The sequence below is a fragment of the Paraliobacillus sp. X-1268 genome (assembly GCF_003426095.1).
Lineage (GTDB): Bacteria > Bacillota > Bacilli > Bacillales > Amphibacillaceae > Paraliobacillus_A > Paraliobacillus_A zengyii.
The window spans coordinates 1-57671 of sequence record NZ_QJSK01000002.1; the positions used below are offsets into that span (position 1 = coordinate 1).

Here is a 57671-nt window from a genome sequence, read left to right on the forward strand (position 1 = left end):
TTGATGTGTTATTGATAGATATTAAACATCATACAATGGCAGAGTATTTTATTTTACTGGTATATTTGGGTAATAAGTGTTTCTTCTTATTCAGCAATAACTGTCTACTCTAGTTTAGCAGTCACAATAGATCAGTCTCATTACATCTAAATGTTATCTTTTGTTTGAAACACTTTTATTTAACACTTAATTTTGTCTATGAAAACTTCCAGATTCTTTATTTTGCAATAGACAATGTAGCTTATAACTCAATTTTTCTATATATAGATGACAGTGGGAGGAATAATATGAATAGCAGGGAAGATATTTTAAGTGCTTGGATTACGATAGAGCAACTATCCGAAGGTTCTATTAATAAAAAAGATATACAGCTGAAGCCTTTACATACAAATGAAGAGGACTGGAATAAGTTTTTTTCAGAATTTTTAACAGAACAAAAAGAAAAACAAAATGTATCAGATAAGTTCTTTAAGAAGTCGGGCTTGGTATTATATTTTGATATTTTCAATTTTGAAGAAGTTGTTGATATATTGAGGAAGAAATACAAGATTGATAAAACTTACGAAGAAGTTAGTAACTCTAACAAATTCACCTTCTCTCTATATTTGGATAACCAATTAAATTTTATAGCAGACAAATTTTTCTTTACGATGAGTGGTTATATCCATCAACATGGTGAATTACCAAAAGATTTTTTAAAAGTTGAAAACTCATTTAGAGAAGATTTGAACAGGAAATTTGATGAGGATTTCAATACTACAATTTCTGAACTTTTACAAAAGTATAATTTTTCGGAAGAATACTTTCGTTATAAATTTTTAAAAAATTTGGATAATGGAGATATTAATCTACATTCATTCTTTATTGAAGATTTGAATAAAGCAAAGAAAATCACAAATAAAAATTTAAATCGATATTTTAATGGTTTTGCTGGTGACAGGGCAAATCTAGATAGCAAAAAAGAGTCCATTCATTTTAACTCAGATATTTTCGAGTCACATATTTTACAACCGAAATATTATCCATTGGGGCGCTTCCCAAGTAATCCTGATTTTGCGCTTTCATTCATGCAACAGGTTGCGGTAAATCTAGCTCTAAATGATGAAAATGATATTCGTAGTATCAACGGGCCTCCAGGAACAGGGAAAACAACACTGTTAAAAGATATTTTTGCTGATTTAGTCGTACAACAGGCAGTGGAAATTTCACAGCTCTCTAATAAAAGTATTCAAGGTAGTCTGGTTTATTGGCGAAATGCTAAACTTGGTGTTTTACCGCATTCCATTTCAGATAAGAACATTATTGTTGCTAGTTCAAACAATGGCGCAGTCCAAAACATTGTTAAGGAATTACCAAAAAATGAAGAGATTGCGGACGATTTTAAAAAGCAGCTAGCGGAAGCGAATTATTTTAAAGATGTTTCTAATTCTAAATTAACCAGTGAAGGTTCTGGAAAGAATCGCGAGATAAAAAGTGAGCTTTTAAATGAGGAAAATTGGGGCACATTCTCGTTAGAAGGCGGAGCATCAACAAACATTAACAAGCTACTTTTAAACATTAAAGTAATTGAAAAAGATTTAGAAGAAAATTATCAAGCGAATACTGGTGTAAGTGTATATCGAGAATTCTCACGTCTCTATGATGAATTAAAAATTGAAAGAGAAAAAATGCAAGAGTACAGCGAGAAACTGTATGCTCTTCAAAAATTAAAAACCAAGCATAAAGAGCAGTCCATTACTTTTGAACAAAACGAAAAGAAGAAACAAACAAATATGATTTCACAGGAAAAAGAAGCGAAGCGTGAACTAGAAAGGCTGAGGCATGAAAGTATAGATCTACAAAAATGTTTATCAAATGCTTTTATTGAAATGGAAAACTTAACTAATGTACAAGCTCAAGCTGAAAGGAATTATGATGTAGTTACTTCACAAAAGCCAAGTTTCTTATGGTTTCATAAAATATTTAATAAATCAAAAGTTGAGCAGTATTTTAAAAATCTCAATAATACGAATGCGGATTTAAATAATCTTTCTCAACAAAAAACAAAATTGTTGAATGATCGCATACAATTCGAAAATGGGTTAAAGGAAAATGCTACAAAAATTGAGTATACCCAAAAACAAATTCAAGACATAAAAACTGACTTCAATCGTTGGATGACTGCTCAACAAGATGATTTTAAAAAAATGGAGCAAGAAATTGCGTTATTTGAAAAACTCAAATCTGAAAGTGGCATAAAGGAACTGGATTTTTCACTATCGTATGAGGAACTTCAAAAGTCTAGTCCGTGGTTTACAAAGCAGTTCCATATTTTACAATCAGAGTTATTTATTTCAGCCTTAAAGGTTAGAAAGCAATTCCTGTATGAAAATAAAAAGAGTCTGAAGGCGGCATGGAATATTTGGGATAAACAGTCTGAATACATTGGGAAAGAGAATGGATATCAGTTAATTGCGGAAGCATGGCAATGGTTGAATTTTACTATCCCTGTTGTCAGCACTACTTTTGCTAGTTTTGGTAGAATGTTTAAGAATCTTAATGAGAATTCAATAGGTAATCTATTCATAGATGAGGCTGGTCAAGCACTACCACAAGCTAGTGTTGGTGCAATTTTAAGAAGTAAAAAAGTTATGGTTGTTGGGGATCCATCACAAATAAAACCAGTAGTGACGTTAGATTCGAATGTTCTGACCTTGATTGGAAGATATTACGAAGTTGACGAAAAATTTGTCTCTGCTGATGCTTCTACTCAAACAGTTGTGGATGCAACAAGTCAGTATGGTTTTCAAAAAAATGATGATGAATGGATTGGCATACCACTTTGGGTACACAGACGTTCGGACTATCCGATGTTTACAATTTCAAATGAAATATCGTATGATGGATTGATGGTACAAGGTAAATCAGAAGATGAGTCACAAGGAAAATCATTATGGCACGATATAATTGGAAAAGCAAATGACAAATTTGTTAAGGAACAAGCTGAGTTATTAAAAAGTCTGATTGATAAACGTTTGCAGGAAGAGCCAGTTTTAAAGGACGAAATCTATGTTATATCTCCATTTAGAAATGTGGCTTATAAACTTGCAAAAGTTTTGGACGGAATTGACTTCACAAAACGAGAAAATGGGAAACCAACAAATATAGGAACCGTCCATACTTTTCAAGGAAAAGAAGCGAAAATTGTCTATTTTGTTCTTGGAGCGGACTCTAATAGCAGTGGGGCAGCAAGGTGGGCTGTTTCTGATCCAAATATGATGAATGTTGCAGTTACACGAGCTAAAGAGGAGTTTTATGTTATTGGCGATAAGAAATTATATGCATCACTTGGCAGTGAAGTGGCGAATAAAACGATTTCTATTATTGATGACTACAATGGGTAATCAAATGAATAGATAATGTATTGATTTTGCAAATCAACTATGGAATAGAATTAGATTTTATATTAAACATATCGAGTTAGCTAAGGTAGTTTGTTTCCAAATTAAATAGAAAATTATAATGAAGTAATGCTGTATTAGAGCTAATTAAATAATAAAATCGAGCCCCTTAGTACTCTTAAACAAGTTTGAAGGGGTTTGTTTTATTCAGAAATATAAAATCACAATAATAGGAATGTAGATTGGAAAATGAGACAATTTGGATATCTCAAAAAACAATAGCGGAATTGTTGTACCAAAGAGGAGTAAATACAATTAATGAGTATATAAAAAAATATATGTAGGAATCAGAGACTGTAATAAAAACCATACAAAAGAAGGTGTCTGCTATCAACAAATTTATGTCTCATAAATGTCACGTTCGGGAAATAATATAATATAAATTCGTTACATTTATGTTGATTTGATGCTATAATAAATTTATCTGGAGGGATGTAAGGTGAATAAGATATATGAAGTCATTTTAAAAGAATATGGATTTGATGAGCCTGTATTTACGAAAGATTTAAAAAATCATTTAAATATCTCAGACGAAGCCTTACGTCAAAACGTAAAAAGACTTTCTGATAAAGGTGATTTAATTAAAGTTAGAAATGGTATTTACTATGTACCAAGAGCAGGTAGTGTATTTAAAAACCCACGTGTAAACATAGATAAGGTGATAAGAAGAAGATATATTAAACCAATTAATAAAAATGTAATTGGTTATATTAGTGGCACTAATTTTGCGAATCAGCTTGGTCTAACCTTGCAAACAGCTAGCGTGACAACCATTGTAACGAATGAAACAGGTAGACCTGAACACAAAGTAACATTTGGGAAAAAAGAAGTGAAACTAAAGAAGCCAAGAATAAAAATTAATGATCAGAATTATAAGCTGTTACAAATATTAGATTTATTGAGTGAGTACGATCGAGTAAGTGAAATTCCATTAAAAAATTCAATTGGCTTTATAAAAAAGTACCTCCAAGGATCTACAGTCACGATAAGTGAACTAAATCAGTATATAAAAAAATATCCAAGAAAAGCATTGGAAAATTCAATAGAAATGGAGCTTTACAATGAATTTGCACGAAAATAAAGAAGTGTTTCAAGAAGTTGTTGAAGCTGCATCGGATGAGTTTAACTTACAACCTTTTCAAGTGGAAAAGGATTATTATGTTTCGCTCTTGTTGAAAAATCTACAAGAGGTCGTGCCCAATCTAGTATTTAAAGGGGGGACTTCTCTTTCTAAGTGTTATGATGTCATCCATCGTTTTTCTGAAGATATTGATTTATCGATAAACTTTGATGGAGGTAAGTTAACAAGTGGTCCGTTGAAAAAACAACAGAAATCATTGATTCAATCCATCACAGAAACAATAGATAAACTAGACTTCACTTTACTAAATGACGAGAAGGAGGATCCAATACGTTCAAAAAGACACTTTAATAAGTATAGAGTAGGATACAATCGAACGTATAAGGATGAAACCGACTTTCAAATGCTGGATCATATTCTTATTGAAACCAGCCTAGGATTTAAACCTTTTCCATGCGAAATAAGGGTCGTTAGTAACTACATAACCAGATTATTAGAAACGGAAAATTTAATATATTTGATTGAAGAGTATAATATGGCCCCTTTTTCTATGAATATTCAATCAATAGGACATTTTTGGACAAGTTATTTGCTATATGTGACTATCATCATGACAGGGACTATACGCGGAAATCCAGACATATTTATGACATTCACATGATTTATGAAAGCGGTTTAATAGATGCAGTGAATTTAACCTCTCTTATGATCCAAATAATAGAAACACGACGAATGGGCAAGAAAACATATTCCAGTGTGACCGGGTTTTAGACCATTAGATATGATGCAAGAAATAATTAATGAAGCTGTTTTCAAAAAAGATTATGAGACTAACACAAGAGAATTTTTATCAAGGAATGTTGATTACGAGATAGCTATTAACTCTTTACAAGAGATTATTACTAGCGGTTGGCTACCGGTTGAGATTCCAGAAGATCCAGCTAGTCTTATCAGTTTGAAATAAGTTAATATTTCCATCTTATCCTTGGTATGAAACATTACAAGCTCGAAATAATTATCGCTATCGGTTACAGGGTTCGTTCTCACCGAGGTACACAATTCCGTCAATGGGCTACTAAACGTTTAAATGAATATCTGGTTAAAGGTTTTGCAATGGATGATGATCGTCTGAAAGATATGCGTAATTTTGGGCAAGATTATCTTGATGAACTACTTGAACGAATTCGTGATATTCGCGCTTCAGAGAAAAGATTCTATCAAAAGATTACAGACATTTATGCAACATCAGTTGACTACCATCCCAAAGCATAAATCACACAAGAATTCTTCGCAACTGTTCAAAATAAACTACACTTTGCAATTCATGGTCAAACAGCGGCTGAACTTATAGTAGACAGAGTAAAGGTAGAGAAGGAAAATATGGGCCTTACCTTATTGAAAGGCGATGATGTTCGGAAGAGGGATGTAACAGTTACTAAAAATTACTTAATTGAAAAGGAACTTAAATCACTCAATCGTATTGTAACAATGTACTTAGATTATGCTTTAAGATCAAGCGGAAAGACAACAGCCAATGCATATGAACGATTGGATTGATAAACTTAATGCCTTTCTTCAGTTTAATGATCGTGAAATTCTTGAAAATACAGGGAAAATTTCGAAGTCTGTAGCCGATAAGTTAGCCATTCAAGCGTATAAAAAATTTAACCAACATCGTTTAAATCAAGATACTCATGATGATTTTGAGCAGTTTATCGAGAACAAGAACTTAAAGAAATAAATCCTCAGTTCTACACCACATGTTATCCGGGAAATTTGCTTAGTTAGTGACGAAACGCGAATATGAATAAATTGAAAGGGGAATAAACATTTAATGAAACAAATATATGCCTTTGAAAGCAAGGAGGATTTCGATAAATATAAAGGTGTAATTGATAGGTTTTTAGAAAGATTAGCAGAATACCAACTTGAATTAGAAGAAAAATTTGCTTTAAAAGATTTACCAAAGGGAATTGTATGGACCACAGAGGAATTGGCGACAAATGTTTTCTCTGATATACCAATCCCTGCATTTACGAACAAAGATATTATATATATTTCTCCTGATATTTCGGCCTGGAGGGATTTATTCGTTCAACAATTAGAGGATCGTAAAAAACCTAGAATTAAAAAGTATTATGAAAGTCTATCTGAGAATCATTTATTTACAATATTGGGACACGAGCTAACCCATCATTCAGATTTATTTGTAGATGATTTTGATGAAGAAAGAGAAGATGGTATTTGGTTTGAAGAAGGAATGTGTGAATATTTACCTAGGAAGGTTATTCTAGATCAAGTTGAATTTAACGAAATTACCAATGTAGAATTAGAGTTGGTAAGAATGTTTAAGGAGAAGTATGGAAATCATTCTTTGGATGCATTCGGTATTGCCAGTTATCAGGGTAGTTTAACTAGTATCATGTTTGACTATTGGCGTAGTTTTCTTGCTGTGAAATTCTTAGTAGAAGAAAGGTCTAATAATGACATTCAACAAGTTTTTAAAGAATATCACAATTGGCATAATGAAGGCAGAAAATAGTCACTAATGGAATACTTTAAAATTCAAACATTATTTGATTAGTAGTAGAAATTATGGAGGATTTGTTATTTGAAATATACACGCTTTTCACTAAAAGAAACGGAGCAATAAGTTAATAAATTTTTTTAAGTTGAAATAGCACCATTCTAGAATGGTGCTATTTTTGATTAGAGAGTCAAACTTGTGAACCTAACAGTCCTTTTCTTAAGGTGGAGCCTGTTATCATATTTTTTTGGTGTTTTAGTTTTGTAATAAAAACTACTCAAGTATCTGATTGTGCAGCCAAGGTCATTTTTTTATTTTCTCTTGCGCTGGTATTTCTTGTTAAAGATAAGACGGCGCATGCCAAGGATATGATGACAAGGATGCCACCGAACCAAGCTGTGTGCGTGACAGTTCCGGTTTGATTTAACACGATACCACCGAATGCTGATCCAAGAGAAATCCCTATTTGCAATGCTGAGTTATTAAAGCTTTGCTGAATATCAGATGTGACAGGATCTGTTTGAATCAAATAGCTTTGTTGTGGTGGAGCAAGACTCCAGCTTAATGCAGCCCAGACCATCATAATCGGTAGGAATACAATAAGTGAAAAAGTTGTAAATGGTAATATAAATAGTACAACGGCAAATGAAATAATTACTACAATGATGCTTTTCCCGGCTCCAATCAAATCTGAAAGAATTCCTCCGAATGCGCCGCCACTCACCGCTGCAATTCCAAATAATAGATAACATATGCTTATCCAACTGGAGTTCAGATGAAGTTCCGTTTCTAAAAATGGAGTGAAGTACGCATAAAGCGTATAATGCCCTGCTAGCATAAACATGGTTGCAAGGTGTGCACTACCAATTTTTATACTACTCACTGCCTTTAATTGTTTTGAAAGTGGAATTGAAATTTCCCCAGGAATCCTCTCCAAAAAGATAGAAATAAGCACAAAAGAACCGATAGATAAAATAGCAATCCCTAGAAAAATAATGCGCCAGCCAAATCTGTCAGAAATCAGAATTCCCAGTGGCACTCCCATGACAAGTGACGAACTAATGCCCATATAAATCAGACCCAGAGCCTTTGCACGATGTGCTGGTGCAACAACTTTTGATGCTATGGTTAAGGATAGTACAACGATAAGTGCTGTACTCATTGCGGTTAAGACCCTTGCAATCATCATAAAGGTAAAATTCGGACTGAAATATGTCATGATATTACCAATAAAGAAAATAGATAAGAATATCAGATATAACTTTTTCCGCTCCATTTTGCTAGTGATGACTAGTAACACTGGACCGAAAATAGCATAAATAAGTGCGAAAATTGTTATTAGTTGTCCAGCAGAACTTAGTGAGATGTTTAAATCGTTTGCGATAGTTGGAAGGATGCCGCCAATGACTAATTCAACCATTCCAACTGCTATAGTTGATAATGCTAGGATAAAGACTTTTAAATTCATATTCTGTTTTACGTCCTTTCAAATGAAAAAATAATAAAGATATTTTTAGAAAACAAAAAAATCCTGATTACAAAAAATGAATAATTCATTTTCTGTAATCAGGATTTTAAGGTTCCTGGTAGAGACCCTCATCCATATTCTGAGGTTATACAGGTAGATTAACTTATAAACGAGTACTTTGAATAGTTTACTAGGTATCACCTAACTTTTCAAGTATTAATTTTTAGCTTTGATACTACCATTAGAATAAGGGTTGTAGTTGGTGGAAAGCCCCATGTCATTCTAATTGGATTAGATGGGGTCTTGTTTCGCAATCGGGCCAGATTGTTGTTTGTGAATCTATTTATAGCTAACCATGTCTTCAAATCAATAAAAACAAACAAAGGGAGATACAGCATCTCCCCTTGATCATCAAAAATCAGCTTTTACTGCTTTATTAATAACGAGATAGGCAATCAAAAATCCAACGATGCCTAATGAAATCGGGATAGCAATAAACGAAAAAAGGTTACTATTGTTTGTCGAGGAAAAGATGACCGCAATAATCAGAATTGAGGATGTAATCGTTGCTGGAACAGAGTATTTTCTCATTCCGAAAAATAACGGTATTAAAGACATTCCAGCAGAACTGATTGCAATCAAAATCGTGCGTAAAGCTTTTTCAGTCAACATATCTTGTGTGATGGGTCCACTGATGTAGTGAAAAGTTGAATTTAATAAGGTAAAACTACCAAATACAATAATGTTCGAGAGAATGACAAAGACGAAGGTTACCATACTTATGATAAGAACTTTTGCTATTAATAGTTTTTTGCGATCAATCGGATACATAAACAAGACAGAGATTGTTTTGTCCCTAAATTCTTCTATAATCATATGAGAGAGAAGGACGGAGGCATAAATAACAAAAGCAGCCACGATAAATATTTCTATTAACATAAATACACTTTCATAGCTCGTTAAAAATTCTGCAGTAGCCTCTTCATCTAATCCGAACAATAAAAACAAACCGATAATTCCAGCATTAATATACAGGAATGTTAGTATCATACTTCCACTATTCATCTTACGCATTTCTAACTTTATCAGGCTACGCATTTTTATTGCCTCCTTCAATTAACTGTAAAAAATAATCCTCTAGCGATTTACTTTTTTTAGTAATCGATCCAACTTCAATCTGGTTTATAACCATCGCATGAATAATGTCATTTTGCGAAATGTTACTATCATAGATATGAATCAAACCATCGTGTTCTTTTATTCTAAAATTAGCGATATTTAACTCACTTTCTAGAACAAATGCAGCTTTTGCTTGCTCTTTCACAATTAACTCGACATGCTCTACATGTTTACTTCGTATCAGATCCATTGAGGACTCTTCTAGCAATTTCCCTTCTCGTATTACACCAATCGTATCTGCAATCTGCTCGATCTCACCGAGAATGTGGCTGGATATCAATAAAGTCATGCCGTATTGTCTGCTAAGGTTTAAAAACAAGTCACGTAATTCGCGAATTCCTAAGGGATCTAGTCCGTTTAAAGGCTCATCTAGTATTAGTAGATCTGGTTTCGTGATAACCGCTCTTGCAATGGCTAACCTTTGCTTCATTCCAAGCGAGAATTCCTTGACGGTTTTATTTTCAATGTTAACTAAATTAACTAGCTTTAGTGCTTCAGAAATAGCGCCTTTATTGTAATAGCCCATGTATTCGCAATGGAGCTCAAGGTTCTTTCTGGCGGATAGCTTTTCATAAAAAACAGGATATTCAATGATACTACCGATTCTTTTTAACACCTCAAAGGAAGATGGAGTTAACTTTTCATCTAAGACTTCAATGTCTCCACCAGTTGGTGTTACAAGGTTCGTTATCATCTTCATGAGAGTCGTTTTCCCTGAACCGTTAGGACCCAGAAATCCATAAATCTCCCCTTTTTTCACCTGCATATTTACTTCTGATACTACCTCTTTTCCTTTGTAAGCTTTTGTTAAGTTGTGTGTCCGAATAATATAGGTCATTTTCTTGCCTCCCTTTCGATCTAACTTAACTATAGCAAAGGAAAATGTCTTTTTTCTTACCAATTCCTTAAGTAAATCTTACGTTTTCAATAATTAAGCTTTTTTGAATGACAGGACAAAAGTTGTTCGAGTAGTAGGACTACTAGAAAATGCAAGCTTTCCTTGCATCTGTTCTGTAAGTCGTTTGCTAATCGTTAAGCCTAAGCCACTTCCTTGTGTAAATTCACTCTTCGAATCTTTAACTGTATAGAGGCGCTCAAAAATGCGGTCCTGATCAGAATGTAAGATGCCCTTTCCTTTATCTGTCACTTCAATCGTTACAAGTTCGTTATCATCATATAACTTTAAACTGACGAAATTGCCGTCTTGTCCGTAACGAATCGCATTTGACAATAAGTTATTTAAGATACGAATCAAGGCATCTTCATCACCATAAAGATAGAGGGGTTCTTTGGGAATATCTATTTCCACGTCAAAACCTTTGTGGATTAACGTATCATGATATCCAACTATAACTTTTCGACACACTTCATTGATATGGATGCGTTTGGAGTCTAGTTGCCAGTCACCGGACTCAAGCTTTGCCAAATCAAAGAATTTATTAATAAGACTTGCTACATCGATGACTTTTACAGATACCTTGGCTAACAAAGCATTACGCTCTTCGGATGTATAATCCTTGTCGTATTGCAGGTTTTCTAAATAGCCTAAAACCACTGTTAAAGGTGTTTTTAGGTCATGTGAAACATTGGTTAGCATACGGTTCATAGACATGCGCATACGAGTATTATCAGCTATGTATTCTTGATGATAATCAAGTAATTGATTGACTTCAACTAACAGTTTGCGTAACGCTTTGTGCTCAGTCATTAATAAAATACGGTCTGATGAATCGTTGGAGATGAGATGATTGACCTTTTTGGATATGTAGCGCAGATTGCTGTCTAACCTTCTCTTGGAAAGATAGTTTTGAAAGAGTAATAGAAGCAGAATAAGTATAATAATTGATAAGATAATGATCATTTGCTTAGCTCCATTTTATAGCCAATCCCCCAAATGGTTTTTATATACGTTGGTTTGGAAGGGTCATCTTCAATTTTACTCCTCAGTCTTCTAATATGAACATTTATGACGTTTTCGTCCCCATAATAGACATCTTTCCAAACGCTTTCAAAAAGTTGACCTTTGGTAAATACCTGGTTGGGATGTGTTGCAAGTAAACGTAATATTTGAAATTCTTTTGCTGTTAAGTTGATTTCTTTTCCGTTTTTTAAGACTGTAAAATTATCCAAATCAATGATAAGATTCATTATCTCTACTTTGGTTCCCTGATTAGCGGAGGGGCTATGTGTATACTGGTTTGATCGTCGTAATGCGGCATTTATTCTTGCGGTCATTTCAATTAAGGAAAATGGTTTCCCAATATAGTCATCTGCTCCAAAACCAAGTCCTAGTGCCTTGTCAACATCACTATCTTTTGCGGACATGATTAAAATTGGTAGTAAACTTTCTTCACGGATTTCTTTTACAATATCGATCCCATTCTTAGATGGGAGCATTAAATCAATCAGTATTAAATCAATTTTTTCCTGAGAAAAAAGTGTTATTGCTTCATCTCCATCAAATGCAGAGACAACCCTGTATCCCTCTTTCTTAAGATGATTAGCAACCATTTCATGAATCTGTTGATCATCTTCTACTACTAAAATCAATTCGTTCAATTTGCTTCATCCTTTCCTTGAAAAAGCGATATCATTGTCAAATAACAATTCATTTCCTATATTTGCTACTATTTTCTATTATAGCAGTGAATTTGAGGTGTAGAATGAAACTTTTGAATAATACAAAAAAGAAAGAATGAAATTGGTTTAGGATAGTCGAACAATTAATGAAATGTTAAGATAGCTGTAGCTAACGGTAGCTTTTTGATAGAAAAGAGGGTGTTTTATGGAGATACTAGCATTTATAATAATTATTTTAATCGCTTCCGTACTTCAAACGAGTACAGGATTCGGATTCTCAATTTTGGCTACTCCATTTCTTTTTTTATTATTTGAACCAATTGAGGCAATTCAAATTAACTTAATATTGTCTTTAGTTATTTCTAGTGCATTAATAATAAAAATTAGAAAAGATATTGATTTTGGCATCCTTCGAAGATTTGTGGTAGGAAGTGTTATGGGTCTGCCTGTTGGAATTATGATCTTCTTGTTAGTTGATATAGATAGATTAAAGTTGGGCGTGAGCCTTATTATCTTAGTGTTAACAATAATGCTCATTCTTACGTTTCGAATTAACCAAAATAAGAAGAGAGATTTAATTGTTGGTGGACTATCAGGTTTATTCACAACAAGTATCGGTATGCCAGGACCACCATTATTATTATATTTTTCAGGTACAGATACTAAAAAGGAGAAATTAAGAGGAACTACACTAGCCTTTTATTTATTTGTATATTTTATTAGTTTAGTCATTCAAGTGATTTTTGCTGGAACAAATAAGATAATCTGGGTATCAAGTTTATGGGCCTTACCTTTAGTTTTTGTAGGATTGTATTTGGGACAACTATTATTTAAAAGGATTAACCAAAGTGTTTTCCGTATATTTACATATATAATCTTATTATTTACAGGGATTTACTTACTAATAGAAAGTTTGGGGTTATTATAATCAATTAGGTAGCAATATAAAATAAAAAAGCACATTTCTTAGAAAGAAAGTGCTCTTTTTGAGTATATACTATTTACTGAGAATTTCACTTACTCATCTGAAGTACCCAGGGTCATTCCACCGTCTACTACAATTTCTGTACCCGTACAATACGAGCTTTCATCAGATGCAAGGAAGGCTACAGCTCGAGCAATTTCAATTGGTTGTCCAATACGCCCTAAAGGTACGGAATCGTAATAAGCTGGAACACCTTCTCCTTGTGTAGCCATTGTTGTTTCGATGCCACCTGGATGAACCATATTTACTCTAATTCCTTTTGGTCCTAATTCAATAGCTGCAGCTTTAGACATTGCAACAACAGATGCTTTTGTCGCAGCGTAAACAGAGGATTGGCTAATTGGAGCAAAAGCAGAAATCGATACATTATTTACAATGGATCCTTTTTGCTGCTTTTCCATTTGTGGAATAACTGCTTGCATCCCCATAAAAACACCAAGTTGATTAGTATTAATTAGCTGTTGATAATCATCTAGGGTTGTTTCTGTAAATGGTTTGCGTTTTATTACTCCAGCATTATTCACTAATGCGTCAAGCTTGCCATATTTATTTATGACCTCATCTACCGCTGATTTCCATTCTAATTCTTTTGTTACATCTAATTGAATTGGAATAGCATGATTCTCACCAATCATCTCGGCTACTTCTTTAGCCTCATTATAGTTACGAGCCCCAATCGCTACTATAGCCCCCAATGTGGCAAGATGCTGAGCAATAGCTCTTCCCTGTCCTCGATTAGCGCCAGTGACAAGAATGACCTGGTTGTTTAAACGTGACATATAATCACTCCCTTTTTAATCATTATAAAAGGTTAATTTCACCTTAATAATCAACGTTAAGTAAAGCATAATTACTACCTAAGCATTAAATGTTAGTATAAGTGTAATCGTTCCGGTTGATTCTATCAATCCTTCATCTCAACTGTTGCCTTTGGTAGATCTTGAATACTTATAAATGAACCGGAATTGGACATTTTATATACAACACGTGCAATTTTAACGGTATTCTGTTTAAATAAATGCAGAAATGTATCTAATTTTTTTTGCTGGTCGTGATAAAACGTGTATAATAATGAATAGTAAAAGAAAGAAAAGGGGTAATCAATGTGGTCCAATCAATTAATACAAAAGTTGATTTAGTTATTAAAGCAACCTCACATATAAGAGTTTCCGATTATGGTGAAATCATGATTGGAGATAAAGGGTTTGAATTTTTCAATAAGCGAGATGCGCGTAAGTTTATTCAAATTCCTTGGGAAGAAGTTGATTATGTAGTGGCTTCCGTCATGTTCAAAGGAAAATGGATTCCACGTTACGCTATCAAAACGAAGAGCAGTGGAACGTATACATTTTCTTCTAAAGATCCAAAAAAAGTTTTCCGAGCAATTCGTGAATATGTTGATCCGAATCGTATGGTCCAATCATTAGGTTTCTTTGGTGTAATTAAACGAACTTTTAAGAGAAAATCTAAAAAGTAAGATAGAAACAAATTTGTCTTTATTGTTTGGACAAACTGTTACACAGTTAATATATATTCTTTTTTACACAAAAATTTACAGTATACTATCTATTTCTTTCAAAAGAGTGTTCACTTGTTAAAAAAATAAAAAACTTTCTCTTGATAGGCAAAAAGTGGTGTGTTATAATCATCTTGTAAACTCTTAAAGTAACTCATATGCTATTTATTTGTACTACAAAATAGTAGCTAGATAAAATTATATAGTTATCGCAATTATTTTTTGCGTGTTACTGATTCGATCAGGCATGAGTAAAAAGTATTGATTAAAGCGAAGAATTTAGGGAATTTGTATACCTATGCCTTCATTTAATATACTTTTTACTTTTTTTTATTTCTTTTTAGTTGTGTCGGAAATGTAATCGATTGCAACATTCTAAAAATTACTACTTTAGGAGTTTACTAGTTATAAGTTTGAACAATAAATAAGAGGAGGTAAAAAGATGGTAGGAATTGTAATTGCCAGTCATGGTGAATTTGCTGATGGTATCTTGCAATCTGGAGCGATGATCTTCGGAGAACAAGAAAATGTAAAAGCTGTTACATTGATGCCTAGTGAAGGACCTGATGATATAAAGGCAAAAATGCAAAAAGCAATCGCCTCTTTCGACAACCAAGATGAAGTGTTATTCTTAGTTGATCTTTGGGGTGGAACTCCTTTCAACCAAGCCAACAGCTTAATGGAAGAACACAAAGACAGGTGGGCCATTGTTGCCGGGGTGAACTTAGCAATGGTGATCGAATCTTACGCATCACGCTTATCTATGAACACAGCACATGAAGTTGCGGCACATATTTTAAGTACAGCTAAAGAGGCGGTTAGAGTACAACCTGAAGAATTAGAGCCAGCAGCTTCTACTGAAACTGCTACCGGACCATCAGATACTGGTGCTCCTGGTAAATTTGAATACGTGTTAGCGCGTATTGATTCTCGTTTGCTTCATGGACAGGTGGCGACTGCGTGGACAAGAAATACATTGCCTACACGTATTATCGTTGTATCTGATACAGTGGCTCAGGATGAACTTCGCAAGAAATTAATTCAACAGGCTGCTCCTTCAGGGGTAAAAGCTCACGTTGTTCCTATTGCGAAAATGATCGAGCTTGCAAAAGATGATCAACATTTTGGTGGACAACGAGCATTGCTTCTTTTCGAGAACCCACAAGATGTACTTAGAGCAGTTGAAGGTGGCGTTCCATTAGATACGATTAACGTTGGCTCTATGTCACACTCAATTGGTAAAGTTCAACCGAATAAGGTATTAGCTTTTAGTCAAGAAGATGTCGATACTTTTGCTAAATTAAAAGAATTTGGTGTGAAATTCGATGTGCGTAAAGTACCAAATGATTCGCAAGCAAGGATGGACGACATTCTTAAAAGAGCTCAAGCAGAGTTAAACAAAGAGAAACAATCTTAATTATTAGACAAAAAAGGAGGATAAATAATCATGGATTTGACGATGATTCAAATAATATTAGTTGTTATCATAGCATTTATTGCTGGTATTGAAGGAATATTGGATGAGTTCCACTTCCACCAACCAATCATTGCTTGTACATTAATCGGCTTAGCGACAGGAACCTTAGTCCCATGCCTTATCTTAGGTGGTACGTTACAATTGATTGCTTTAGGTTGGGCAAATATTGGAGCGGCTGTGGCACCTGATGCTGCGTTGGCATCCGTTGCGTCTGCAATTATCCTAGTTTTAAGTGGTCGGGGTGAAGCGGGTGTTGATTCAGCAATTGCGATTGCAATTCCACTTGCAGTTGCAGGTTTACTATTAACAATTTTTGTTCGTACAATTGCAACAGCATTGGTGCATTTCATGGATGCGGCAGCAAAAGAAGGAAATTTCAGAAAAATAGAATTTTGGCATATGGTTGCTATTGCACTACAAGGGTTACGTATTGCAATCCCAGCGGCATTAATCATTGCGATTGGTGCAGAGCCTGTTAGAAATTTGCTTGAAGCGATGCCAGATTGGTTAACAGGCGGTATGGCAGTAGGTGGAGGAATGGTCGTAGCAGTTGGTTTTGCTATGGTTATCAACATGATGGCAACAAAAGAAGTATGGCCGTTCTTTGCAATTGGTTTCGTATTAGCCACAGTTTCTTCTATTACACTAGTGGGACTTGGTGGTATCGGTGTAGCACTTGCACTTATTTATATAACACTTTCGAAACAAGGTGGATCAGGTAATGGTGGAAACGGAAACACTGGTGATCCGCTAGGCAATATTATTGAAGACTATTAAAAAGGAGGAGGACATAAATTGGCACAAGAAATGAAATTAACTAAAAGAGATCGCATCGCTATTTGGTGGCGTTCAACTTTCATTCAAGGTTCTTGGAACTATGAACGTATGCAAAACGGTGGTTGGGCATTTGCAATGATTCCTGCAATCAAACGGTTATATCAAACAAAAGAAGATCGTTCTGCTGCACTAGAACGTCATTTAGAGTTTTTTAATACACATCCATATGTAGCATCACCTATTCTTGGTGTGACTTTAGCACTTGAAGAAGAACGTTCAAATGGTGCGCCAGTTGACGACAAAGCAATCCAAGGGGTTAAAGTTGGTATGATGGGTCCATTGGCTGGTATTGGAGATCCAGTTTTCTGGTTCACAATTAAACCAATTATCGGTGCATTAGCGGCTTCTCTAGCGCTGACTGGTAATATACTTGGCCCAATTCTTTACTTCGTTTTATGGAATCTTCTTCGCATGGGATTCATGTGGTATACACAAGAACTTGGTTACAAAGCCGGTTCCAAAATTACGGAAGATCTATCTGGTGGAATACTTCAGGATATAACCAAAGGCGCCTCGATACTGGGTATGTTCATTCTAGGTTCCTTAGTTAACCGCTGGGTAGCTGTATCATTTGCACCAACTGTATCCGAAGTTCCATTGGATGAAGGTGCCTATATTGATTGGGATAACTTACCTTCTGGTGCAGAAGGAATTAGAACTGCACTGGAACAACAAGCTGCTGGTATGTCGTTAAGTCCAAATAACGTAACGACTTTACAAGATAACTTAGACAGTCTAATTCCAGGTTTATCTGGTTTATTGCTTACCATTCTTTGCATGTGGTTACTTAGAAAGAAAATTTCTCCAATTACAATGATTCTTGGATTGTTCGTTGTTGGTATTATTTTCCACGTAATTGGCTTAATGTAATACGGTAGACACTTACTTAGTTGTATTCAATGAATAAGTGTTAGCTATATAAATTGAGAAGTACCTCCTAACATGATAAATTAGTCATTAGGAGGTGCTTTTTTATATGGCTGAATGGAAGGAAATATTGAAGACCTTTCAGTTAGGGTAAAAGCAGATTTTAAGTTTTAACAGTATTAATTACATATATCAGGAGGTCACCATGCTAACAATCGGTTATATTGGAAATGGGAAAAGCACGAACAGATATCATTTACCGTTCGTACTGCAACGAGACAATATTAATGTGAAAACAATTTATCGAAGAAACCCTGCACATGATGATTGGGACAAAATTGCAGGCGTAAATTATACTTCTGACTTAGATGAGTTATTAAATGACAAGGACATTCAACTCATTGTAGTTTGCACCAGACATGACAGCCATTATGAATATGCAAAACAAGTATTAGAGCATAATAAAAACTGTTTGGTTGAAAAGCCATTTATGGAAACTTCAGAACAGGCAAAAGAAATATTTGCATTGGCAAAAGAGAAAGAATTAATTGTTCAATCCTATCAAAATAGACGTTTTGATAGTGATTTTCTAACTGTTCAAAAAGTCATTGAAGAAGGAAAATTAGGGGAATTGCTCGAAGTAGAAATGCATTATGACTATTATCGCCCACATGTACCAGAGTCTGTTCATTCGTTTATTCCGGCTTTTTCATTTTTATATGAACATGGCTGTCACACACTAGATCAAGTCATTAGCTATTTTGGTAAGCCGGATTCTACACATTATGATGTAAGACAACTATTAGGACCTGGAAGAATGAATGACTATTTTGATCTGGATTTATATTATGGCAGGTTAAAAGTATCAGTTAAATCAAGTTATTTTAGAATGAAACAAAGACCTAGCTTCGTCGTTTACGGCACTAAGGGTTGTTTTGTGAAAGAGACGAAAGATCGCCAAGAAGAACATTTAAAGCTATTTTACATGCCGGATAACAAGGATTTTGGCGTTGATACACTAGAATATTATGGTGTACTAACATATATCGATGAAGAAGGTACGACCCACGAAGAAAAAGTGAAATCGGTAAATGGTGATTATGGGAAAGTATATGATGATTTATATGAAGCCATCATAAATGGTGAAGATAAAGTCATTACAGATGAACAAACACTTCTACAATTGGAATTATTAGAAACGGGAGTTAAAAATTTAAAGTAAAAGCATAGATCTTAAGGCGTATGAAACCAATCGTATCTTTTAAAAGGCTTACTAATATAGTAAGTCTTTTTATCTTCGTAATATCGCTTGACCTTAAAGTAACTTTAAGATGTAAGATAGAATTTAGGGGGGATGAAATGAGTGGTTTTATGAGAATACAAGATATATCTGAAAGAACTGGGATTTCTAAAAGTGCAATAAGGTATTATGAATCGAAAAATCTACTAAGGTCAGTAGAAAGAAACAGCAGTGGGTATCGGATGTATTCTGAAGGTCAAGTTGCAAAAATAAAGTTAATTTCAAGTTTACGATTAGCAGATATACCTATTAAAGACATTGAGGCATATTTAAAGGAAAACGATACAAAATCAAAAAAAAGAATGATGGATGAGTGGATCCAAATTATACGTGGAAGACTTGATAGATTGAATGTAAGTTTACATTATTTAGATAGTAATTGTGAAAGTGAACAAATTTATCTGATAGAAAAGAGCGAGGAGACTATTATTTGGTTTTTGGCTGAATCTAACATTGGACAATTCAAAGAACATGTTAGAAAAAGGATGAAAGAACTTAAGAAATTAAATATTCCAATAAAAAGCTGTTATTTAAACTATCTATCTGGAAAAGATTTAATTAAAGCAAAGATTGGATTTTGTGTACCAGTTGATACACATGCAAATAAGCTTTCTGAAATTCACTCAATTGAGCATACTGCATCTTGTATTTGTATAGCACTGGCTTTTAAAAGTCCAATTTCAAAAATTCAAGATGGTTATCAGAAATTAATGCGTTATGCAATTGAAAATAAATGGGCTCCTACAGGTTCGATACTAGAATGTTACCGTGGCGAGGATTTTTCAGATCTTGACTTATTAATGCCTGTCACTCAGATTGGAAAAAGGGAGGACGAGTAAATGCTTGGGAATGAAGAGTTAGTTCTAAGACTAGTAGAATTAAAAGGGGACTATAACCAATTTGGTATAGAGCAAGGAAAAGAATTAATCGCATTACCGAATTGGGATCACCTGAGGAAATTAACGATTAATGAAAATGAGGAAGATGTAAAGGAATTAATCAAAGGTATTTCACCGAATCTTTATCAAGAACTGAAAGGCTTGGCAGAAGGTTTAGACTTGGATTTAGATGCGACTATTAAACACTTTAGTGGATATGATGTGAGATTTCCTAAGATGGGTTGTACTACTTTAATAAACGATGGATATTATGCTCGGAATTACGATTTCAGTCCAGAACTATACGATGCAAGACTTGTAATTACGAATCCTACAAATGGCTATGCTAGTGTAGGTTTTAGTCACCAAGTAATTGGTAGACTTGATGGAATGAATGAAAAAGGGCTTGTAGTAGGGTTGCATTTTGTAAATAACGAACACAGTGAGAAAGGTTTTGTTGCTACGACTATTGTTAGAATGCTATTAGAACAATGCGCAAACATTGAAGATACAGTAAGTTTTATCAAGACTATTCCGCATGGTTATTGCTACAACTATTCCATTACAGATCAAAGTGGAAAAAGTATAATAATAGAAGCATCCCCAGATCAACAGGTCATAAATTTCTCTAATCCTCGAATATGCACAAATCACTTTGAATCGGATATATTGAGAATGAAAAATAGTGTTGATATACAAGGCTCATTAAAACGTAAGGAATATGTAAGTTGCTTATTGCGAGAGAGTCTGTCGCCTATAGCTGCTTATCATCATTTTAATGATGAAACTTCACCATTATTTTCAAAATACTATAAAGAGTACTTTGGTACATTGCATACAGTTGTCTATTCACCCGATAATTTGAGCATTATTGTTGGTGTTGGTGGAAATTGTAAACCATTGTTATTTTCTTTAAAGGAATTTATGGATGGGATATCAACTCTTCCTAAAAGTATGGAAGGAACAATTAATCAAGTAATGTAAAATAAGAGCCCTATAAAACATCTAAAAGGATTACGTAGAGGAGAATTAGTGTATAGCTCTCTTCTAAAAACAATTTATTTAGTTATATTTCAATGATTGATGTAGGTAAAATAATGAAGCGAAAGTTGATACAACGCCTCCTAATACTATCGTAAAATTTGTTCCAAATTCATTAGCTAATAGACCAGCTATAAACGCTGCTAAAGGCATAAGAATCCATGCCATAAATCGACTCGTAGCTTGGACACGTCCTAATAAATGATCGGGAGTTAGTGTCTGTCTTATTGTAACAATACAAGGGTTCATCAATGAGGCAGCAAAAGTGCCTAAAGCATTGAATACAATTAGCAGAAAATAGCTAGATGCTACGCCAAATAAAATAATCGAAAACCCACCGATAAAAGAAGCAAAAAATAAGATGCGCCTGTATGTGAAACGTTCACTTAATAAATTAGTAACTAATGCACCGGTTATCGCTCCGATTCCTCCAATCGATATGAGTATACCAGTCTGTTCTACTGTTAAATTAATTGTATCAGTTAAATGAAATACCATCATGGTTAAAAATAAGGTTGTACCAAAGATTGAAATTAGCATTGCTAGATTTGTATAAAGTATTGGCTTTGTTTGAATAACAAATTGGAAACCTTCTTTAATATCTAGCCAGAATGAACTTTTCTTATCATGCTTTTGAGGCTCTTGTTTTAAATTGATACTTAGAATCGCAAAAAATGCTACAAGAAAACTAAAGCTATTTATTAAAAGCGCATACCCGGGGTTGTAAAAACTAATAATCAATCCACCTAGACCTGGCGCAACTAATACAGCAGTATTAAATAAACCTGTATTTATAGAATTGATAGCTTGCAGGTCCTCTTTACGTACTAACCTTGGGATGGAAGCAAATTGAGCAATATTATATACTTGACTTAGTATCCCAATAAGAAAAGCCGCGCTATTTAAGAACCAAATTTCTAATAAGTCGAAAATAAATAGTACCCCAATTAAACCAACAATTATACATCTTGCCAGATCACATAGTAATAACAAATGTTTTCTATTATAACGATCTGCTAATATCCCGGTAAGTGGTTGAAATAAAATTGGTAAACGCTCAAGTGCCGCTACCAACCCCATGCTCAATGGAGAACCTGTTATAGCCAAAACCATAAGAGGAATAGCGATCAAATAAATTTGGTCACCACAAAAAGATATGACATTTCCACCAATAAAACGAAAAGCAGAGTGATTTTTCTTAAATTCAGATACTTCGTTAACACTTCTTTTTAATGATTCTGCCATCTCTTGTTCCCCTTATCTTGGATTTAGATATTGTTCCATCTCTTTTGGTAATGATTTTAGTGCATTTTGCTTCAAACAATACACTCCATTCACTATCTCTACTAATCTAGCTGACCTAAGGATTTTGAGATGATGATGAACCGTAGATTTTGCTATGTCTAGTTCATTTGTGATGTCTTGTAATGTTAAGGTATTTTCATATAATAGTTTGATCATACGGAGTCTAACCTCATCACCTAGAGCTTTATATCTCAGAACTAGAAAGTTATTAGGGATATGCGGTTTATTAGGAAATATACTTTCATTTGCTATCGGATAGTAGAAAACTTTTGTTCCTTCTATATCTGCTTCAATATTCCAAGGTCGATAAACATATTGTGGAATTAGCAAGACTCTACCGATACTTGGCTCTGGTAAATAGATAATCCCACCAGTTGCCCATTCTACCAACGCTTCAGGAGACATCCGCTTAGACATGTGAATTTTTGATTCTAAATCCGTTTTTAGATAGGTAGTAACCTCTTCTGGTTTTTCATTTTTAATAACCTGTTCGAACCAGCCTTTCATAACAGCAATGAGATGCTCCTTTAAATAAGCAGCATTTACATCGCAAATAAATTCGATATAAGTAGGAAAAAAAGGGTTGTCTTTTGTTAACGTCATTAATTCGGTTGCTGCGACGTGTTGTCCGATTGCCGCCCTTAGCCTTATTTCGTCATATTTCTGGCCGATGAAAGGTAGACAAATATACTTTAAATCTGTTTCAGATAGCTCTGAAATGTATGAAATGAAATGCTTGATTTCAGTAAATTCTTCTTGGTGAAGCAGCTGTAATAAAGACTTCCAAGTGTTTTTCTCTTCCACGGTGGCTAGGTGATCTAATAAGTCATCCGAGATAGAGCTTTTTACTTGTTTCCAATATTCTTGAGGCCTTTCTAAAGTCTTAATTAAAGGACTGTTTGTCACAGCAGCAATCCCTAATGCACATTCCCAAAGTAACGAATATTCGAGTTGAACTTCATAGGTCTCTCTTTTTCTACTTGTGGTATTTAAAATATCCATTAAAGCACCTCTTTTTCTAATATAATTTAATTCTAAATTATTAGAACATTAAATTCAACATATTTAAAATTTTAAATTCAAATATTACAGAATAAAAGAATAATTCCAGTAAAAACAGTACTATCTAATTATTTACTTATTATAGAAAAAATTGTTAAAATTAATAATGCCAAGAAAAACATAATATTATATTTGGCAAACCTATTGAAAAATAGGGACGCAAAGCTACGAATCTAAGGTAAAGTAATTTTCTATGATCGTCGGGTTGCACATATTAATGACTATAGTTATTTAATCAAATGACTTGTGTTGTTTTTGTAATGCAACTTAATGACAAGAAGTCGTTAGTTTTTTTGCTCTGTCGAGACGGTTTTGAAAATTGCACTTACTATGAAATGAGAACTTAGGTTTTCGTTTAAGGAGGTGAATGAACAAGATCAACTTATTAAGGCAGAAGTTAAGCCATATGAAAATAGAGTCATGGTGGTAAGGTCAGGGTATGAAAATTTAAAACATTGGAGGGATTTTAATGAAGAATGTAATCACAAAGGTATTTACGCGTTTTTTATTGTATTCTTTTATACTATCTTTGGTGACGGTCGGATTCGCAAATCAGACAGTAAGTGCTGCAAGTCTTTCTATATCTAACAGTGGGGCTTGGTTTGAAACTGCATATGTAGAGTGGTCACCTATAAGTAATGCAGAAGGATATAATGTATATATTAAACCTGCAAGCGCTCCAGATTCTCAATATCAACAAATTGACAATGATTTAATTCGTAACTACGCTTCTTATTGGAGAGCTGACGCCGTAGGTCTTGCAGCTGGAGATTATGTAATGAAAGTGGACGGTTTACTTAAAGATGGCTCTAGTGTAAGCGATTACACAAATACACTTTCCGTAAAGGAACATGACAGATCTGGATTTGCCTTTGCAGGGAACTCACAATATGGCACAGCTTCAGGAGCTTATAATGAGGATGGGACACTTAGGGAAGGAGCTCAAGTTATTTATGTAACATCTGAGACTGCAACAACAGTTAAGCAAGAAGTAATAATCAATAGCTCAGGTGATAAGGAAACGGGAGTTGGTATAGGAGAAATTTTATCATTAAGAAAAAAGGGATATGATAAAACACCACTTGCAATCCGGTTTATTGGCAAAATTACTGATGACAACATGAGTGGACAACTTAATAGTAATGGTTACCTTGAAGTGAAAGGTAATACAAGTTATTCAGAAATGAATATTACTTTAGAAGGTATCGGAGAAGATACGTATGCCTATGGATGGGGAATACTAGCGAGATATACTGGTAATCTAGAAATTAGAAACTTAGGCATGGCTTTATTCCCTGACGATGCAATTTCACTTGATACAGATAATGTGAATGTTTGGGTCCATCATAATGATCTATTCTATGGAACTGCAGGATCAGATTCTGACCAGTCAAAAGGTGATGGTTCAACAGACCTTAAGAAAGGTTCAACAAATATTACAATTTCCCACAATCATTACTGGGATTCAGGAAAATCTTCTCTAGTCGGGTTGAGTGAATCATCAGAGTTCTTTGTAACCTTTCACCATAACTGGTTTGACCATTCAGACTCTCGCCATCCACGTATAAGAGTGGCATCTGTACATGTGTATAATAACTTTTTTGATGGAATCTCGAAATATGGAATTGGGGTGACAACAGGTGGTTCGGCGTTTGTAGAATCCAATTATTTTAGAAATGCAAAATATCCTATGATGAGTTCCTTACAGGGTACTGATACGTTAGGGAGTGGTACATTCTCTGATGAAGATGGAGGAATGATTAAAGCATACAATAATACAATTGTTGATGCTACAAGTTTAATTTACGCAAATTCAAATGAAGGAACAGCTTCAGCTAATACAAGTTCATTTGACGCATACCTAGCATCGTCTAGAAACGAAACGGTACCAAGCACATACAAAACACTAGTAGGGGGAACAACTTATAATAACTTTGATACTAGTATAGATATGGGCGTAAATGTATCGGCTATTGATGAAGTAAGTGCTGTAGAACAAATTGTTAAAGAAGAATCTGGTCGCCTAAATAACGGAGACTTCACATGGGAGTTTAATGATGCAGTTGATGATAAATCATATAAACTTAACTCAGAACTTATGACAAAAATAAAAAATTATACAACAAGCCTTATATCTGTAGGAGGGAATTCAATAGAAATGCCTACAGACCCAACTCCAACAGACCCAACAGATCCCAACCCAACGGAGCCAGTAACTGGAGAGTATTCTCATAATTTCACGACTGATGGAAAGGATAGCGATTTCTTTACGATCGAAGGAAATCTATCATCAAGTAAAGGAACAGTAGAATATAGCGGCTTAACACTAACGCAGAGTCTAAAAATTGAGAGTTCAACAAGGATTGCGTTTACAACTTCAGAAGAGTCAACATTAACTTTAGTGTTTAATACTGGAGATGATGCAGAAATCAAGATAGATGGAATAATTCATCAAATGAGAGATGGAATTGTCATAGTATCACTTAAGTCGGGCGATCATGTTATTACGAAAGATGACGTGGCAAATCTGTATTACATGGACCTACGCTAAAAGTCTACTTATATAAAAAGTTGTCAACTGATATGGTTGGCAACTTTTTTGTCATTAAAAATTAATTAGCGTTAAAAACAGTACAAAAATAAAAATGGTGTAAAAGTCTGTTCCTCTTCTCAATTTATCCCTCATGCATTTTTAAATTAAGATGGAAAGTCCTCAGCATAGTTAAAGTACATATACAGAAGAGAGACACATCTAGCATAGTAAGCTAGTTGTGTCTCTTTTCTTAAAGCCTTTCACAGCTACTTGATTGAAAAGTCAAGCTAGTAAAGTCGCTTAAAGTTATTCTTTTGGATCGTCCTTTTTATCGATTGGAATGAAATCAAATATTTCCTGTGTTTCAAAACTATCGATTAGTCTGTTGAGCCAATCAAAATAACCAAGCCAATTTTGAAGGTTGTTAATGTCATTTTGAGCATGCTCAAAAACTTCTTTAGAAGAATCTGAGTTAGTAAGTAGTTCCTGTAATTCAGTGATCGTTTTTTCGATCGCCGTAGTATTCATCGTAACGGCTGGTCGCCACTTAATATATAAATCTTTCCTCACACCTTTTATCCAAGACTTTTCAACCATATTTAAATCAAGTAAGCTTCTCACCGCAAGACTCATACTTGCTTTCCTCATTCCTAGCTCTTCTTTCATCTCATCAAGTGTAAGGGCTTTATCTGAGAAAAAAAGTAAGCAGTATAACCTTCCAATTGAGTGGGGATATAATGTAGGAAGTCTTAGCAATAAATTAACGAATTTATTTTTTGTAAAGTTTATTTTTATTCTTAATTATTTGAAAATTATAATAATTTTTAACGAAAAGATAAGGTTAAAAGAAAGAACAAATTTAAAGTGGAAAAAACTAGGGATTATTGCGGGTGTATCATTATCTCTTGTAGCTGCAGGTTGCGGACCAGAAAGTTCAGATAACGGTGAAAATGAGACTACAACAAATGTTGGTGAGGAAGTAGATTACACTCTTACAGGCATTGAACCTGGTGCTGGAATTACGCAACAAGCCGATAATGCTTTAACTGAATATGAAAATCTTTCTGGTTGGGAGCATGAAGTATCTTCAACGGCATCTATGTTAACAGCATTAGATAGCGCTATTGAAAATGAGGAGCCAATTGTTGTTGTTGGATGGACACCTCACTACATGTTTTCACAATATGACATAAAGATATTAGAAGATCCAAACGGTGTTTTTGGTGACGTAGAACATATAGCAACAATAGTAAGAGAAGGTCTGGAAGATGATATGCCAGATGCTTATGCCATCCTTGATAGCTTCCACTGGGAACCAGAAGACATTGAAGAGGTCATGCTTGCTGCCCTGGATATAGAATTTGAAGAAGCAGCCCAACAGTGGATAGATGAAAACGAGGATACGGTTAATTCATGGACAGAAGGTACAGAGCCAGTAGATGGTACTCCAATTGAGTTAGCATTAACTCCTTGGGATTCGGAACGTGCTTCCGCCAATGTTGTTAAACTAGTATTAGAACAACAAGGTTATGATGTTACACTTACCCCTGTTGATCCTTCTGTAATGTTTCAAGCAATTGCAACAGGTGATGCTGATGCTTCTGTTGCTCCATGGTTGCCTGCAACTCATGCTTCCTTCTATGAAGAATATGAAGGTGAGTTTGTAGACCTAGGAGAAAACTTAACAGGTGCTAGGAATGGTCTAGTTGTTCCTGCATATATGGACATTGATTCTATTGAAGACCTTGAACCAGCAGAGTAATTACATTTAATAGTTGAATACCATACGAAACTAAAATACCTCCCTTAATTTTAAGGGAGGCATTTGCAATGTCAGAGGAATTTAAAAGAAAAAAGCAAAAAATACATGGATCAACTTGATCCATGCATTTTATAGGTGTTATACTTCAGCGGTTTTACTTGAACGCGTTTGTTTTTGATTAATTAAGCCTTTTAGATAAGGGATTGCATAACGATCTAACCCAAATTTCCCAGCGTTTGCTCCAGCAACAAGAACGAAGATACCTAGAAGGATCATTTGCCCGTTAGTGCTTACTGTGCCACTGAATAAGAATGAGAAGTTCATTATCAGACCCATTAGTACGGCGAAGTTAGTGAATAACCCAAGAATCAGCGCTACCCCAACTAGTACCTCACCCCACATAACTAAGAATGAGAATATCTCTGCATTTGGTAAAGCAACGTTTTCTAAAAATGCTGCCCACCAGCCTTGTACAGTTGGATTTTCACCTGTAGAGTTTGCAATAGCACCTTGTATGAATCCACTAGCATCAAAACCACCGCCGGTAATTTTACCCCATCCACCTGTAATCCAAGAATAACCAATATAAACTCTAATAATTGCTAATACACCACTAATGATATTATTTCTTCTTAAAAGTTCCAACATGATAACCACTCCTAAATTAGTTTTTTTGTTCAACAATTCACATAATGTGATTCAAGATATCTTGTTTGTTTTCTATATTTGTATATTAACATGTTTAAAAAGTATGTAAAATAGTTTTGTTCAATACTTCACAATTAGTTAACAAAATTTTGACAAGTCCGTGAACACTTATTTTATCTATTGACAATCGAGGCTTTGATCATTTAAAAAAGCGTTTTTCCTTTGGAATGATCGATACAATGGACGCGTCACCGACTCACCCCTGTATGCATAGGCTATAGCACAGTTAAACTTTAAGGGGGGAAAGCAAGTGGAATTAACTATTTCCCATTGGATATATGGTTTGTTTACATTATTAATAATTATTACAATGATTTTTCGAAAAGGTGTTGTACTTCCTACAATACTTGGAACGTTTTTGGTCGCATGGATCTATCAAGGAAGTATTGTTGACGGTTTTACTGCGACATTCAATGCGAACCTTGTGGCGGCTAAAGAGTTATTTAATATCTTTCTTATTATTACATTTATGGTTGCTTTGTTGCATTCATTGAAGGATTTAGGTGTAGACATCCGTATGATTAAACCAATTGAAAAATTCATGATTAATGGCCATGTTGCATTTTTTGTTTTAATAGGCGTTACCTATGTTATTTCATTGTTTTTCTGGCCTACACCAGCAGTTCCACTTATATGCGCATTATTAGTTCCAGCTGCAGTTCGTTCGGGATTGCCAGTTATGGTAGCGGCAATGGCTGTTGCTCTTGCGGGGCAAGGTATGGCGTTATCATCAGACTACATTATTCAAGTTGCACCAGGGCTGTCAGCTAAAGCAGCAGGTGTTGAAACATCTAGTTTAGTAGACCAAGCGTTAATTTTATCGTTTATTACCGGGGGAATAGCGATAGTTCTAGCTTATTTCTTTAACAGGAAATCAATGCGGATGAAAAATGATCCCGAAATTGATAAGGAATTAGCAACTATGCAAGGATTAAAAGAGGAAAATACTAAGAAAACGGAAAGTAAGCACCTGCCAATGTGGAGTAAAATATTCGCTGTACTAGTTCCTATTTCAATGCTGATCGTTATGATTTTCATGATATCAACTAAATTAACTGGTGGACGTATGGGAGGATTTGAAGGAGGAGATGGTGCTGCCTTTATAGGTGGAGTAGCTGTAATACTTCTACTGCTTTCTACAGTCGCTTTTGGTCAACATCGAGCTTTAGACTATATTAGTGAGCATATTATTGAAGGCTTTGTGTTTGCATTTAAGGCAATGGGGCCAGTAATTCCAATTGCAGGTTTTTTCTTTTTAGGAAGTTCTGATTTTGCTGGAAGTATCTTATCGATTGGTGATGGTGATCCACCGGCATTACTGTTTGATTTAGTACAATCAAGCCAAAGCTTTTTACCACAAAGTGCGGTTTTAGCAGCATTTAGTGTTTTGGTAATTGGTATTATTACCGGATTGGATGGATCTGGGTTTTCCGGTTTACCCTTAACTGGTGCATTATCCGGAGCGCTTGCAAATGGCTCAATTGACCCTACAACTCTTGCTGCAATTGGTCAAATGGGCTCCATTTGGACTGGGGGAGGAACAATTATTGCATGGTCTTCTCTCGTAGCTGTAGCGGGATTTTGTGGGGTCCCAGTAATGGAGCTAGTGCGAAAAAACTTTGGTCCAGTTATGATAGGTCTGGTAGTGTCAACATTGTTAGCCTTATTAATCTTTTTGTAATAGATGAAAATAGTAAGGAATGAGCTGAACCTAGTATCGCGGGTTCAGCTTTTTGCGCAGGTTGAGCAAAGTGTTGAAGAAATAATTTCAATCTTTATGCTAGAATAGTTAAAACAAATGAATTAAGAAAGAGGAATTAAAATGTTGCAAACTATCTTTCAAGTTGGTATTGTATTTGGTTTACCAATCATAGTGCTATACATAATCATTAAATTTTCAACAAAATCTTTTAAAACTCTAAAAATAGAAATCATAAATACAACGATGCTTTTGTATACAGTTATCTTAGTTTATTTGTTATGGCTTGATCCTGGTTATGTAATGGCTAATCAGTCCTATAATTTTATCCCCTTCAAAACTATTGCATTATATGTTAACCAATTGTTAGAAGGTTTCTTACCTTTACGCATTATTGCGATTAATTTATTAGGAAATATAGTCGTTACTGTCCCAATAGGATTATGGCTTGGCTACAAACGGATCGCAGTAAAGCATGCGATACTGTTTTCTGCAACTGTTCCGGTTATTATGGAAATGGGTCAGTTATTCTTCCATGAAATAGGTTATGTTACACGAACTGTGGATATTGACGATTGGATTTTAAATTTCGTTGGAATTTTTCTTGGTTATTTTATTTTGAAATGGCTAAAAAAACCTTAAAACAATTAACCCAAAATAAGTAAAGGGAGTTGGGAAAACGAATATAGGCCAGAAAAAAGTGATTTTCACCATTGTATTTTTGATAGCTGGTTTTGCTTTGGTTTTCTCTAGTTATCACTTTAAAGTAACGGCTGCAGAATCAGAAAGTACACCACTAACATATAGTACCGTTATCGAAATAGAAGATTGGGGACCAGCGATTACAAAAGTAATTATTAATTTAGGTGCTGAGGTTTCAGCTGATTCAGTTACGGTAGACACTTTTGATGTCAATGTCGTATTAACAGACGATAGAGCGGAACCTTCAACAGTTGCTGAGGGTACTAGAACAGTAACAAGTGCTTATCTTTCTGACGCTGAAGGAATTATAGTAGAAGAAGGAACAAGTAATTATGTGGTTTTAGAAATGGAAATTGGTCCAACGGTTACATTAGGTAACGCAATGAACTATGATTTTGCGACGACGGGTCATAATGACTGGATAGACTACAGTTATACTGTTTCACAACTTGAAGATATCGTGTCAGGTCCGAATACTATTTCTGGTCTAATTATTAATACTTTAGCAAATGAAACTCGCGTTCTAGTTGATCAATTTAACACAGGTGAAGCTATATATGATGACGTTACATTATCTTACGCAAATTATTCACCAGAAAAAGATAATGAACAAAACCCATTATTTATTTGGTTACATGGTGCAGCTGAAGGTGGAACAGATCCAACCGTTGCTATTGGTGGCAACAAAGTAGTTAACTTTATCACAGATAACATTCAAGGAGATCTTGATAACGCGTATGTTTTAGCACCACAAACGCCGACAATGTGGATGGATGATCATACTGAGTTCGGAGACGGTACTTCTATTTATCAAGAAGCATTGATGGCTTTAATTGAAGGTCACATTGCGAAGAATCCTGATATTGATCCTAACAGAATCTATATCGGTGGAGCTTCAAATGGCGGCTACATGACAATGCTTATGCTTCGTGATTATCCAGGTTACTTTGCAGCGGGTATTCCGACATGTGAAGCATTGGATGACGTATTAATTACGGATGCCGATATCGATAATTTAGCTAAAACACCAATTTGGTTTGTTCATGCTAAAAGTGATACAGTTGTTGATCCTAATACAACAGTTGTTCCAACATATGATCGATTAGTAGCAACTGGTGCAGATGTTCACCTAAGTTTATATGAAAATGTTGTTGATCAAACGGGATTGTACACTGATGAAAATGGTAATCCATATGATTACCAGGGCCACTTTTCATGGATCCATGTTTATAACAATGATCCAACAACAGAAATTGATGGGAAAACAACAACAATAATGGAATGGCTTGGTAACCAAATGCTTGTAACGAATAAAGATGATAGAGATAAAGCAGAGAAATCCGGAAATGAATTACCAGACACAGCAACAAGTACATTTAATTACCTATTGCTAGGTGTGTTAGTGATAATGATAGCTGGAATGTTAATAATTGTGCAAAAGCGAAAACGAGAATTAAATAATAAAAATTAAGACTGTATTCTTAACAAATAAGAGGCTGTTTCATTAAATTGAAGCAGTCTCTTAAAATTTACTATCATAGAAAAAAAGTACTATATAAAAGATCATCAGTTGAGAGTCTATTTTGAATAAATCTGCTGATCTTCGGACTAACTTGATTTTAAATATTCTGTTAAATTTTCATTGACAATATGGGATAGTGTGTATATCATTAACAATGATAATCATTATCAGTTAACTTAAGTAACTCCTAATTAAGAATTACCCGTTACTGCTGATCTTGTGGCTTGTAAGATAACTAGAGTAACAATGCACGTTAACATAGAGAAAACCCGAATGGATAATAATACTTGGGTAGAAAACAAAGCTCTTATATAGTACATAATAGTTTATGTCAGTAAAGGTGTCAGCGAAATTTTCAAAATCAAAACAGGATAAGGATGGATATGCAAATGAATACAAAACGAAAAACGTCAATAACAACTTTATTTCTTTCGGCTATGAGTATGTTACTACTATTTGGCTGCTCAACTGAAGACTCCAATTCAACACAAACGGAGAGTGCTTCGGCTAATACAGAAGAGACCTCAGAATACCCGATTGTAATTGAACATGCTTTTGGCGAAACAGTAATTGAAAGTAAACCTGAACGCGTTGCTACTATTCAATGGGGTAATCATGATGTTGCTCTTGATCTGGGCGTTGTACCTGTCGGATTCTCAGCGGCAAATTACGGTGTTCAAGATGACAGTGGCATGTTGCCTTGGACTGCTGAAAAACTTGAGGAACTTGGCGAAGATGACCCTAATATTTATCAAGATACAGACGGCCTGGATTTTGAGGCAATTTCAGATTCAAACCCTGATGTAATTCTTGCGGGTTATTCCGGTATCACACAGGAAGACTACGATATTCTAAGTGAAATTGCTCCAGTTGTAGCTTATGAGACAGATCCATGGATTACTACATGGCGCGAGCAAGTAATGTTAAATGCAACAGGTATGGGGATGAAAGAAGAAGGTGAACAACTTATTGAGGATACAGAAAATTTAATTCAGGAAAAAGCAAGTGAATATCCTGAAATAGAAGGTTTAAAAGCTGTTTTTATCGCCTTCACGCCTGGTGACTTGTCTGAATTATTTGTGTATACACCTGCAGATCCTCGTGCTGAGTTCCTGATTGAGCTAGGAATGGAGTATCCTGAAAGTGTATTGAATGCGATTGAGGATCCAGATAGTTTCTATTTGACAGTAAGCGCTGAGAACGCAGACATCCTGAACGATGCTGATATATTAGTTACTTATGGTGATGAATCCTATAAAGCAATACAAGACGATCCACTTCTTGGGAAAATCCCGGCAATTGAAAGAGACTCTGTTGCATTTATTGGTGATAATACGGCTTTAGCGGCAGCTGGTACCCCAACACCGCTTTCTATTGCTTATACTATTGATGAGTACCTAGAATTAATTGGGGGAGCTATAGAAAAGATCGATGAGTAGTTTAGTAGATTCAAAAAAGAAATGGCTTAACCCGCATGTTCCGCGACATTTCAAAGCATTACTGGTAATCTCTATTGTGTTGTTGACTTTATGCGTGATAGCCTCACTGGTCTTGGGTTCTCGACCAGTGGGGTTTAATGAATTAATAGATGGTTTATTTCACAAAAATGTAGATTCCTATGGGGCAAACGTAGTTCGTAAGAGGATTTCACGAACCATTTTTAGCCTATTTTGTGGTGCTGCACTCGGCGTTTCCGGAGCACTTATGCAAGCAGTAACTCGAAATCCGATCGCAGATCCAAGTATACTCGGAGTGAACACAGGTGCATCATTGTTTGTTGTTTGCGGCATTGCCTTCTTAAACATAACTACAGCAAATCAATACATATGGCTAGCTTTAGCTGGGGCTGCAATTACGGCCGTCTTTGTGTTTGGAATCGGTTCTATGGGGCGTGGCGGAGCCACTCCCCTTAAACTTGTTCTAGCGGGAGCTGCAACGAGCGCAGCCCTTTCTTCGTTGATTACTGCCATCATGATTTCTCGGACTAATGTCATGGATGAATTCAGATTTTGGCAAGTGGGTAGCGTTGGTGCAGCAAACTGGAGTTCTATAGCTACTTTCGCTCCGTTTTTGGTAATCGGAATAGTAATAGCGATTATTACTGCTCCTGCGCTAAATGCGCTGGCACTCGGAGACGAATTGGCGAGTGGATTGGGCGTTCGAACAGGAACATTAAGGCTTATTGCAGCTGTTGCAGCTGTTCTTTTGTGCGGGGCTACTACTGCACTAGCAGGGCCGATTGGTTTTATCGGACTTTTATCAGCTCACACCATACGCCTTACGCTTGGTCCAGATCTGCGTTACGTTATACCCTTGTCAGCAATTTCAGGGGCAGTCATTTTGACAGTATCAGATGTAACAGGGAGGCTCATTGGTAACCCTGGAGAGCTTGAAGTCGGTGTAGTTACAGCGTTTATAGGAGCGCCGTTATTAATAATATTAGCCATGAGATTGAAAGTGCGATCATTATGAAAAATAATAATTCAATTAAATATATTATGGCAGGTAGACGTCAAAGACGCCGCCGCTGGATACTTGTAACCGGTTTTCTAGTGTTACTTTCAATGATTCTATGCTGTGCCATGCTGATACTCGGAAACACCATTTATCCTATTGATGTTGTAGTTCGAACACTTTTGGGAGAGCAAACGCAAGGTGCATCTTTTGCAATTAATACGATACGTCTACCGAGAATGCTGGCAGGTCTTTTTGCTGGATTTGCTTTTGGCGTTGCTGGAAATACATTTCAAACGATGTTGCGTAACCCTCTTGCAAGTCCGGATGTAATAGGTATTACCTCCGGTTCAAGCGCAGCGGCAGTTTTTTGCATCATCATTCTTCAAACAAGCGGTGCTATTGTTTCTATTGCTACAGTGCTCGCTGGTCTTGCTACAGTCTTAGTGATTTATATATTATCTAGAGGAAAGTCATTTTCAGTAGGTCGAATAATCCTTATTGGTATTGGCGTACAGGCTATGCTTAATGCAGTGGTATCATACCTGATGCTTGTTGGAGCAGAACAAGATCTACCCGCAGCGATTAGATGGCTTAGCGGGAGCCTTAATGGTTCTCAAATGCACGAACTTCCGCCCCTTATTATTACGGTTCTGATCTTTGCACCTATCATTATAGTGCTAAGAAAAAATCTAAGCATGTTGGAGCTCGGAGAACAATCTGCGACTTCTCTTGGAGTTCATACAGATAAGACTCGAATTGCACTTATTGTTAGTTCCGTCTGTATGATTGCTCTGGCTACTGCTACTACTGGTCCGATCGCATTTGTCGCTTTCCTATCAGGACCAATCGCAAAAAGACTAGTCGGAGTTGGTTTTTCGAACGTAATTCCGGCGGGTCTAGTTGGTGTGAACTTAGTTTTGCTAGCAGATCTAATCGGTCAATTTGCGTTTGAAGTCAGATATCCTGTCGGTATTGTAACGGGAATACTTGGAGCGCCATATCTGCTCTACTTGCTAATCCGAATGAATCGAAAAGGAGATTTATAATGAAACCGACACATGTTTTCAAAGGTGAAGAAATCGTTGCAGGCTATGATAATAAAGCAGTTATCCAAGGAATAAGTCTTGTCATTCCCAGTAATAAAATTAGTGTTATTATTGGGGCAAATGCCTGTGGAAAGTCTACACTTCTTAAAACAATGGCCAGACTTATCAAACCTATATCAGGTAAATTGACCCTTGATGAAAAGTCACTAAGCAAAATCCCTACTAAAGAATTAGCTCGTACTATAGGGCTTCTTCCACAATCTCCTATTGTCCCAGAAGGAATAACTGTCGCAGATTTAGTTGGACGAGGAAGGTTTCCACATCAATCCCTGTTTAGTGGATGGAAAAAAAAGGATTATGAGGCAGTAGCTGAAGCTATGGAAATCATGAATATTACTGAACTTGCCAATCATCACATTGACGAACTTTCAGGTGGTCAGAGACAGCGTGTTTGGATAGCAATGGCTCTGGCTCAACAAACTGATATTCTATTTCTCGACGAACCGACTACCTTCTTAGATATCACCTATCAAGTAGAAATTCTGGACCTGCTGACAGACCTTAACCAAAAACATGGTACCACGATTGTAATGGTACTTCATGATATTAATTTGTCCGCGAGATATGCAGACAATATTTTTGCACTACATCAAGGAAAGCTTGTATCTGAAGGTGCTCCATCACATGTTATTACAAGTACATTGATTAAAGATATTTTTGATCTATATTGCACGGTGATAATAGACCCAGTTTCAGGCTCTCCTTTTGTGGTACCGATTGGACGACATCATGTTGATAGAATTGGTTGTGAAGAGTTGTCTGCATTCAACAACTGATTTCATTTGTTTATTAGTAAAAATAAGGAATATTAACCGTATCAATATTTTAACAACGTGATGTTAAATTCTATTTGAAAGTGCCAATCTTCTATATTAATAGAAATTGGCACTTTTTTATCAGCTATTTTCCTCCGTCTTATGATTTAAAAAACTCAATTTTGATACAAATCAAATAGACAGGAAGGTCTCATCCCTAAGACGTATCGGGGTTATATCATGATATAATTGACAGAGGTATTTTATTTAAAAATTTTTTCTTCACAACCTATGAACCTCATAGGTGGACATCTGGTTTCCAGAAATGAAATGAAAATGTTCGATTAAGTAGTGGTTTATTAAAGGATGTCATTAACCGGGAGGATTATATGAATAAAGGAAAACATCCAATTGTTATTGCAATTGCTTCGGTTTCTGGTGGTGGTAAGACAACAATAGTGTCACACTTGAATAGCAGTTTACCAAATGTTAAAGCACTCTTTTTTGATGACTACGAGTTCGATGGTCCTGATGACTTTATAGAATGGATGAATAATGGATGTAATCCTAATGAGTGGAATTTGTCACCTCTAATTAAGGATTTAAAGACGTTACTTATGGAACCATTGGATTACATTTTGCTCGATTTCCCTTATGCTTATAAGCACTCTAAAACAAGTGAATATATTGATTTCGCCGTGTTTATTGATACGCCATTAGATATTGCAATGGCACGCAGAGTAACTAGGGATTTTAAAGATAGTTCTGTTAAAAACATTTTGATGGATATGAATAATTATATTAGAAGAGGAAGAATAGGTTATCTAAATATGCTAGAAACGATAAAACCGAATTCTGAGTTTATTGTGGATGGGACTTTGTCTATATCTGAAATTGTAAACAGTATTACTCTAAAGTTAAAAGAAAAGAAAAGGAAATAAATGAAAAACTGGATTCCTACAATCATTTAATAAAGGACACACAAAACTAGCTGAAATATAAGGAGAATGAATATGCTACATACATTATCTTTTATTGGCGACAGATTAGAAAGGAGGAATATTACATGGGGAGTTGGGGGATCACTTCTGCTTAGCTTTTATAAAATAATTGATAAACCCAATGATATAGATATTTTGGTGGATGAAACAAATGTAATAAGATTAAATGAAGTCATGTTATCTATGGGGAAACCGAAAGAAGCATTAAATTTAAACCCTTATCATACAAAGGATTTCTCGAAATATAAAATTAACGGTGTTGATATTGATGTCATGGGTGGATTCGCAATAAAACATGAGAAAGGGATTTATAAACTATCACTGAACCAGGATTCTATTGTTACCCATAAAAACATAAATGGAGTAGACATTCCTTTATGTTCACTCGAAGATTGGTATATTCTATACTGGTTAATTCCAAATAAACAGGAAAAAGCATTGCTCATTGAACGTTATTTAAGAAATAATGGCGTAGCATATCCACAATTGTTAGAAGAAGCACTGAAACAGCCATTGCCAATTGAAGTGAAGGACAGCGTTACAAAATTATTAATCTAATAGGAAGCTTTAGAAAAAAGGAGGAAGGTAGATGAAGACTTATAATAAACTTGTTCGAGATAAAATCCCAGACTTAATCAGTCGAAATGGCCAAATGTGTAAAGTCAAAAAGCTAAATCAAGTAGAATATTATAGAGAACTTAGAACAAAGCTTAAAGAAGAATTGAACGAATATCTAGAGACGGAAAATGACGAAGAAGCAATTGAAGAGCTTTCTGATGTTCTCGAAATTATACATGCCTTATCGAAAATTCACGGAAAAGAGTTCAAAGATATTGAAAGAATAAGGCAAAAGAAACTTGAAGAACGAGGTGGGTTTAATGAACAAATATATCTAATTAATGTCGAGGAGTTGAGTTAAGTCAATGGATATAAGAAAACCAAATGAGTTGGAAATAGAAAAGATAGTGGCACTTTCTCCACAAGCATTATTTGAAGGCACTTTGGGTCTAACAAAACCAACGCTTGAAAAAGCAAAAGAACTGATAGAATCGATCCTCAAAAAAGGTAGTTACTATTTGATAGCAACAGAAAACAATGAATTAATGGGTTGGATTCTTCTAGGAGGAAGCATAGACCAGTTTTCAATTAAAACAATCGGATTTATTTATGAAGTATTCGTCTTAGATGAATATAGAGGGAAAAGCATTTCAAAACAATTGATTAAAATTGGTATTGAGCAACTTAAACAAGAAGGCTATTCAGAAGTTCGATTAAGTGTATTTGAAGGAAATCAAGCAATTAAAATATATGAAGGCCTAGGGTTTGAAAATAGAACAATTACTATGAGTAGGCCATTATAATTATCATTAACAGTTAGTTAGATTAACACAAGTAGATAAAATAAGTGCTGATACTTTTGCATTTTAAATAACGGATTAAAGAGATGTTATTTAAAATGCACTTAATTTATTTCTGTAAAAAAGAAAGCCCTTTATTTGTGAGGGTATTAATAAGTTCTGCTATTTCTTTTGGTGATTTATCCATTCCGTTTTTAAGCCAGTTTTCTAACACGTGAATACTACCGCTGATAGCGAAGATACTAGCATACTCAGAGATTTCTGGATCTATAGGATAGATGGATAACCAGTTTTTCACAGTATGCTCACTTGCAACAACCATGACTCTTTTTTTAAAGGTGGAATCTCCGTGCTCCCCAAAGAGTGTTAAGCAAACATCACTGTTCTGTGCAACATACTCGACAATTCTTTCTGTCATTTGTAACGATTCCTCATCTTGATGGTGATTATATGACATAAGCTTATCATTCATATCGTCAATGATTTCTTCCTCTATTTGAGTAAGAAGGTCAAATTGATCAAGGTAGTGAGAATAGAATGTGGACCTATTAATATCTGCTAGCGCACATATTTCTTTGACTGTAACAGTTGAAATTGATTTTTGTTTTAATAATTTCATTAAACTTTCCTTTAAAACCATTCGCGTATATTTTTTTCTTCGATCTATTTTAGAATTCAATGAAAATCACTCCTATTTATTACTTATTCAACAAAAAAAGCATTTGTGTTGTGCAAAAAACATATGATAATAAACTGTTTGTTGATAATCCAACACAGTGTCATTATAATTGTATGAGGAAATAGATGCAAGAAGGGAATGATTTCGATCGACATAGCAGCACGAATAATTAAACATAATAAATTAGTAGTTATTGCTTTTATGGTGATTGCTGCCATTTCTGTATTCTCACAGTCTTTTGTGTCTGTTAACTACAATATGGTAGATTATCTACCAGACGATGCCCCGTCGACTGAGGCAATGGAGGTCATGGAGCAAGAGTTCGATGGCGCAGTTCCAGATACTAGAGTCATGATCAACGATGTTACAGTTCAAGAAGCACTTCAAGTTAAAGAACAGCTTGCTGCGATCGATGGTGTGGAAGATGTAACGTGGTTAGATGATTCGATTGATATAAAAGCCCCATTAGAATTAGCTGATAAAGATACGGTGGAAACCTATTATAAGGATGATAAAGCCATTTTTTCTTTCAGCATTCGAGATGGAGATGAAGTACAAGTAACGAATACTATCTATGAACTAATTGGTGAAGACAATGCGATGGCTGGAGAAGCACTTGATACTGCTATATCACAGGAAATGGCAGGATCTGAATCGATGTATGCTGCCGCATTGTTAGTACCAATTATTATTTTAATTTTAGTTATTTCAACAACTTCTTGGCTGGAACCATTGTTTTTTCTTACAGCTATTGGAATCTCTGTTTTAATCAACTTAGGAACAAATGTTTTTTTCGGCGAAGTATCATTTGTTACTCAATCCGTTGCACCGATCCTGCAACTTGCGGTATCGCTCGATTATGCGATCTTTCTATTGCATAGTTTTTCCGACTATCGGAAGAAAGTAGCTGATCCAGCCGAAGCAATGCGGTTTGCAATTAAGAAATCTTTCCCTGCAATTGCGGCTAGTGCAGCCACGACATTTTTTGGTTTTATGGCACTTACCTTTATGAACTTCGAGATTGGTTCAGACTTAGGTTTGAACCTTGTAAAAGGTATTGTATTAAGCTTTCTTAGTGTCATGATATTCTTACCAGCGCTAACAGTTATGTTTTACAAATGGATTGATAAAACGCAACATAAACCATTGCTGCCAAACATGAGGAAAATCGGTAATAGTGTGGTGAAAGTAAGAATACCAGTGTTGCTACTTGTATTCCTACTAATTATTCCGGCATTTTTAGCACAAAGTAATACAACGTTTACTTACGGGACCGGAGATCAACCAGAACAAACACGAGCTGGTAGTGATAAAATTGAAGTAGAAGATGCATTTGGTAAATATACTTCTATGGTGTTACTGGTGCCAAAGGGCGATGTTGCTAAAGAGGAAGATTTAGTTCAAGATTTGGAAGCGTTTGGATCGGTAACAACTGTTCTGTCTTATGTTAATACAGTTAGCTCGGCAATTCCTCCAGAGTATTTGGATGAATCGATAACAGAGCAATTTTATTCAGATAATTACAGTCGAATTATTCTTTATACAGATGCAGGTCCAGAAGGTGACAAGGCCTTTTCATTAGTGGAGTCTGTTCAAGAGACAGCTGCTAACTATTATGATGATAATGCATATTCCCTCGGGGAAAGTGTGACTTTATATGATATGAAAAATGTCGTCCAAGAGGATAACAAACTAGTTAACATATTGACGATAATCGCAATAGCGATCGTTTTATTAGTTACGTTTAAATCCGTTTCAATTCCGATTGTCCTACTGCTTACGATTCAATCAGCTGTTTGGATTAATTTAGCTGTTCCCTACTTTACAGATTCCCCACTAGTCTATGTGGGATATCTAATTGTCAGCACGGTACAGCTTGCTGCAACAGTTGATTATGCGATCCTTCTGATGGAAGCATACAAAGAGAATCGTAAGGAAATGACTGCGCTTGAGGCAATCAAGAAAACAATCGATGAGAAAATCTTCTCGATTGCGATTTCAGCTTCTATTTTATCAAGTGTTGGCTTTATTTTATGGATTACGTCGAGTAATCCGATTGTTGGTTCGATTGGATTACTACTTGGAAGGGGAGCGCTATTAGCGTTTATTATGGTGCTTTTATTCCTTCCAGCGATGCTATTGGTATTTGATAAAGTTATTGATAAAACAACTTGGAAAGCAAATTTTCATAAGAAATAATAAGAGAATTACAAAAGGGGAATGATGATGAGAAACAAACGGATGTTTTATGTATTAATGGCTATAGTCCTTGTCGTGCCGTCATTTCTAGTAACTGCTAATTTAAATAATCATGTGGAAGCGGCAGAAGATGCAACAGGAGAGTACGCTTCAAAGGATGAGGTAGTGTATGCAACGCTAAGTCCTAATGGAGATAGACAAGAAGTTTATGTTGTTAATGTTTTTGATGTAGTCGAAGAAGGAAATATTGTCGATTACGGTATGTATTCTAACCTTAAGAATCTAACTGACCTATCGGAAATTAAACAAGAGGAAGATAAAATCGAACTTACTTTACCAGAAGATAAATTCTATTATCAAGGAAACTTGGATAACGCAGCATTACCATGGGATATTACAATTTCTTATTTATTAGATGGTAATGAAATAGAGCCAACTGAACTTGCGGGAAAAGACGGAAATGTAGAAATGAAAATTGAAACGTCTGCCAATGAAAATGTTGATCCTATATTTTTCGAAAACTATCTTTTACAAATTTCACTTAATTTAGAACCTGAGATTTTTGATAATATCGAAACAGAAGGTGGAGTAATTGCAAACGCGGGTAAAAACAAGCAAGTAACATTCACCGTTATGCCTGAACAAGCCGGAGCTCTTGGTCTTAAAGCTGATGCCGTTGATTTCGAGTTACAGGCTATGGAAATAGCAGCGGTGCCACAATCGATGTCAATTGATGCTCCAGATATTGATGAAATGACGGGTGAGATGAATTCATTAACAGATGCAATTGGAGAGATTAGTAATGGTGTTGGGGAACTAAATACAGGTGTCTCAGATTTAAACAGTGGCGTTGCAAGTTTGCGTGATGGCTCTGGTCAATATTTAAATGGTATTTCCGAGATCAACGGGTCTTCTAGTGGACTTATTGATGCATCGGTAGCTATTGACGAAGGGCTAGCTCAGATTAATAGTTCGCTTAGTGAGAGCTCAAGTGAGATGGACTTAAGTGCATTAAAAGAGCTACCAAATGGGCTCTCACAATTAGCAGAAGGCTTGCGTCAAACGGCGGATGGCTTAACAAAACTAAACGAGAATTACACTGCTGCTTATAGCTCATTAGATGAGGCAATGGTGGCAATCCCTGAATACGAGATAACGAAAGAAGAGATTGAAGCCCTTAAAACGAGTGATGCGGATAGTGAAGTGGTTGAAAAATTGCTTGAAACGTATGAAGCTACACGTAAAGCTAAAGAGACTTATACCGTTACAAAAGAAGCCTTTGAGGCAGTAGATCCAACGCTTACAGAAGTTAGCACATCAGTTACGGAAATGGCAAAAAGTATGGATACGATGGCTACTGATATTACAAACTCATTGGAAGGAATGAATGTGGCAGACTCTTTAGAAGAACTACAAGCTGGATTGGCGACCTTGTCTAGTAATTACAAAACGTTTCATGCGGGACTCGTAAGCTACACAGATGGCGTTGGCCAATTATCGAGTTCGTACAATGAAATTCATAGTGGAATCGTCGACTTGTCAGGCGGAACCGATGAACTAGAATCTGGTGTTGATGAACTTGATGATGGTACAGATACACTGTATCAATCTACTAAAGATATGCCTGAAGAGATGCAAGAGGAAATCGACCAGATGATTGCTGATTTTGATAAATCTGATTTTGATGCTGTATCATTTGTCTCTGCAGAAAATGAGAAAGTAAACTCGGTACAATTTGTGATTAAAACAGAAAGTATTGAAAAGCAAGAACAAGAATCAAATGAAGAGGAAGAAGAGGAAGAACCAAAAGGTTTCTGGGCCCGATTGCTGAATTTATTTAAAAATTGATAAAAAGTATGGGAGGAGCGCTTAGGCGCTTCTCTTTTTTATAAATATGGAATAACTATCTACCTCATTTTGTGAAAGAGCTATTTTTAAATAGAATGAAGTAGTTTATAATTAGTAGATACGAATTGATAGATGAATTCATAGACAGACTTTACTACTATAGAGTTGTAATTGAAACAAAAAAGGTGCGATGCTAAGCCGTGTTTGATTCGTTTTACATCTGAATTTTAGACTAACACTGCTGTCTTTTTTGGCGACTATTTGGGGAAAGGAAAGCTATAATGCAAAATACAAAACCAGCAGACGTTATCCTAATTGGTGCCGGTATAATGAGTGCAACTTTGGGATCATTATTGAACGAGTTAGCACCAGACTGGAAAATAAAGGTGTTTGAGAAACTAGCAAATGCAGGAGAAGAAAGCTCCAATGAATGGAATAATGCGGGTACTGGACATTCTGCATTGTGTGAACTTAACTATACAACAGAAAAACAGGATGGCTCGATCGACATTAGTAAAGCAATTGATATTAATGAACAGTTTCAGCTTTCCAGACAGTTTTGGTCTTATCTTGTAAACAGAAATATTATTCGTAACCCACAAGATTTCATTATGCCTTTGCCGCACATGAGTTTAGTCCAAGGAGAAAGAAATGTAAAGTTTTTAAGAAATCGTTTCAAGGCACTATCATATAATCCCTTGTTTCAAGGGATGGAATATACGGATCAACCCCAAAAATTGAAGGATTGGATGCCGCTAATCATGGAAGGACGTACCTTGAGTGAACCAATAGCAGCAACAAGAATCGATTCGGGTACAGATGTTAACTTTGGTGCTTTATCACGTCTGTTATTTGACCACTTACAAAGCGAAAATATTGAAGTGAATTATATGCACGCTGTTAAAGACATTAAACGTAAGGATAACGGTCTATGGGAAGTGAAAGTGCAAGGTAACGATAAAATCGAATATCATCGTGCTAAATTTGTCTTTATCGGTGGTGGAGGTGGAAGTCTGCATTTATTACAGAAAACAGGTATTCCTCAATCAAAACAAATCGGCGGATTTCCGATAAGTGGCTTATTCATGGTGTGTAACAACCCGGATGTTGTAGCGCAACATCATGCGAAAGTATATGGTAAAGCTAAGGTTGGTTCTCCACCAATGTCTGTTCCGCATCTTGATACACGATTTATCGATAACAAAAAAACTTTACTATATGGTCCCTTCGCCGGATTCTCACCAAAGTTTCTAAAGACAGGTTCAAACCTTGATTTGTTAACTTCTGTGAAAGTAGATAATCTATTAACAATGTTGGCAGCCGGAGTAAAAGAGTTACCATTATCAAAATACTTGATGCAACAAGTTATTTTAACAAATGAAAAGCGGATGGAAGAATTACGGGCGTTTATCCCAGATGCTAAAAGTGCCGATTGGGATATCATGGTAGCTGGTCAACGTGTACAAGTAATTAAAGATACGGAAGCTGGGGGTAAAGGAACACTTCAATTTGGTACGGAGATTATTAATAGTTCTGATGGCTCTGTAGCAGCATTATTAGGTGCATCACCTGGAGCTTCTACTGCTGTTCACGTTATGCTTGAGTTAATTGAAAGATGTTTCCCTGAATATCTCGATGAGTGGGAACCGAAAATAAAAGAAATGATACCATCTTATGGCATATCACTATCTGAAAATCCGGATTTTTATAAAGATTTAGAGAAATCGATAGAGCAGACGCTTCGTTTAGGCAAAAAGGACGCGCTATATTAGTAGTCTGCCTTTAAGAAATCAAGGTGAAACACTTAAAAACCTTAAACCTAAAGTGAATTTAGGTCTAAGGTTTTTAATTAATTATAGGTTATGTATTTCACGAGCGATAGATTCCAAGATATACATGACTGGAACTTGCGTCGTGATGTTGGTTTGTTGATAGAATTCTTCAGACATATAATAAGGAATATTTATATCTGAAATTTTTGCTATGGTAGAAAGCTTATTATTTGTAATACTAATAATTTTACTTCCTTCTTGCTTAAGCTGATTTAATTGAGAAATGGTAAAGGGATTTTCTCCTGAAACAGATAAGCCAAGTGCTACACTGTTATACCTTAGTTTAGAATGGATTGGGTAAGAAAAATCTCTAATATAAGTGGAAAAAGAGCCTAAACTTGAAAAGTACCTTGCACCATATTCAGCAAGAATGCCAGAGCTGCCATTACCGATAAATATAACATTATCTGATTTTGCTACTAAAGCTGCGACCTTTGTAATTCTTTCATCACTTTCCCCGTTTAATGTTCTTTCAAAGAATTCAACCAGTGCATGTTGAGAGCTTTTAATTGTAGTCTTCTCGCTCTTATCTAATTCCATTTTTAACTTTGTTTTAAATTCTGAGTAACCTTCACAATTTAATTTTCGACAGAAGCGTAAAACGGTTGCTGTTGAAACATGGGTTTCAGCTGCTAATTCGCGAATGCGCATATAGGCAACCTTTTCTTTATTTTTACTAATAAAGTTGTATATAGAAGTTTCTAATTCATTAAAAGATCCAATGATCTCGCTTGTAAATATAGCTATTATCTTCACCTTCAGTCTGTTTGGTTGTTGCATTAATTATAGCATAAACCATCTGATGAAACAGTGTGTTACAAATATGACACAAGTGACTTACTGTGTTAAAACGAACAAGATCAATGCGTTATATATACATTTCTTACTAATCCGCTTATGCTGATTATAGTTTCACCTAGTGAAGTAATATGGAAGTAGTCGATAGTGAAGAAAACTATTTTAGATACTAAATATGGAGGTATTTATATGAAGAAAACGTATTTTCCTGAAGGTTTTTTATGGGGAGGAGCTACAGCTGCTAACCAAATAGAAGGTGCATATAACGAAGGTGGTAAAGGTCTATCCATTTTTGATATGGTTTCATTTATTCCTAAAGAGGAACGTGGTAATAACATTGAGATGGATGTTACAAGCGAAAAGGAATTACAAGAGTTGTTAGAAGGAAAAAGAGGAGATAACTTTCCGAAACGTCGTGGAAATGATTTTTACCATCGCTATAAAGAAGACATTGCTTTGTATGCAGAAATGGGGTTTAAGACTTTCCGCCTATCGATTTCATGGCCGAGAATTTTTCCGAATGGTGATGAAACAGAACCTAATGAAGAAGGTTTAGCATTTTACGATAAAGTGTTTGATGAATTACTAAAATATAATATTGAGCCATTAGTAACAATCTCTCACTATGAAATGCCACTACATCTAGTGCAAAAATATAATGGATGGGCAGATCGCAGTTTAGTTGATTTCTTTGTCCATTATTCAGAAACAGTATTTAAACGATATAAAGATAAAGTGAAATATTGGTTAACATTTAATGAAATCAACGTATCTACTTTTTCACCTTACATTGGAAGCGGGATATTGGTTGATCGGGTCACAAACAAGGAGCAAGCTGTTTATCAGGCATTACATCATCAATTTGTGGCAAGTGCAAGAGCTGTAAAAGCATGTCACGAAATTATACCTGATGCAGTAATTGGTTGTATGTTAGCACGTATGGAAGTGTATCCAGAAACATGCAATCCAGATGATGTTTTAGCAGCATTAGAAGAAGATCAAAAAAATCTTTTCTTTACAGATGTTCAAGTACGTGGTTATTATCCGAGTTTTATGTTGAATTACTTTGAAGAAAATAATATCAATATTGAAATGCATACAGGAGATGAAGAAATTCTATTGCAGCATACGGTAGACTTTCTATCCTTTAGCTACTATATGACGATGGTTGCAAGTGGAGCACCAGATAAAGAGAAAGAAAAGGGTAACTTCTTTAGTGGCGTTAAAAATCCTTACTTAGAAGCATCTGATTGGGGATGGCAAATTGATCCGAAAGGTTTACGTCTTACATTGAAAAAGCTATATGATCGTTATCAAGTCCCGTTGTTTATAGTTGAGAATGGTCTTGGAGCATATGATAAAGTAGAAGAAGACGGGTCTATTAACGATGATTACCGAATTGAATATTTACGTGCTCATATTGAGCAAATGGGAATAGCTATTAAAGAAGGTGTAGACGTCATGGGATATACTAGCTGGGGTTGTATCGATTTGATTGCTGCAAGTACATCAGAAATGTCTAAACGTTATGGTTTTATCTATGTAGATCAAGACGATTACGGTAATGGTACATTAGAAAGAAAAAGAAAGAAATCATTTGATTGGTATAAAGAAGTAATTGCAACAAATGGTAATAATTTATAAAATGATCGGAACTTCATGCTCTATTAAACAGAAGTAAACGTTGACAAATAAGATTGAGCTTGTTATAGTTTGTTTACAAATTAATCATCCATTTAGGATTGTTACTGGTTAAGCGGGCAAAACCTAAGTTATTTCAAGTGCGGAAGAGTTAAAGACTCTTGTGCCCTGAGGTAACTTAGGTTTTTTTTGTGGGAAAAACGAATGGGTATCACGCTTTAAAGTACATTAGTACATAAGGATTTAGCCATTATAGGTTAATTGTTTTAGAAATAATATTTAAAAAAATCGGAGGTATAAGCATGGAACACAGAAAAACAGCAGAACAAATATTACAAGCAGTTGGCGGAGAAGACAATGTACAAAGTGTTGTTCATTGTATGACGCGTTTACGCTTTAATCTCAATGAAAATGATAAGGTGCAAAAAAACAAAATAGAAGATTTGGATGGCGTTATGGGTACCAATCTTAGTGGCGGTCAATTCCAAGTTATTATTGGTAATGAGGTATCAAATGTATATAAAGAATTGATTGCAAATAGTAATTTAAGTGAGGAAACAAGTAATGAGAAAAAATCAAATGGAGAGAAAAAGAACGTTGTTTCAGCTCTATTTGAAGTAATTGCTGGAGTTTTCACACCCATTATTCCTGCAATAGCAGGGGCAGGTATGATCAAAGGTTTTCTAGCTCTTTTTGTAACATTAGGTTGGCTTACGGATACGAGTCAGACCTACCAAATTTTAAATATAATTGGAGATGGTGCATTTTACTTCTTACCTGTTCTATTAGCAGTTAGTGCAGCAAGGAAATTTGGGGGTAATCCATTTATCGCCGCATCTGTCGGGGCTGCAATTCTTCACCCTAATTTGGCTACTCTATTTGCAACCGGTGAAAGTGTATCTTTTATTGGAATACCAGTCACGGTTGTTGCTACCTATTCCTCAACAGTAATTCCAATATTACTAGCAATCTGGGCTTCATCTTATGTGGAAAAATGGGTTGATAAAGTTACGCATCAATCATTAAAATTAATCGTTGTTCCAACCTTGACGCTATTAATTATTGTGCCATTTACGTTAATAGTAGTTGGACCACTCGGAACTGTTATCGGGGATTATCTCTCAATTGGTGTTAACTTCTTATTTGATAACGCTGCTTTTGTTTCATCAACGTTATTAGGTGCAACGTTCTCATTAATTATTATGACAGGAATGCATTATGCATTATCGCCAATTATTATTAATGGCCTTGCAGTTAATGGCTATGATTATATGATTCCAGCAATGTTCGTTGCAAATATGGGACAAGCTGGTGCTGCATTAGCTGTTGCATTACGTACTAAAAATGTGAAATTTAAGTCATTGGCGTTCTCTACAGGTGTTACCGCATTGATGGGGATAACAGAACCAGCTATGTATGGTGTTAACATGAAATTAAAGAAACCATTTATTGCTGCAATGATAGGTGGTGCATCTGGTGGTCTATATAATGGCTTAACAAATACTAAAGCGTTTGTAATCACTGGTAATGCAGGACTACCTGGAATTCCAGTACTTATAGGTCCAACTATAGTGCATGCAATTATTGCCCTTATTATTTCGTTAATCGTGTCTTTCGTAGTTGCGTATTTTATTGGATTTAAAGATGTACCAGTTGCCGATAATTCAACTGAAGTAGAAAAAACGAGTAAAGAAACTACACCTAAAACAGAAGACAAGATAACATCTGAAGTACTAGTTAGTCCGATTAAAGGTGAGTCAAAGCCGTTATCAGAAGTTAATGATCCAACGTTTGCCCAAGAAATGATGGGTAAAGGCTATGCTATTCTTCCAACAGAAGGTAAGGTAATGTCACCAGTTACAGGTACGATTACAACGATTTTCCCTACAAAACATGCTCTTGGTATTACAAGTGAAAATGGAGCAGAAATTTTAATTCATGTTGGTTTAGATACAGTTAAACTAGATGGAAAACATTTTCAAGCTGTTGTAAAAGAGGGCGATCAAATAAATGCAGGTGATGCCCTACTTATATTTGATATGGATGCAATCAAAGCTGCTGGATATGACACGATCACGCCTATTATTATTACGAACACAGCAGCATATAAAGAAATAGCTAATGTGAAACAACAAGGAAATGTTGCAGTAGGTGAGGACTTTATTAAAGTAATTGTTTAATTGGCACTATTATGATCAATTTTATTCAATTAATGAGCAACATGGCCAGTGACTCGGCCATTGTTGCTCATTTTTTAGTGAAAAATCAGGAGACGGTTTTCTGCTTCTAAATAAGTTTATCAAATTGTGCTAAATCTAAAAAATATGGAATGACATTTCGTCTGAGTAATAATGGATCAGTATGTTCATCATTGTTGCCCATTTCACAAGTGAATGCGAGAGAGAAACCTTTTTCCCTTAAAAGAGAGACATTTCTTTCGGTGAATAATCCAAATGGATAAGCAAACACGTCATTTACAGGTACATATTCGTTACAAACTCCTAAATCCTCAGCAAACGCCTCGTCTGTTGCTTCCATCATCAGACTAAGGGAGTCATTTTTACGTTGATGAAAAGAATCGGTATGATTTGCATATTCAAATACATCAGTCATTTCTTCTAGCTCCTGTTTAGACATACAAATAGATTTATTAGTATCGAATGGTTTTACCTCCTCGTGCAACCAGCTCGTAACAACAAAGGCAACTGCTTTAAATCCATAGCTTTTCAAAATTGGATAGGCATATTCTTTCACAGATTGAAAACAATCATCAAAAGTAAGTAAAATTGATTTTTCGGGTAGTGGTTTTTGATGCTTATAAAAGTCTTTGACTTCTTTTAATGTGAGTGTGTGATAATGATTTTCTTTCAGATAGTCCATTTGTTCTTTGAATTGCTCAAGTGTAACAAATAAAGAAGCAGGTAAAATGTCATCGTAATTCTGATTAACGTCAATATGTGATGGTTGATCTGGATTGAAATCATTCTTTTTTCTAATTTCATGGTATAGAACTGTTGAAAAATGCATCGCAATTCCTCCTTGTATCGACTAATTATATATCCAATCGAACAAGAGTTATATAATTTAAGGAAGATGTCATAAAACGTCCTTATTCCTATTTTCTCAAAAAAACAGCAATGAATACAAACAAATCGTAACTATTACTATTTACAAACATAGAAACATAATTTATAATAGTCATCAAAACGTAATTATTACGATTTATAAAAACGTAAAGCGGGTTTTTAATTTACAAATCGTAACCATTGCTATTTGCGAGGAGGCATAAGAATTGGCTAAAAAATCAAAGGTTGTGAAGGAGAAAAAACGTCAAGAAATGGTAGCAAAGTATGCAGAGATAAGAAAGGACTTAAAGGCTAAAGGTGATTATGTATCACTTAGTAAGTTACCACGTGACTCGTCGCCAATACGCTTGAAAAATCGTTGTCAGATAACAGGTAGACCTAGAGCATATATGAGAAAGTTTAAGATGTCACGTATTGCCTTTAGAGAGTACGCACATAAAGGTCAATTACCTGGGATAAAGAAATCAAGCTGGTAAATGCCTAGTTTCGTAAATAAATTGAGTAGGAATTGTAAGTTTCATACTATTTATATAGGAAAACGAGAATAAAAGTGAAGGATGGGGAATATGAGAAAACACAGTATTAATATGGGCATGTTTAGTCTAATAGCACTTCTGATTTTAGGAGGTTGTGGTGCAACAGAGACTACAGAGAAGAATGATGAGGTCGCAGCAACTGCTGAGCAAACGGATCAAGTGTTAGCTATTTATACAACGTTATATCCATTGGCTTACTTTACTGAACAAATCGGAGCAGACCATGTTGAAGTAGAATCAATTTTACCACTTGGAGCAGATGCTCATACATACGAGCCAACCTCTAAAACAATGATCGAAATTGCTGAGGCAGATGCCTTTATTTATAACATAGCCGAGATGGAAACATATGCAGTGAGTATAGAAGAAGCACTAGAAGGTGAAAATGTAATTATTTCAGAAGCAGCAGAGGATATACAGTTATTAGATTATGCTGATGATCACGAGGAAGAACATGATCACGAGGAAGAAGAAGAACATGACCATGGTGATGAAGATCCGCATGTTTGGTTAGAGCCTATTCGTTCTATTGAATTAGCAGAAAATATAAAGAATACGTTGGTTGAATTAATGCCGGGTGAAGAAGAAGAATTTGAGAAGAATTTTCAAGATTTAAAAACAAGATTAGAAGAATTGGATAGAAGTTTTAGAGATGAGCTTGCGAACACAGCAAGAAAGGAGATCTTGGTAACCCATGCGGCATACGGTTATTGGGAAGAAGCATATGGAATTGAGCAAGTGGCTATTTCTGGTCTATCTTCGAGTAATGAACCGTCACAAAAAAAATTAGAAGAAGTGATAGATATTGTCAATGAACATGGTATTCGTTACTTACTGTTCGAACAGAATATAGAGCCTAAGGTTGCTAAAGTGATTCAAAATGAGACTAATGTTGCCTCTCTGAATATTCATAATCTGTCAGTGCTAACAGAAGAGGATGTGGAAAATAATGAAGATTATTTTACTATAATGAACAAAAACCTTGATACGTTATTAACAGCTTTAGAAGAATAATAAAATAAGTTGCAGGGGCATAATGTGTTGTCCCTGCATTATAGTGTAGTTAGAAAATGAGAATAGAGAAATTAGCGGTTGGTTTATTCCTCAATTCTTTACTTATTTATAGCTGATCTATTCTTTTCTCAGCATCTTGTAAGTATAATTCAAGTTCGTCTCTTGTTAGATAGGGAACTTGACCATAAAAAACGTGATCAATCACTTCGACACTATTTCCATTAAATAACCAGCCGGATGTAATGGTGCGAATAGGTTCTGTTAATGGATTTTCTTTCCCATCTATTTGCTGTGGTTGACCAGTAGGAGTAAAGAATAAAGCTCGTTTTCCTTCAAAACGTTTTTGTACTTCAGCATCTTCAAAGCTATAGGCAAAGCCGTGTTGAAAGACACGATCCATATAGCCTTTCATCATTGCAGGCATACCATTCCACCAGCTAGGGAAAATATAGATATATAAATCACTTTCTAACATGTATTGCATTTCAATTTGGACATCTTTAGGGAACGCTTTCTGTTCTCTTACAAATTTCCCATCTTCAATATGGATCATATCTGCTCTGCCTAAAATAGGGTTAAAGTTCATCTTATACAAATCTCTTATGTTTACTTGATACCCCTTTGATTCTAGTGCTTTTGTTAAGCGATCTAGTAAAGCATGAGAAAAACTACCTTCTCTTGGATGGGAAAACACAATTAAAGCTTTCATATCATTCGCTCCTTTTGTTAGACTACTATGTTAATTAATTCACAAATAGTAATAAAAGCATAGCATGGATATATTTAGAAAACAATGGTAGGTTAAGAGAGTAGTGATGATTTATCTAAAGGGAATAATGGAAGAAGAATAGTGAAATTAACGTCAAAAAACGCTCAGTTTAAATTGGTTCTGAACGTTTTTTTGTCTATTAATAGCTTTTTTCAGCTAATTTCTGCTCGCTTCTTTATCGACCAACTATACGAGAAGGTAACGGAGTGACATTATCCAACCCAAAATCTTTTTCGCTAACCAAGTAGTTAGAAAAGAAACGTTGATCTATTCCTGTTAAGTGATGAAAGAAAGAAACGTCTACCATCCAATCATGTTCAATCATTTGGCGTATATCTATAATTCCCTTTTTAAGCACTAGATCAATAATAGATTTTATTTTTTGTGGTTTCTGAATTGGGATAGTGTCATCAAGTGGTTCCTTCTTTAAATACCCTTTTCTGTGAAGAGCTGCATAGAAATTCCGGTGACTTTTTGCATCAAAAATTTCTAGATTAGCTGCTCTATAACCTAGTACTTGAAGAGAGGTACCCCATTTCTTTTTTAAATCGATATACGCATCTGGGTTAGTAACGTGATATATATTATTCATGTCTGCTATAAAGGCGTCTTCTGGTAAAAGGAATGCACCAGCAAATATATCGGCTTCTTTTTCAAATATTTTATGTTCCTTGCGATCTAGACTAGAAAATTCTGATCGATAATGAAGCAATAAATGTGCTAATTCATGTGCAATATCGAAGTTTCTTCGTACAGATGAACGTTTCATATTTCCTAAAATGATGTAAGGACGTTCTTGATTTGTCCAAAGGCTATAAGCGTCAATATCGTCTCCAATTGCTTTTTCAAAAATAAAGACCCCACTCTTCTCTACTAAAAACAAAAGGTCATCATTTGTATCATCTCTAAATCCTAATCTATTGCGGGCTAGCTTGGCTACTTTATTTATTTGTGTAAATCTATCTTCACTTGAAGTGTATAGGTAATTAATGATGTCATTTCTTAAATCAATAATTTTTAGGGAAGGATAACTGATTTTAGCTGTTAAGTAATTTACAAACGTATCTAGATATTCCATGTGTTTTGCTTCTGCCTGTGTTTTTGATATAACATTTATCAATTTAGAGCGATAAGCAATATGTGTCATTTTAATATTATCTCGTATCATAGTGCGATCTAGAATATCCTGCGTATAGAAGTACTTACTTTTTACACCAAATGTATTTTTTAATGCATTAACCACCTGCATTTTTGGCGATGTGTACTTGTTTTCGTATTGCCAAACTGCTTGTTCTGTAACATCCAATAGTTCAGAGAGCTGTTTTCGTGAATATCCGCGCATGATACGAAGATTGGTTAAATTCTCACCAATAAACATATCGTTCCTCCTCATGTAATCAGAAATCAATCGTGTATTCATTCATTTTGTTTTTCTTCAAAGATTCCAATATCGAATGCGGCTGGATCTATGATTTCTTCATTAGCTGTTGGTGCAATAACTTCCCTCTCTTCATCTGTTAATTCCGCTCCAGAAATATAGGAGGAAAGCTCTTCTATCTTATAAGCAATATTATCTTCGGGATTGGGCAAATAATGCATAATTTTAGCTATTTGATATGCATCATCAAGTTCATAAGTAAGAATATGAAATTCATCGTATGTTTGGTAGTGATCTAACTCTTCTTTTATTTGATTTTCTGCAACAAACAAAGAGAGTTGTTTGGGATGTTCAAATGTAAGTTTTTCCTCAGATTGTGGAAATAAACCGTTATTTATTTTGGAAAGCTCATGAAGGTAGGTACGATAACTACTATTGGCTAAGCTATTCGGTGACTTTGCTTGTGAAAAGCATTTTTCATCAAAATAAGCCGCGTTTTTGATAAGAAATAACTTTTTTGTCTCTCCATGGATAAATTGGAGATAATCCCATGTTAGACCTGCCTTCGACTTCTTGAAAGAGAAACCATGATTGATACACTCTTCTGCCAATTTGCTTTCAATAAAATTACCTTTTGTCCAAGCGAACGCAGAGCTAATCTGCATTTTTTCACTACGTTCCTTTCGATGTTCAATATATTCTCGATACCCTTCTACAATAGCGTGTACGATCATTTCATTGTATTCAGAATTAAACTTGTACTTATCCAACCATCCCACTCCAATCTATCAAGATATAATTAACTCTATTTTATATTAAAATAGATGACGTGAATATGATTTTTTTTAATTTTTTTAAAGTAATATGATAAGTACTGATTTATTTTTATAGTTTCTTAATAGAATGAAAGAATAAAACGTAATGAACAAACGGATAAGTAATCGAAACCCTTGGTATCAAAATTCGAGAATAATAGTTAGCAAAATCTGCTTAACCTCATTAATTATGATAAGATGTAAATTATTGCTCCGAAAAACAGGAGGTACTAGATGAATAATCTCTTAAAAAAACTACAACACAAACACTTTATATTTATTGCAATACTAGCAATTTCTTTTGTTGCGTCCCTTCTATTCGTTTATAATAATCATTCCTTTTATGATCAGTCAATCGCTGAAGTTATCGAAATAAGTAGTGAAGATCAAACGGAAGTAACAGATGAGCATCAAAATGAAGATGTTATTTATACACAACAGCTTATTGCAAAGTTGAAGAATGGGGAGTCAAAAGGTGAGCTTGTTCATTTAAGTAATGAGTACTCTGGCTCAGGAATTTATCAGCCCGAATTTCATATTGGAGATGATTTATTTATTTCAATTGATTCTAGTGAAGATAATGGTGATTTGACTGGAAGTATAATCGATGTAAAACGGGATCAATCTTTATTGCTCGTTGCATGGATCTTTATTTTTGTATTAATGGCAATTGGAAGACGCCAAGGTATATTCGCGATTATTAGTTTACTAGTTAATGCTGCTTTGATCGCTTATGCGTTGGATATTTATATCAACACTGCGGATGCTAGTCTCTTATTTATTATGAGTATCGTCGTGATTATAATGACAGCAGTGTCTCTGTTGTTAATTAGTGGATTTAATGAAAAAACGTATGCTGCAATTGTATCAACAACGCTAGGAACATTTGCGTTACTCTTTATTACAATGTTTGTACTTTGGCTAACAAATGAGCAAGGCCTACGTTTTGAAGAAATGGCCTTTCTAACCCGGCCACCTCAAGCGATATTCATGGCGGGCGTACTTGTTGGTGCATTAGGTGCTGTAATGGATGTTGGGGTGACAATGTCTTCCTCTTTATTTGGTTTATATGAAAAAAATCATCATATTTCTTTTAAAGATCTTAAAGCATCAGGTCTTGAAATAGGTAAAGATATCATGGGAACCATGACAAATATTTTATTTTTTGCATACGTTAGTGGGACAATTCCGACACTACTTCTTTACTTTCTCAATGATGTTACGTTAGGTTTTACACTTTCAATGAATTTATCATTGGAATTGACTCGCGCATTAGCTGGAGGAATTGGTATTGTTTTAACAATTCCGATTGGATTATATACTACAATTTTCTTTATTAACCGAAAGAGGGCGAAATTATGAATGCTTTAGTAATATTAGCAGGTATTCTCTTTGTAATGATGGCCGTCATTGGTGGGAAGAAAGGAGTACGTTCATTTATTGCATTATTCATAAATTTTATCGTGTTATTAATTACGGTATTAATGATGACAGATCAAAATGCTAATCCAATAATATTGACTTTAATTGCTTGTACGATCATAAGCTGTATTAATTTGTTCTTTATTAATGAAGTAAATATTAAAACGAAAACAGCTTTTATATCTACGGTATTGACGACTTCAATTTTACTTTTATTTATTTTTATTGTTACAGAAAAAACGATGATTCAAGGTTTTGGCGTGGAGGAAGTTGAGGAACTTTATATTTATTCTTTCTATATTGGTATAGATTTTGTGAAGGTAGCGGCTTCTGTGATAATTATGAGTACGATTGGAGCAGTAACGGATGTGGCTATTTCTATCAGTTCACCGATGTTTGAAATAAAAGGACATAATCCTAAAATATCGAAAAAAGAACTCTTTCTGGCTGGATTAAGTATTGGAAAAGACTTACTGGGTACAAGCGCCAACACACTGTTCTTTGCTTT

Annotated in this window: 52 protein-coding genes, 2 pseudogenes and 2 riboswitches (1 of these 56 running past the window's edge); of the genes and pseudogenes, 38 read left to right on the top strand and 16 right to left on the bottom strand. The window is 35.1% G+C overall.

Going from position 1 to position 57671, the window contains the following annotated elements; translation table 11 throughout:
• Window positions 1-287: 287 nt before the first annotated feature.
• The 8 genes and pseudogenes from D2K62_RS04670 to D2K62_RS04700 all read left to right on the top strand — a co-directional run bounded on the left by D2K62_RS04670 (window position 288) and on the right by D2K62_RS04700 (window position 7063).
• Window positions 288-3383, top strand: coding sequence for an AAA domain-containing protein (locus D2K62_RS04670; RefSeq protein WP_198671272.1), 3096 nt, complete (start codon window positions 288-290; stop codon window positions 3381-3383).
• Between the two features lie 496 nt (window positions 3384-3879).
• Window positions 3880-4521, top strand: a complete 642-nt coding sequence (locus D2K62_RS04675) for a type IV toxin-antitoxin system AbiEi family antitoxin domain-containing protein (protein ID WP_117161001.1) — start codon at window positions 3880-3882, stop codon at window positions 4519-4521.
• The gene (locus D2K62_RS04680) at window positions 4502-5182 is read left to right on the top strand and encodes a nucleotidyl transferase AbiEii/AbiGii toxin family protein (RefSeq protein ID WP_117161002.1); all 681 of its coding nucleotides are present in this window, start codon (window positions 4502-4504) and stop codon (window positions 5180-5182) included. Before D2K62_RS04675 ends, D2K62_RS04680 begins: the two co-directional genes overlap by 20 nt.
• Window positions 5098-5292: a nucleotidyl transferase AbiEii/AbiGii toxin family protein gene (locus D2K62_RS19395; RefSeq protein WP_157967843.1), complete on the top strand. Its 195-nt coding sequence runs from the start codon at window positions 5098-5100 to the stop codon at window positions 5290-5292. The genes D2K62_RS04680 and D2K62_RS19395 overlap by 85 nt, the downstream gene beginning before the upstream one ends.
• A 10-nt stretch (window positions 5293-5302) precedes the next feature.
• Window positions 5303-5485 (top strand): hypothetical protein, encoded by a 183-nt coding sequence (locus D2K62_RS04690; protein WP_117161004.1) that lies wholly within the window; start codon window positions 5303-5305, stop codon window positions 5483-5485.
• A 26-nt stretch (window positions 5486-5511) separates the two neighbouring features.
• Window positions 5512-6078 (top strand): annotated as a pseudogene (rhuM, locus tag D2K62_RS04695) (RhuM family protein).
• The gene (gene rhuM / locus D2K62_RS19255) at window positions 6056-6262 is read left to right on the top strand and encodes a RhuM family protein (protein ID WP_255421353.1); all 207 of its coding nucleotides are present in this window, start codon (window positions 6056-6058) and stop codon (window positions 6260-6262) included. The pseudogene rhuM (D2K62_RS04695) and the gene rhuM (D2K62_RS19255) overlap by 23 nt, the downstream one beginning before the upstream one ends.
• A 93-nt stretch (window positions 6263-6355) precedes the next feature.
• A complete protein-coding gene (locus D2K62_RS04700) occupies window positions 6356-7063 on the top strand; it encodes a hypothetical protein (protein ID WP_117161005.1) in 708 nt (235 codons plus the stop codon).
• Window positions 7064-7325: 262 nt separating this feature from the next.
• On the opposite strand, the gene D2K62_RS04705 is transcribed toward D2K62_RS04700, so the two are convergent.
• From D2K62_RS04705 to D2K62_RS04725, 5 genes are all read right to left on the bottom strand, one after another.
• Window positions 7326-8516, bottom strand: coding sequence for an MFS transporter (locus D2K62_RS04705; protein ID WP_117161006.1), 1191 nt, complete (start codon window positions 8514-8516; stop codon window positions 7326-7328).
• Window positions 8517-8591: 75 nt separating this feature from the next.
• A riboswitch (purine riboswitch) is annotated at window positions 8592-8689 on the bottom strand.
• Between the two features lie 238 nt (window positions 8690-8927).
• Window positions 8928-9614 (bottom strand): ABC transporter permease, encoded by a 687-nt coding sequence (locus D2K62_RS04710; RefSeq protein ID WP_112182527.1) that lies wholly within the window; start codon window positions 9612-9614, stop codon window positions 8928-8930.
• Window positions 9607-10533, bottom strand: a complete 927-nt coding sequence (locus tag D2K62_RS04715) for an ABC transporter ATP-binding protein (protein WP_117161007.1) — start codon at window positions 10531-10533, stop codon at window positions 9607-9609. The genes D2K62_RS04710 and D2K62_RS04715 overlap by 8 nt, the downstream gene beginning before the upstream one ends.
• 93 nt (window positions 10534-10626) lie before the next feature.
• Complete coding sequence (locus D2K62_RS04720) at window positions 10627-11556, bottom strand: sensor histidine kinase (RefSeq protein ID WP_117161008.1); 930 nt, start codon at window positions 11554-11556, stop codon at window positions 10627-10629.
• The gene (locus tag D2K62_RS04725; protein WP_117161009.1) at window positions 11553-12254 is read right to left on the bottom strand and encodes a response regulator transcription factor; all 702 of its coding nucleotides are present in this window, start codon (window positions 12252-12254) and stop codon (window positions 11553-11555) included. The genes D2K62_RS04720 and D2K62_RS04725 overlap by 4 nt, the downstream gene beginning before the upstream one ends.
• A 226-nt stretch (window positions 12255-12480) precedes the next feature.
• Between D2K62_RS04725 and D2K62_RS04730 the strand changes: the two genes are divergently transcribed.
• Window positions 12481-13203, top strand: a complete 723-nt coding sequence (locus D2K62_RS04730; RefSeq protein WP_117161010.1) for a sulfite exporter TauE/SafE family protein — start codon at window positions 12481-12483, stop codon at window positions 13201-13203.
• Window positions 13204-13292: 89 nt separating this feature from the next.
• Here the strand turns inward: D2K62_RS04730 and D2K62_RS04735 are convergent, their stop codons facing one another.
• The gene (locus D2K62_RS04735) at window positions 13293-14039 is read right to left on the bottom strand and encodes an SDR family NAD(P)-dependent oxidoreductase (RefSeq protein ID WP_117161011.1); all 747 of its coding nucleotides are present in this window, start codon (window positions 14037-14039) and stop codon (window positions 13293-13295) included.
• Window positions 14040-14365: 326 nt separating this feature from the next.
• Here D2K62_RS04735 and D2K62_RS04740 point away from each other — a divergent pair, with 326 nt between their 5' ends.
• From D2K62_RS04740 to D2K62_RS04770, 7 genes are all read left to right on the top strand, one after another.
• A complete protein-coding gene (locus D2K62_RS04740) occupies window positions 14366-14737 on the top strand; it encodes a DUF956 family protein (protein ID WP_112182521.1) in 372 nt (123 codons plus the stop codon).
• Between the two features lie 481 nt (window positions 14738-15218).
• The gene (locus D2K62_RS04745; protein ID WP_112182520.1) at window positions 15219-16193 is read left to right on the top strand and encodes a mannose/fructose/sorbose PTS transporter subunit IIA; all 975 of its coding nucleotides are present in this window, start codon (window positions 15219-15221) and stop codon (window positions 16191-16193) included.
• Window positions 16194-16223: 30 nt separating this feature from the next.
• Complete coding sequence (locus D2K62_RS04750) at window positions 16224-17030, top strand: PTS mannose/fructose/sorbose transporter subunit IIC (RefSeq protein ID WP_112182519.1); 807 nt, start codon at window positions 16224-16226, stop codon at window positions 17028-17030.
• A gap of 30 nt (window positions 17031-17060) precedes the next feature.
• Window positions 17061-17960: a PTS system mannose/fructose/sorbose family transporter subunit IID gene (locus D2K62_RS04755; RefSeq protein WP_369974632.1), complete on the top strand. Its 900-nt coding sequence runs from the start codon at window positions 17061-17063 to the stop codon at window positions 17958-17960.
• A 202-nt stretch (window positions 17961-18162) separates the two neighbouring features.
• Window positions 18163-19179 carry an oxidoreductase gene (locus D2K62_RS04760; RefSeq protein WP_117161012.1) on the top strand — a complete coding sequence of 339 codons (1017 nt, stop codon included), beginning with the start codon at window positions 18163-18165 and terminating at the stop codon, window positions 19177-19179.
• 137 nt (window positions 19180-19316) lie between these two features.
• Complete coding sequence (locus D2K62_RS04765; RefSeq protein WP_117161013.1) at window positions 19317-20096, top strand: MerR family transcriptional regulator; 780 nt, start codon at window positions 19317-19319, stop codon at window positions 20094-20096.
• Entirely contained in the window at window positions 20097-21119 is a 1023-nt protein-coding gene (locus D2K62_RS04770) for a C45 family autoproteolytic acyltransferase/hydrolase (protein ID WP_112182515.1), read from the top strand. It begins immediately after the preceding gene.
• 78 nt (window positions 21120-21197) lie between these two features.
• On the opposite strand, the gene D2K62_RS04775 is transcribed toward D2K62_RS04770, so the two are convergent.
• The gene (locus D2K62_RS04775) at window positions 21198-22421 is read right to left on the bottom strand and encodes an MFS transporter (protein WP_112182514.1); all 1224 of its coding nucleotides are present in this window, start codon (window positions 22419-22421) and stop codon (window positions 21198-21200) included.
• A 12-nt stretch (window positions 22422-22433) separates the two neighbouring features.
• Window positions 22434-23483, bottom strand: coding sequence for an ArsR/SmtB family transcription factor (locus D2K62_RS04780; protein WP_117161014.1), 1050 nt, complete (start codon window positions 23481-23483; stop codon window positions 22434-22436).
• A 184-nt stretch (window positions 23484-23667) separates the two neighbouring features.
• A riboswitch (cyclic di-GMP riboswitch) is annotated at window positions 23668-23756 on the top strand.
• Window positions 23757-24012: 256 nt separating this feature from the next.
• Here D2K62_RS04780 and D2K62_RS04785 point away from each other — a divergent pair.
• Entirely contained in the window at window positions 24013-26094 is a 2082-nt protein-coding gene (locus D2K62_RS04785) for a pectate lyase family protein (RefSeq protein WP_117161015.1), read from the top strand.
• Window positions 26095-26382: 288 nt separating this feature from the next.
• On the opposite strand, the gene D2K62_RS04790 is transcribed toward D2K62_RS04785, so the two are convergent.
• Entirely contained in the window at window positions 26383-26724 is a 342-nt protein-coding gene (locus D2K62_RS04790) for a hypothetical protein (protein ID WP_117161016.1), read from the bottom strand.
• A gap of 157 nt (window positions 26725-26881) precedes the next feature.
• On the opposite strand from D2K62_RS04790, the gene D2K62_RS04795 reads away from it, so the two are divergent.
• On the top strand, window positions 26882-27838 hold the full coding sequence (locus D2K62_RS04795; RefSeq protein WP_232827964.1) for a glycine betaine ABC transporter substrate-binding protein: 957 nt from the start codon (window positions 26882-26884) through the stop codon (window positions 27836-27838).
• Between the two features lie 138 nt (window positions 27839-27976).
• On the opposite strand, the gene D2K62_RS04800 is transcribed toward D2K62_RS04795, so the two are convergent.
• Window positions 27977-28486: a DoxX family protein gene (locus D2K62_RS04800; protein ID WP_117161017.1), complete on the bottom strand. Its 510-nt coding sequence runs from the start codon at window positions 28484-28486 to the stop codon at window positions 27977-27979.
• A gap of 310 nt (window positions 28487-28796) precedes the next feature.
• Between D2K62_RS04800 and D2K62_RS04805 the strand changes: the two genes are divergently transcribed.
• The 11 genes from D2K62_RS04805 to D2K62_RS04855 all read left to right on the top strand — a co-directional run bounded on the left by D2K62_RS04805 (window position 28797) and on the right by D2K62_RS04855 (window position 39149).
• Window positions 28797-30227 (top strand): hypothetical protein, encoded by a 1431-nt coding sequence (locus tag D2K62_RS04805; protein ID WP_117161018.1) that lies wholly within the window; start codon window positions 28797-28799, stop codon window positions 30225-30227.
• Between the two features lie 141 nt (window positions 30228-30368).
• On the top strand, window positions 30369-30887 hold the full coding sequence (locus D2K62_RS04810; RefSeq protein WP_112182507.1) for a VanZ family protein: 519 nt from the start codon (window positions 30369-30371) through the stop codon (window positions 30885-30887).
• 58 nt (window positions 30888-30945) lie between these two features.
• Window positions 30946-32418 carry a prolyl oligopeptidase family serine peptidase gene (locus D2K62_RS04815; RefSeq protein ID WP_232827965.1) on the top strand — a complete coding sequence of 491 codons (1473 nt, stop codon included), beginning with the start codon at window positions 30946-30948 and terminating at the stop codon, window positions 32416-32418.
• Between the two features lie 440 nt (window positions 32419-32858).
• Window positions 32859-33908, top strand: a complete 1050-nt coding sequence (locus D2K62_RS04820) for an iron-siderophore ABC transporter substrate-binding protein (protein ID WP_198671273.1) — start codon at window positions 32859-32861, stop codon at window positions 33906-33908.
• The gene (locus tag D2K62_RS04825) at window positions 33901-34941 is read left to right on the top strand and encodes a FecCD family ABC transporter permease (RefSeq protein WP_112182504.1); all 1041 of its coding nucleotides are present in this window, start codon (window positions 33901-33903) and stop codon (window positions 34939-34941) included. Before D2K62_RS04820 ends, D2K62_RS04825 begins: the two co-directional genes overlap by 8 nt.
• Complete coding sequence (locus D2K62_RS04830) at window positions 34938-35972, top strand: FecCD family ABC transporter permease (RefSeq protein WP_117161020.1); 1035 nt, start codon at window positions 34938-34940, stop codon at window positions 35970-35972. Before D2K62_RS04825 ends, D2K62_RS04830 begins: the two co-directional genes overlap by 4 nt.
• Window positions 35972-36808, top strand: a complete 837-nt coding sequence (locus D2K62_RS04835; RefSeq protein WP_112182502.1) for an ABC transporter ATP-binding protein — start codon at window positions 35972-35974, stop codon at window positions 36806-36808. The genes D2K62_RS04830 and D2K62_RS04835 overlap by 1 nt, the downstream gene beginning before the upstream one ends.
• Before the next feature lie 368 nt (window positions 36809-37176).
• The gene (locus tag D2K62_RS04840; protein ID WP_117161021.1) at window positions 37177-37728 is read left to right on the top strand and encodes a nucleoside/nucleotide kinase family protein; all 552 of its coding nucleotides are present in this window, start codon (window positions 37177-37179) and stop codon (window positions 37726-37728) included.
• 72 nt (window positions 37729-37800) lie between these two features.
• Window positions 37801-38346, top strand: coding sequence for a nucleotidyltransferase family protein (locus tag D2K62_RS04845; RefSeq protein WP_232827966.1), 546 nt, complete (start codon window positions 37801-37803; stop codon window positions 38344-38346).
• 31 nt (window positions 38347-38377) lie between these two features.
• Window positions 38378-38707, top strand: a complete 330-nt coding sequence (locus tag D2K62_RS04850; protein WP_117161023.1) for a nucleoside triphosphate pyrophosphohydrolase — start codon at window positions 38378-38380, stop codon at window positions 38705-38707.
• A gap of 4 nt (window positions 38708-38711) precedes the next feature.
• Window positions 38712-39149 carry a GNAT family N-acetyltransferase gene (locus D2K62_RS04855; protein ID WP_117161024.1) on the top strand — a complete coding sequence of 146 codons (438 nt, stop codon included), beginning with the start codon at window positions 38712-38714 and terminating at the stop codon, window positions 39147-39149.
• Window positions 39150-39255: 106 nt separating this feature from the next.
• Here the strand turns inward: D2K62_RS04855 and D2K62_RS04860 are convergent, their stop codons facing one another.
• Window positions 39256-39825 (bottom strand): TetR/AcrR family transcriptional regulator, encoded by a 570-nt coding sequence (locus D2K62_RS04860; RefSeq protein WP_117161025.1) that lies wholly within the window; start codon window positions 39823-39825, stop codon window positions 39256-39258.
• A 138-nt stretch (window positions 39826-39963) separates the two neighbouring features.
• Between D2K62_RS04860 and D2K62_RS04865 the strand changes: the two genes are divergently transcribed.
• The 3 genes and pseudogenes from D2K62_RS04865 to mqo form a co-directional block, all read left to right on the top strand.
• Complete coding sequence (locus D2K62_RS04865) at window positions 39964-42024, top strand: efflux RND transporter permease subunit (RefSeq protein ID WP_117161026.1); 2061 nt, start codon at window positions 39964-39966, stop codon at window positions 42022-42024.
• Window positions 42025-42051: 27 nt separating this feature from the next.
• The gene (locus tag D2K62_RS04870; RefSeq protein ID WP_369974627.1) at window positions 42052-43872 is read left to right on the top strand and encodes a YhgE/Pip domain-containing protein; all 1821 of its coding nucleotides are present in this window, start codon (window positions 42052-42054) and stop codon (window positions 43870-43872) included.
• A gap of 260 nt (window positions 43873-44132) precedes the next feature.
• Window positions 44133-45644, top strand: a pseudogene (mqo, locus tag D2K62_RS04875) (malate dehydrogenase (quinone)); the annotation flags it as partial.
• A gap of 81 nt (window positions 45645-45725) precedes the next feature.
• On the opposite strand, the gene D2K62_RS04880 reads toward mqo, so the two are convergent.
• A complete protein-coding gene (locus D2K62_RS04880; RefSeq protein WP_112182795.1) occupies window positions 45726-46445 on the bottom strand; it encodes a MurR/RpiR family transcriptional regulator in 720 nt (239 codons plus the stop codon).
• Between the two features lie 246 nt (window positions 46446-46691).
• Between D2K62_RS04880 and D2K62_RS04885 the strand changes: the two genes are divergently transcribed.
• Together D2K62_RS04885 and D2K62_RS04890 are read left to right on the top strand one after the other, a co-directional pair.
• A complete protein-coding gene (locus tag D2K62_RS04885) occupies window positions 46692-48146 on the top strand; it encodes a glycoside hydrolase family 1 protein (RefSeq protein ID WP_117148867.1) in 1455 nt (484 codons plus the stop codon).
• A 299-nt stretch (window positions 48147-48445) separates the two neighbouring features.
• Window positions 48446-50323, top strand: coding sequence for a beta-glucoside-specific PTS transporter subunit IIABC (locus D2K62_RS04890; protein ID WP_112182493.1), 1878 nt, complete (start codon window positions 48446-48448; stop codon window positions 50321-50323).
• Window positions 50324-50429: 106 nt separating this feature from the next.
• Here D2K62_RS04890 and D2K62_RS04895 read toward each other — a convergent pair whose 3' ends face one another.
• Window positions 50430-51170 (bottom strand): polysaccharide deacetylase family protein, encoded by a 741-nt coding sequence (locus D2K62_RS04895; protein ID WP_112182492.1) that lies wholly within the window; start codon window positions 51168-51170, stop codon window positions 50430-50432.
• 265 nt (window positions 51171-51435) lie between these two features.
• On the opposite strand from D2K62_RS04895, the gene rpsN reads away from it, so the two are divergent.
• Both rpsN and D2K62_RS04905 read left to right on the top strand, forming a co-directional pair.
• A complete protein-coding gene (rpsN, locus tag D2K62_RS04900) occupies window positions 51436-51705 on the top strand; it encodes a 30S ribosomal protein S14 (RefSeq protein ID WP_117148866.1) in 270 nt (89 codons plus the stop codon).
• A gap of 90 nt (window positions 51706-51795) precedes the next feature.
• On the top strand, window positions 51796-52779 hold the full coding sequence (locus D2K62_RS04905; RefSeq protein ID WP_117148865.1) for a metal ABC transporter solute-binding protein, Zn/Mn family: 984 nt from the start codon (window positions 51796-51798) through the stop codon (window positions 52777-52779).
• A 106-nt stretch (window positions 52780-52885) separates the two neighbouring features.
• Here the strand turns inward: D2K62_RS04905 and D2K62_RS04910 are convergent, their stop codons facing one another.
• The 3 genes from D2K62_RS04910 to D2K62_RS04920 form a co-directional block, all read right to left on the bottom strand.
• Window positions 52886-53488, bottom strand: coding sequence for an NAD(P)H-dependent oxidoreductase (locus D2K62_RS04910; protein ID WP_112182489.1), 603 nt, complete (start codon window positions 53486-53488; stop codon window positions 52886-52888).
• A gap of 235 nt (window positions 53489-53723) precedes the next feature.
• Window positions 53724-54926: a spr1629 family repressor/antitoxin gene (locus D2K62_RS04915; protein WP_117161028.1), complete on the bottom strand. Its 1203-nt coding sequence runs from the start codon at window positions 54924-54926 to the stop codon at window positions 53724-53726.
• Window positions 54927-54964: 38 nt separating this feature from the next.
• Window positions 54965-55696 (bottom strand): spr1630 family ClpXP-sensitive toxin, encoded by a 732-nt coding sequence (locus D2K62_RS04920; RefSeq protein ID WP_112182487.1) that lies wholly within the window; start codon window positions 55694-55696, stop codon window positions 54965-54967.
• A 279-nt stretch (window positions 55697-55975) separates the two neighbouring features.
• Between D2K62_RS04920 and D2K62_RS04925 the strand changes: the two genes are divergently transcribed.
• Window positions 55976-57103 carry a YibE/F family protein gene (locus D2K62_RS04925; RefSeq protein ID WP_112182486.1) on the top strand — a complete coding sequence of 376 codons (1128 nt, stop codon included), beginning with the start codon at window positions 55976-55978 and terminating at the stop codon, window positions 57101-57103.
• On the top strand, window positions 57100-57671 hold the 5' portion of the coding sequence (locus D2K62_RS04930; protein ID WP_112182485.1) for a YibE/F family protein. 208 nt of this gene lie beyond the right edge of the window; only the first 572 of its 780 coding nucleotides appear in the window; it begins with the start codon at window positions 57100-57102; its stop codon lies beyond the right edge, outside the window. Before D2K62_RS04925 ends, D2K62_RS04930 begins: the two co-directional genes overlap by 4 nt.

Coding starts and splice junctions, on each gene's coding strand:
- D2K62_RS04730 (WP_117161010.1), top strand. CDS start 12,481: ATGGAGATACTAGCATTTATAATAATTATTTTAATCGCTTCCGTACTT.
- D2K62_RS04850 (WP_117161023.1), top strand. CDS start 38,378: ATGAAGACTTATAATAAACTTGTTCGAGATAAAATCCCAGACTTAATC.
- D2K62_RS04745 (WP_112182520.1), top strand. CDS start 15,219: ATGGTAGGAATTGTAATTGCCAGTCATGGTGAATTTGCTGATGGTATC.
- D2K62_RS04775 (WP_112182514.1), bottom strand. CDS start 22,421: ATGGCAGAATCATTAAAAAGAAGTGTTAACGAAGTATCTGAATTTAAG.
- D2K62_RS04690 (WP_117161004.1), top strand. CDS start 5,303: ATGATGCAAGAAATAATTAATGAAGCTGTTTTCAAAAAAGATTATGAG.
- D2K62_RS04910 (WP_112182489.1), bottom strand. CDS start 53,488: ATGAAAGCTTTAATTGTGTTTTCCCATCCAAGAGAAGGTAGTTTTTCT.
- D2K62_RS04765 (WP_117161013.1), top strand. CDS start 19,317: ATGAGTGGTTTTATGAGAATACAAGATATATCTGAAAGAACTGGGATT.
- D2K62_RS04770 (WP_112182515.1), top strand. CDS start 20,097: ATGCTTGGGAATGAAGAGTTAGTTCTAAGACTAGTAGAATTAAAAGGG.
- D2K62_RS04780 (WP_117161014.1), bottom strand. CDS start 23,483: ATGGATATTTTAAATACCACAAGTAGAAAAAGAGAGACCTATGAAGTT.
- D2K62_RS04915 (WP_117161028.1), bottom strand. CDS start 54,926: ATGTTTATTGGTGAGAATTTAACCAATCTTCGTATCATGCGCGGATAT.
- D2K62_RS04785 (WP_117161015.1), top strand. CDS start 24,013: ATGAAGAATGTAATCACAAAGGTATTTACGCGTTTTTTATTGTATTCT.
- D2K62_RS04670 (WP_198671272.1), top strand. CDS start 288: ATGAATAGCAGGGAAGATATTTTAAGTGCTTGGATTACGATAGAGCAA.
- D2K62_RS04705 (WP_117161006.1), bottom strand. CDS start 8,516: ATGAATTTAAAAGTCTTTATCCTAGCATTATCAACTATAGCAGTTGGA.
- D2K62_RS04800 (WP_117161017.1), bottom strand. CDS start 28,486: ATGTTGGAACTTTTAAGAAGAAATAATATCATTAGTGGTGTATTAGCA.
- D2K62_RS04825 (WP_112182504.1), top strand. CDS start 33,901: ATGAGTAGTTTAGTAGATTCAAAAAAGAAATGGCTTAACCCGCATGTT.
- D2K62_RS04710 (WP_112182527.1), bottom strand. CDS start 9,614: ATGCGTAGCCTGATAAAGTTAGAAATGCGTAAGATGAATAGTGGAAGT.
- D2K62_RS04905 (WP_117148865.1), top strand. CDS start 51,796: ATGAGAAAACACAGTATTAATATGGGCATGTTTAGTCTAATAGCACTT.
- D2K62_RS04715 (WP_117161007.1), bottom strand. CDS start 10,533: ATGACCTATATTATTCGGACACACAACTTAACAAAAGCTTACAAAGGA.
- D2K62_RS04845 (WP_232827966.1), top strand. CDS start 37,801: ATGCTACATACATTATCTTTTATTGGCGACAGATTAGAAAGGAGGAAT.
- D2K62_RS04885 (WP_117148867.1), top strand. CDS start 46,692: ATGAAGAAAACGTATTTTCCTGAAGGTTTTTTATGGGGAGGAGCTACA.
- D2K62_RS04700 (WP_117161005.1), top strand. CDS start 6,356: ATGAAACAAATATATGCCTTTGAAAGCAAGGAGGATTTCGATAAATAT.
- D2K62_RS04865 (WP_117161026.1), top strand. CDS start 39,964: ATGATTTCGATCGACATAGCAGCACGAATAATTAAACATAATAAATTA.
- D2K62_RS04840 (WP_117161021.1), top strand. CDS start 37,177: ATGAATAAAGGAAAACATCCAATTGTTATTGCAATTGCTTCGGTTTCT.
- D2K62_RS04870 (WP_369974627.1), top strand. CDS start 42,052: ATGAGAAACAAACGGATGTTTTATGTATTAATGGCTATAGTCCTTGTC.
- D2K62_RS04835 (WP_112182502.1), top strand. CDS start 35,972: ATGAAACCGACACATGTTTTCAAAGGTGAAGAAATCGTTGCAGGCTAT.
- D2K62_RS04895 (WP_112182492.1), bottom strand. CDS start 51,170: ATGCATTTTTCAACAGTTCTATACCATGAAATTAGAAAAAAGAATGAT.
- D2K62_RS04790 (WP_117161016.1), bottom strand. CDS start 26,724: ATGAGGAAAGCAAGTATGAGTCTTGCGGTGAGAAGCTTACTTGATTTA.
- D2K62_RS04680 (WP_117161002.1), top strand. CDS start 4,502: ATGAATTTGCACGAAAATAAAGAAGTGTTTCAAGAAGTTGTTGAAGCT.
- D2K62_RS04720 (WP_117161008.1), bottom strand. CDS start 11,556: ATGATCATTATCTTATCAATTATTATACTTATTCTGCTTCTATTACTC.
- D2K62_RS04760 (WP_117161012.1), top strand. CDS start 18,163: ATGCTAACAATCGGTTATATTGGAAATGGGAAAAGCACGAACAGATAT.
- D2K62_RS04855 (WP_117161024.1), top strand. CDS start 38,712: ATGGATATAAGAAAACCAAATGAGTTGGAAATAGAAAAGATAGTGGCA.
- D2K62_RS04820 (WP_198671273.1), top strand. CDS start 32,859: ATGAATACAAAACGAAAAACGTCAATAACAACTTTATTTCTTTCGGCT.
- D2K62_RS04810 (WP_112182507.1), top strand. CDS start 30,369: ATGTTGCAAACTATCTTTCAAGTTGGTATTGTATTTGGTTTACCAATC.
- rhuM (WP_255421353.1), top strand. CDS start 6,056: ATGCATATGAACGATTGGATTGATAAACTTAATGCCTTTCTTCAGTTT.
- D2K62_RS04925 (WP_112182486.1), top strand. CDS start 55,976: ATGAATAATCTCTTAAAAAAACTACAACACAAACACTTTATATTTATT.
- D2K62_RS04755 (WP_369974632.1), top strand. CDS start 17,061: ATGAAATTAACTAAAAGAGATCGCATCGCTATTTGGTGGCGTTCAACT.
- D2K62_RS04735 (WP_117161011.1), bottom strand. CDS start 14,039: ATGTCACGTTTAAACAACCAGGTCATTCTTGTCACTGGCGCTAATCGA.
- D2K62_RS04750 (WP_112182519.1), top strand. CDS start 16,224: ATGGATTTGACGATGATTCAAATAATATTAGTTGTTATCATAGCATTT.
- D2K62_RS04830 (WP_117161020.1), top strand. CDS start 34,938: ATGAAAAATAATAATTCAATTAAATATATTATGGCAGGTAGACGTCAA.
- D2K62_RS04890 (WP_112182493.1), top strand. CDS start 48,446: ATGGAACACAGAAAAACAGCAGAACAAATATTACAAGCAGTTGGCGGA.